Consider the following 57,671-nt stretch of genomic DNA (forward strand, 5'->3'; position numbering starts at 1 on the left):
TCCTCCGGACCCGGGTTCTCCAGATCGGGACGGAACAGCCGCATCGTGCCCTCGTTCATGAACAGCGGCGTGTTCACGTTCGTCGGGTGTACGGAGTTGACCCGGATGTTCTGCGCGCCCAGCTCGACGGCGAACGTCCGCATCAGGCCGACCACACCGTGTTTGGCGGCGACGTAGTGCCCGTGTGTGCGGGTAGGCCTTGAGTCCGCCGACCGAGCTGGTCAGGATGATCGAGCCGCCACGGCCGCCTTCGAGGATGTGCGGCACACCGGCTTTCACCGTCTTCCACACGCCGCCGAGGTTGATGTCGATCATCGCGGTCCAGTCGGTCTCGCTGGTCTTGTCCAGCGTCTGGCCGCCGTTGCCGATGCCGGCGTTGGCCACGATGATGTCGAGGCGGCCCAGGGCATCGACGCCCGCGTCGACCGCGTTCTTGAGCGCGTCGTAGTCGCGGACGTCGACCTCGGCGGTGTAGATCTGCCGGTTGTGGCCCTTGACCAGGTCTGCGGTCTCGGCCAGATCTTCCGGTGTGGACGCGGCGATCAGGTCGACGGTGTCGATCTTCTTGCAGATGTCCACCGCGATGATGTCGGCGCCCTCGGATGCCAGCCGCACCGCGTGCGCGCGACCCTGCCCGCGCGCCGCGCCGGTGACGAACGCGACTTTGCCTTCTACCCGTCCTGCCATGATTTTTCAGTCCTCGTGTCGTAGGTGATGGATGTCAGGGGACGATCGTCGGCATGGCGTCCCAGCCCCGGACCGCGGTGGTCTGAGACTTCTGCGCGCCCGACCAGTCGACGTCCCATGTGGGGAAGCGCTTGAGGATCTCTTCGAGCGCGATCCGGCCCTCCATCCGGGCCAGAGCATTGCCCATGCAGAAATGCGTGCCGGCGCCAAACGTCATGTGCGACTTGAGCTCACGATGAATGTCGAATACATCCCCATTCGGGGCGAACCGCCGGTTGTCGCGGTTGGCCGCTCCGACGAGCATCAGCATCGCCGACCCCGCGGGCACGGTCTGGCCGTAGTACTCGACGTCGCGGGTGACGTAGCGCGCGATCTGCAGGGCGGGCGGCTCCCAGCGCAGAATCTCCTCGATCGCCTGCGGAATCAGCGCCGGATTCTCGGCCAGCTCACGTCGCTGATCGGGATATTCGGCCAGGGTCTTTCCGGCCCAGCCGATCAGCCGGGTGGTGGTCTCGGATCCGGCCGTCGCGATCACCGTCAAATAGAGCAGCAGCTCCTCGCGGTGCAGCCGCCGCACCGTGCCGGTCTCGTCGGTGAACTCGGCGTTGAGCAGATCGGTCATGATGTCGTCGGAGGGGTGATCGCGCCGGTAGTCGATGAACTCGGCGAACACCTCGCCGGTGGCCAGCAGATCGACTTCCTTCTTCTGCAGAGTCGCCTCACCGTGGTCGGTGATCGCCCGCTGCCGATCCTCCGGGATGCCGAGCAGCATGCCGATCACCCGCATCGGCATCTGCTCGCCGAGGTCGTTGACGAAGTCGAACCGGCCCGTACCGACCAGCGGATCCAGGCACCGGGTGGTGAACTCACGGATCTGCGGCTCCAGCGCGGCAACTTTGCGCGGGGTGAACACTCGCGACAGCAGGTTGCGGTGGATGTTGTGGATCGGCGGATCCTCGAAAATCAATGTGCCGGGCGGAATTTCCATGCCGGATTTGATGATCTCCAGCAATGCACCCCGGCCGGAGATGAACGTCTCGTGGTCGATGACCGCCTTGTTGACATCGTCGAACCGGCTCAGCGCGTAGAAGTCCAGATCAGGGTTGTAGTACAGCGGGGCTTCCTCGCGCAGGCGCGCAAACATCGGAAACGGGTTGATGTTCTGCTCGACGTCATAGGGGTCGTAGTGCAGATCCTGAGCGGCACTGACTGTCACCGGATTGTTCCTCCCATGGGCCATCGGTGGGAGCAACAATTGCAGTTCCGTTCAAAAGGTGTCAATGGCATGTCCGGAATGCGTGAGGTTTGCTGACCAAGTGAGAGAACATCGTTCTCATCCCGCTCGCTTACCCGGCGCACATCGAATTTAAAGCACGCGCTTGACTTCGGTCCGGCGTAGCGAGTTGACTGCGTACGCGCACCGGATCGGCGTGCCGACGAGAGGGATTGGGCCGTCATGGGCAACGAATTGGCAGGCAAGATCGCAGTGGTCACCGGCGGTGCATCGGGCCTCGGCGCCGCGATTGTCGAGCGATTTCTGGCCGAGGGCGCCACCGTCGCGTTTGGCGACATCGACGCCGAGCAGGGGCGAGCACTGGCCGATGCGCACGGCGCGAAAGCGCTGTTTCTGCCGACCGATGTTTCCGACACCGAGCAGCTCACACGCCTGATCGACACCGCGGCCGACACGTTCGGCGGCCTCGACGTGATGGTGAACAACGCCGGGATCTCCGGAAAGATGCACCGGAGTTTCCTGGACGACAACCTCGACGACTTCGAGCGGGTGTTGGCCGTCAACCTCAAAGCCGTGATGGCCGGAACCCGAGATGCCGCCCGGCGCATGACGGAACGCGGCGGCTCCATCATCAACCTGACCTCCATCGGCGGAATCCAGGCCGGCGGGGGTGTGATGACCTATCGCGCGTCGAAGGCCGCGGTCATCCACTTCACCAAGTGCGCCGCGATCGAACTGGCCAACTACGAGATCCGGGTGAACTGCCTTGCACCCGGACATATTCGGACGGCCATCGTGTCGAAGTCCGCGCACGGCATGGATCCCGAGCAGGTGGCCAAGTTCGAAGCGGGCATTCGCGCGACCATGCGCGCCGACCGGCCGTTGGAGCGGGAGGGGACCGCCGAGGATGTGGCCGAAGCGATCCTCTACTTCGCAGGCGACCGCTCGCCGTACGTCACCGGCACGGTGTTGCCGGTCGACGGGGGGACTGCAGCGGGCAAGCCGGTGCCGAAGAAGAAAAAGCCGGTCGATTCTTAAATCAATCGCTTGACTTAATTACGATCACGGCGTTGACTGGCGTGCGATGACCACCGCCACCACTCCTTCCGGGAGCACCCGCACCGATCGGGCGAGCCTGACCCGTGAGGCGATCCTCACCGCCGCCGAGCGACTCTTCGCTGAACACGGCGTCTTCGCGGTCTCCAACCGTCAGGTCAGCGAAGCCGCCGGGCAGGGCAACAATGCGGCCGTCGGCTACCACTTCGGCACCAAGACCGACCTGGTCCGCGCGATCGAACACAAGCACGCCGTTCCGGTGGAGAAGCTGCGCGAAGAGCGAATCGCCGCGATGCCCGGCACCGGAATCGGCCTCCGCGACTGGGTCGAATGCCTGGTGCTGCCGCTGACCGATCACCTGACCGAGTTGGGCAACCCCACCTGGTATGCCCGGTTCGCCGCGCAGGTGATGGCCGACCCGGCTTACCAGAAGACCGTCACCCGTGACGCGCTGGCGTTGCCCGCTCTGATCACGGTGGTGGAGGGCATCAACCGATGCCTGCCGGATGTGCCGGGCCATGTGCGGATGGAACGCAACATCATGGCGCGCAACTTGTTGATGCACACCTGCGCCGAATATGAGCGGGCCCTCGCCGAGGACTCGCCGCTGCCTCTGACCAATTGGCGCACAGCCGCTTCCGGACTCGTCGACGCGATCGTCGGACTGTGGCTGGCCCCCGTGACACGACAAGGCTAGTACCACGATGAAGGTCACCGTCGACCAGGACAAGTGCGTTTCCTCCGGCCAATGCGTGCTCAACGCGGCCGAGGTCTTCGATCAGCGTGACTCCGACGGTGTCGTGATGCTGCTCGAAACCAACCCGCCCGCCGATCAGGAAGACAACGCGCGCCGCGCGGCCGCGGCCTGTCCCGCGCAAGCCATCTACGTCGAGGAGTGAAGCATGTCGGACACGTTGACATCTGAGGCGACCGAGGCGGCAGGCGCCGCACCGGAGTACCCGATGGAGCGCGCGGCGCGATGCCCGTTCGCCCCGCCTCCCCAGTTGCTCGAGATGAACGAGACCGCGCCGCTGTCGCGGGTGCGGATCTGGGACGGCAGCACCCCGTGGGTGGTGACCGGCTATGAGGCGGCTCGCGCACTGTTCGCCGACCCGCGAATCAGCGTCGACGACCGGATTTCCGGCTTCCCGCACTGGAATGCGCACATGGAAGCCACGGTGAACAAGCGGCCCCGGTCGGTCTTCACCTCCGATGCCGAGGAGCACACCCGGTTCCGGCGCATGTTGTCCAAGCCGTTCACCTTCCGCCGGGTGGAAACGCTGCGTGCGGTGATCCAACAAGTCACCGACGAGTGCATCGACGAGATACTGGCCGGGCCCAAGCCCGCCGACATGATCAAGAAGCTCGCCTTGCCGGTACCCACGCGGGTGATCAGCGACATGCTCGGCGTGCCCTACGAGGACCACGAGTTCTTTCAGGAACACGCCAACGCCGGGATGGCCCGCAACGCCGCCGCCGACGCCATGCAAAAGGGTGCGATGAGCCTGCACCAGTACCTGATCAACCTGGTGGAGAAGAAGCAGAAAGAGCCCGCCGAGGACGCCATTTCCGATCTCGCCGAACGGGTCACCGCGGGCGAGATCAGCGTGAAGGAGGCCGCCCAGCTGGGTACCGGCCTGCTGATCGCGGGTCACGAGACCACCGCCAACATGATCGGGCTCGGTCTGTGTGCCCTGCTGGTGAACCCCGAACAGGCTGCGCTGCTGCGCGATTCCGACGACCCGAAGTTCATCGCGAACGCAGTCGAGGAACTGATGCGCTTCCTGTCGATCATTCAGACCGGTCAGCGTCGGGTGGCCCTCGAGGACATCGAGATCGGCGGCGAGACCATCAAGGCCAATGAAGGTGTCATCCTCGATCTCGCCCCGGCGAACTGGGATCCCGCGATGTACCCCGACCCCGGCAAGCTCGACCTGACCCGTGATGCCAGCCAGCAGTTGGGTTTCGGCTACGGCCGGCACCAGTGCGTCGGCCAGCAACTGGCCCGTGCCGAGATGCAGATCGTGTTCCCGACCGTGTTGCGCCGGATCCCCGAGATGAAGCTGGCGATCCCGTTCGACGAGGTGCCGTTCGCGGAAGACCGCCTTGCCTATGGCGTTTACGAGCTACCCGTTACTTGGTGACAAGCCCCCTCAGCCCTAATCGATTGGAGTGTCCACGATGTCGACGTTGACTGCCACGCTCTACCCGCCGGAAGGTTTCGGCGCGCCCAAGAACCGTCAGGGTCATGCCACGGGTGACTTCGGATTGCCCGCCGGCACTGAGGTTTTCTCGGCCGACAACCACATCTCGGTGGCCCAGGACATCTTCTACGAGAAGTTCCCCGAGGATCTCAAAGGTCAGGCGCCCCGGATCTGGTACGAAGACGGCGCCTACATGGTCGGCATGAAGGGCAAGGCGTGGACCGGCGGTGACTTCGGCCGGGTTCTCATGCAGTACGACGATATGGCCGGGGCGTCGACCAACGACATGGCTGCCCGCGTCCGCGAACTCGCTGAGGACGGTATCGACAAGGAGTTGGCCTTCCCCAACGCCGTCCTCGCGTTGTTCCACTACCCGGACAAGGCGTTGCGGGAGCGGGTGTTCCGTGTCTACAACGAGGTGATGGCCGAACTGCAGGAGCAGTCCAAGGGGCACTTCTACGGGGTCGGCCTGATCAACTGGTGGGATCCGAAGGGCACCCGCCAGAACCTCGCAGAGCTGAAGGCTCTCGGACTCAAGACTTTTCTGCTGCCGCTCAATCCGGGCAAGGATGACGACGGCAACATCTACGACTATGGCGCCGCGTCGATGGATGCGGTCTGGGACGAGATCGAAGACTCCGGCGTGCCCGTCACACACCACATCGGAGAGACGCCGCCGAAGACGCCGTGCGAGAACAACAGCGTCGTCGTCGGAATGATGGTCAACGTCGACTCGTTCCGCGAACAGTTCGCCAAGTACGTCTTCTCCGGAATCCTCGACCGGCACCCGAAGCTGAAGGTCGGCTGGTTCGAAGGCGGAATCGCCTGGGTGCCAACCGCATTGCAGGATGCGCAGCACATGCTCGCGTCCTACCGGCACATGTTCAACCACCAGTTGTCCCACGATCCTCGGTACTACTGGGACAACCACATGTGCGCCTCGTTCATGGTGGACCCGCTCGGCTTGGAGCTCATCGACAAGATCGGCGTGGACAACGTGATGTGGTCGTCGGACTACCCGCACAACGAATCGACCTTCGGTTACTCGGAGAAGTCCTTGGCGACCGTGGTCGAGGCAGTGGGCCCGGAGAACGCGGCCAAGATCTGCAGCTCCAACATCAAGAATTTCCTGGGCGTCCAGTGACGACATCTACCCATTCCGGCGTCACCCAGATAGCCCGGACCGGGCATACGTGGCTGGATATTCCGCAGGAGCCCGATTTCGCCAGGATGCGCAGCGAAGTCGGCGCCCGTCTACATACCGCGATGGCCGATCAGGGCGTGGACGCACTGGTGCTTCTGGGCAACAGCAATGTCATGTACGCCACCGGAATCAGCTGGCCGCTGGCGGACGCCGGGTTGTCGCATGTGGAGCGGCCGGTGGCGGTGATCCTGGCCGACGACGAGTACCCGCACCTGTTCCTGCCGTTCCATGAGGACGCGGCGGTGGAATCCGGCCTGCCCGATGACCATCTGCATGGGCCCATGTACCTCGAATTCGACGAAGGTGTAGCGGAATTCGCGACTATCCTGGCCACACTTGTCTCGCCGGGCGCGGCGGTGGCGACCGATGAGTTGACCGGGGCGATGCGACGAGCCGGCACCGCGCTGTTCCCCACCCCGCCGGTGGACGCCGCCCCGACCGTCGGTGCTGCGAAACTGGTGAAGACCATCGACCAGATCGCCTGCATCCGGCGAGCCTGTCAGATCACCGAACTAGCCGTCGCCGAGATTCAGAAGTCGCTGGCGCCCGGCGCTCGTCAGATCGATCTGTCCGCTGAATTCGTGCGTCGCACTTTCGAGCTCGGCGCGACTACGAACATGTTCGACTCGATCTGGCAGGTCATGCCCACGTCGAAGGCGACCCAGGGAACCTGGACCACCACCGGCGATCTTGCCCTGCCGCTGTTGACCACCGAGCGCGAGCTGGCGCAAGGCGACGTGTTGTGGACGGACGTGTCCATCGCTTACCACGGCTACTGCTCTGATCATGGGCGCACCTGGATCGTCGGTCAGGAACCGACACCGGTGCAGCAGCAGCAATTCGAGAAATGGAGCCGGGTTGTCGACGGGGTGCTCTCGGTGACCAAGGCCGGCGCCACCTGTGGTGACCTCGGGCGCGCGGCAATCGCCGCCGCGGGCGGGGAGAAGCCGTGGCTGCCGCACTTCTACCTGGGGCATGGGATCGGAACGAGTGCGGCCGAAATGCCGATGATCGGAACGGATCTCGGCCAGGAGTGGGACGACAATTTCGTCTTTCCGGCCGGCATGTTGTTGGTGTTCGAGCCCGTGGTGTGGGAAGACGGCACCGGCGGCTATCGGGGCGAGGAGATCGTCGTCGTCACCGATGGTGGCTGGATGCCGCTGACCTCCTATCCATACGACCCGTATGAGGTGCCCAATGGGAATTGAGATCGAGGCCGATGCCCGGGCTCTGCGGCTAAGCCGTCGCGAGCGTGCCTTGGCCCAGATGGAGGCCCACGACCTGGACGTGCTGGTGCTGGGCCGTCAGGCCAATGTTCGCTACATCTCCGGTGCCCCCCAGTTGTGGGTAGTGGGCACCCGCCCGTTCGGACCGATCTGTGAATTCGTGCGCGCCACCGGGGAGATCCACCTCAACAGCACGTGGGATGAGGGCATACCCGAGGAAATCCCGCACGAGAATCTGTATGGGTTCGCATGGAATCCCATGACATTGGTCGAGATCCTGAAGAACATCAACGGGGCCGCCACCGCACGGCGAGTGGGAACCGACGCCCTGACGCCGACTTTCGCGAAGCTGCTGCCGATGGCGTTCCCGAACGCGGAGTTGGTTGACGCCGAGCAGGCCATGCAGGCTGCCCGCCGGATCAAGACTCCCCAAGAAGTGCAGGCGTTGCGTCACGCGCTGGCGATCGCCGAGGAGGGTCTGGCCGCGGGTGTGACAGCGCTCGGTCCGGGTACCACCGCGAAATTCATCACCGCTGCGGTGTTGGAGGCGGAAGCCGCCGGTGGGGTGAGTACCCCGGCAACACAGGATGCCGCCTGGGTGACGTCGAAGGAGAATCCGTGGCGCCGCGCCGAGGGCGGGGTGATACGCGAGGGTGACCTGGTGGTGTTGTCAGCCGGGGTGCTGGCCGACGGATATGTCGCCGAAGTGGCCCGCACGCTCCCGGTCGGCGATCCCACCGATGCTATGCGCGGGCTCTACCGGCGCCGGGATTCGCTGTGGGACAGCCTGATCGAGGCGTGCCGACCGGGCAACGCCACGAGCGCGTTGTTGGATGCCTACGCCCACGCCGGTGAGCAACTGCCGGTCACGCCGGTGGCGCACGGCCTGGGCCTGGGGTTCGACCCGCCAGTCGTCTCGCCACAGCTACGGGCCACTGCCGACGCCGAGCTGCTGGAGGCGGGAATGGTGCTCGCCATCACCGCCCACGTCTGGGAGGAGTCGGTCGGCTCGGTCATCACCCGGGACGCTGTGTTGATCACCGCTGACGGGTGCGAGGTACTGACGTCTAGTTGTACTGACCACGGACGTTAAGTACGGCGTGGCGTAGTGACATGACGAAGACCTCCGAGTGAAGTGCGAGCTGCTTAAGGAACGCACCAACTCACTCCGGAGGTCTTCATGGTCCACCGTAATGCCCCCTTGTCCGAAACCGGTCGTCTGCGGCTGGCACGTTGCGTTGTCGAGGATGGCTGGACGCTGCGACGGGCGGCCGAGCGGTTCCAGGTTGCGGTCACTACCGCTGCGCGCTGGGCCCGCCGCTACCGCGAACTAGGCGAAGCCGGCATGGCCGACCGCAGCTCACGCCCACATCACAGCCCTAATCAAACCCCCACACGCACCGAGCGGCGCATCATTAAAGTCCGAGTACTTCGACGTTGGGGACCGGCTCGCATTGCTTATCTGCTGGGACTGAATGTCTCGACTGTCCACAACGTGTTGAGGCGCTACGGCCTAGCCAAGCTGCGGTGGCTGGACCGGCCCACCGGGCGAGTTATCCGGCGGATGGAGTCAGCCAGCCCCGGCGACCTGGTGCATGTCGATGTCAAGAAGGTAGGCAAGATCCCGGCTGGCGGCGGATGGCGCATGTTGGGCCGCAGCGCAGGAAATCATCACTCCCGCAAGGACAGAAGCATAGGAACTGGCAGCGACCGTTCCGGGCGGCGTGGTTATCACTTCTTGCACACCGCCATCGACGCTCACTCCCGGCTGGCCTACTCCGAACTGCTAATCGACGAACGCAAAGACACAGCTGCTGACTTCTGGCAAAGGGCTAACGAATGGTTCAACGCATGCGGCTTCACCGTACGGAAAGTGTTGACAGACAACGGCTCCTGTTACCGATCCCACTCATTCCGAGATGCACTCGGGCAGATCGAACATCGTCGAACCAAACCCTATCGACCCCAGACGAACGGCAAGGTGGAGCGATTCCACCGAACCCTTGCCGATGAATGGGCATATGCGCGGCTCTACACCAGCGACGCCGAACGGTGCGCGGAGTTCCCTCGCTGGCTGCATACCTACAATCACCATCGCGGCCACACCGCACTCGGCGGCCAACCACCCGCCACCCGCGTACCTAACCTCTCAGGTCAGTACATCTAGTCCGGCGTGGAGCGCCGCGGCAAGCGTCGGTACGAGCAATGGCTAAAGCCGGACGCCCGTCGGCCGAGGAGATCATCCTCTACGACAAGGACCCGAAGACCAAAATCGCCACGATCACCTTCAACCGGCCCGAGTACCTCAATGCGCCGACCGCCGCTGCGCGCCTGCGGTATTCGGACCTGCTCTACCAGGCCGGTGTGGACGATCAGGTGAAGGTCGTCGTCATCCGGGGCGCGGGGGAGGATCTCGGCAGCGGTGCCGACCTCCCCGAGTTCATGGAGTTGCAGAACGACGAGGACACCGGCCCACGGCTCGGGGAGTTCCGGATTCCGCCTGGCGCGGTGACATACCCGCCGCAGGGGACGTACCGCCGTGGTGCCTCGATCGGTGCGTGGTACGCCAGCCCGCAGTCGGGTATCCGGACGCTGCAGGACTTCAAGAAGATCTCGATCCTCGAGGTCAAGGGATACTGCTACGGCTGGCACTTCTACCAGGCCGCCGACGCCGACCTGGTGATCTCCAGCGACGACGCACTGTTCGGCCATCCGTCGTTCCGCTATTACGGCTGGGGTCCCCGGATGTGGTGGTGGACGCAGATGATGGGCATCCGCAAGTTTCAGGAGATGGTGTACACCGGTCGGCCGTTCACCGCCGCCGAGATGTACGAGTGCAACTTCCTCAACAGCGTGGTGGCACGGGAGGAACTCGAAGACGAGGTCAGTCGGTACGCGCAGGCATGCGCGCGAAACCGGCCCACCGACACAGTTTTTCAGCAGAAGATGTTCTTCGAGGTGTTCAAGCAGTTCCAGGGTGAGTACCTGGGCAGCCTGCTCGGCAGCACCTTCGAGTCGCTGGGTGGCGTAGCCGCGCGCGACGAGGACGAGTTCGACATGCACGCGGGACTCGACTCGGGGCTCGCCGGCGCGGTGAAGGACAACGACAGCAAGTTCCCACCGGAGTGGCGGCTGTCGAAGTCCGGACGCGCGAAAGCCAAGGCCGAGAAGACCGAGACCAAGAAGACGAAAAAGAAGAAGAAGAAGAAGTAGCGATGACCGACTCGCCACTGACCGGCTTTGTCGTGGTCGACCTGTCCACCGGCATCCCCGGCGGATACTGCACCAAGTTGCTCGCCGACGCCGGCGCCGAGGTCATCAAAGTCGAGGCGCCCGAGGGTGATCCGCTGAGGCGATGGTCGGCCTCGGGTGCGCAGATCGGGCCGAACGAGGACGGCGCGCTGTTCAGCTTTCTGGCCGGTGGTAAGCACAGCGCGGTCGCCCACCCTGACCTCGACGATGATCTCCGATGGATCGGCGATCTTCTGGCCGGTGCCGACGCCGTCGTCTGGTCATCGGGGTCACCGCTGGCCGAACACCCGACGCTGATGCCCGCCGCGGTGCACGCCGCCCATCCACACCTGATCGTCGTCGCGATCACACCGTTCGGTCTCGACGGCCCGTGGAGTGGCCGCCCCGCAACCGAATTCACGCTGCAGGCCTGGTCCGGCGGCATTGTCGGGCTGGGCCGCGGCGCCCCGGACCGCGCGCCGGTCTACGTCGGCGGCCGGGTCGGCGACTACCTGTCCGGGGCGTACGCCAGTGCGGCGATACTGGCGGCCCGCATGCAGGTGTTGGCCGGTGGCGCCGGTGAGCTCATCGATCTGTCCATGCTGGAAAGTCACGTCATGGGTCTGACGTACTACCCGGCGACCTACTTCGACATGCTCGGACGGCCCTGGCGTGACGCCCGCAAGCTGACCGTGCCTGGCATCGCCCGCGTCAAGGACGGCTTGGTGGACGTCGGATGTGGCACCGCACAGCAGTGGTTCGACCTGTGCGCGATGACCGGGCACGAGGAGTGGATCGACGAGAACGCGCCCCTGAGCATCACCGAGCAGGCCAGCGAGAAAGCCGACGAGCTGTACGCCTGGATGGCCGAGCGCACCGGTGACGAGGTCCGCGAACTGGCCACCGCGTTCCGCATCCCCAACGCGCCGGTCGCCACCCCCGACACCATCGAGTCGCTGGAACACTTCGTCGCCAGGAAGACGTTCGTCACCCACCCGGCCGGTTTCCGCCAGCCCGGCCATCCCTACCGGATCGCCGGCGTCGAGCTGCGTCCGCCGTCGCCGGCCCCGAGACTCGGCGAACACACCGACCGGCACCGCCAGGCGTCGCGCACGCCACGGCGGCCCGGCGCCGCCCAGGATCGATTGCCGCTCAGCGGGATCCGCGTGGTGGATCTCACCACATTCTGGGCCGGACCGTCGGCCACCCACCTGATGGCGCTACTGGGTGCCGAGGTGATCCACGTCGAGTCCGCGCGCCGCCCCGACGGCACCCGGATGATCGCCGGGGTGCCGGTCACCGAAGATCACTGGTGGGAGAGGCAGCCGATCTTCGCCGCGCTGAACACCAGCAAGAAGGACCTCACCCTCGACCTGGGTACCGAACGCGGCCGTGAGCTGCTGCTCCGGCTGATCGCCACCGCCGACGTGGTTGCCGAGAACTACACGCCGCGGGTGCTCGACCACCTGGGCCTGGACTACGCTGCGTTACAACGTATCCGGCCCGATATCGTGATGTGCCGCATGCCGGGTTTCGGGCTGGACGGACCGTGGCGGGACAACCCGGCGTTCGCGTATGTGATCGAGGCCGCCGCCGGTATCAGCTGGCTCACCGGCTACCCGGACCGGAATCCGTACGAACCGTATTCCGTTGGCGATCCCAACGCCGGGTTGCACGCGCTGAACGCGGTGCTGCTCGCCCTCGAACATCGACGGCGCACCGGCGAGGGGGCACTCGTCGAGGCGGCGATGGTGGATGCGGCGCTCAACATCGCCGCCGAGCAGATCGTCGAGTACACCGCGTACGGCGCGGTGCTCCAGCGTGCCGGCAATCGGGGACCTTCGGCATCGCCGCAGAACCTCTACCGCAGCAACGAGATCGACGAGTTCGGCCGGGACGACTCCTGGGTGGCGATCGCCGTCGAAACCGACGAGCAGTGGCAGGCGCTGCGCAGCGCACTCGGTGATCCGGACTGGGCCGCCGATCCCCACCTCGACACCGAGGGTGGCCGACGTGCCCGTGAGGACCTCGTCGACCGACACCTGGGCGCGTGGTGCCGGGACCGCAGCGGGGACGAGATCGTCGCCGCGCTGTGGCCGGCCGGCGTCCCGGTGGCCAAGGTCATCCAGCCGCACCGACAGACCGAGCTCGAGCAGCTTGCCGCCCGCGAGTTCTTCGAGGTGCTCGATCACCCGGTGAACGCGCCGGCGAGGTTCACCACGATGCCGTTCCGGCTGTCCCGCCGAACACCGCCGATTCACCGCGCGCCGGCACCGATGCTCGGCCAGCACAACCACGAGCTGCTGATCGAACTCGGCTTGTCCGACAGCGACATCGAGGAACTGGTGGCAGCTGGAGTGATCGGCTCGGCGCCGCCGGGCTGATCAGCGCGGGCCGGGGCAACGTATTGCCTTGACCGCACTTGTGAGAATAGGATTCTCTTCAACTGCATAAGGAGGATTTCATGGGTCAACTGTCGCACCGGGTGGACGTACCGTTTCCGATCTTCGACGCGGACAACCATCTCTACGAGCCGCCGGAGGCGCTGACCAAGTTCCTGCCCAAGGAATACAAGGACTACGTCCAGTACGTGCAGGTCAACGGCCGCACCAAGATTGCGCTGCGCGGTCAGATCAGCAATTACATTCCGAACCCGACCTTCGAGGTCGTCGCCCGGCCGGGCGCCTGGGAGGAGTACTTCAAGTACGGCAACCCGGACGGTAAGACCAAGCGCGAACTGTTCGGTGAGCCGATGCGCGCCATCCCCGCGTTCTTCGAGCCCGGCCCGCGCCTCGAGGTGATGAACGAGCTCGGTCTGGACAAGACCCTGATGTTCCCGACCCTGGCCAGCCTGCTCGAGGAGCGGCTGTCCGATGACCCCGTGGCCATCCACGTCCTGGTCCACTCGCTCAACCAGTGGCTCGACGAGGTGTGGGGGTTCAACTACCAGAACCGCATCTTCACCACCCCCGTCATCACGCTGCCGATCGTCGAGAAAGCGATCGAGGAGCTCGAGTGGGTGGTCAAGCGGGGCGCCCGCTGCATCCTGGTTCGCCCGGCGCCGGTTCCCGGATTCCGTGGGCCACGGTCGTTCGCGCTGCCCGAGTTCGACCCGTTCTGGGAGCGCGTCGTCGAGTACGACCTGCTGGTCGGCATGCACTCCAGCGACAGTGGCTACTCCCGGTACACGTCCGAATGGGACGGTGCCAGCGCCGAGATGCTGCCGTTCCAGACCAATGCGATGGGCATCCTCAACGAGTGGCGCCCGATCCAGGACTCGGTGGGGTCGTGGGTGATTCACGGTGCGCTGTACCGCCATCCGAAGCTGAAGGTCGCGATCGTCGAGGCCGGCTCGAAGTGGATGACCCCGCTGCTCGACGGCTTGGCCGAGGTCTTCCGCAAGGCCCCGGAGGCTTTCCCGAGCGATCCGGTCGAGATGGTCAAGAGCCGCATCCACGTCAGCCCGTTCTTCGAAGACGGCATCGACGATCTGGTGAACCTCGTCGGCGTGGACCAGGTGCTGTACGGCTCGGACTGGCCGCATCCCGAAGGGCTGGCGGAGCCGACCTACTACATCGAGGCACTTCAGCACCTGAAGGCCGACGATCAGGCAAAGATCATGGGCGGCAACCTGTCCCGCCTCGTCACCGTGTGATTCGAGCGGGCCGGCCCATCGAGCCCGACTGGCAGACCATCCCTGAGATGGTCTTGAGCGCGGCGGACCGATTCGGCGACTCGGAAGCAGTCGTCGACGGTCCGCTGCGACTATCTTTCGCTGAGGTCGCGCACCGGGTGCGGTGTGCGGCAGGCGCGTTCGCGAACCTCGGCGTCGAGAAGGGTGACCGGGTTGCGATCTGGGCGCCCAACTCCGCGCACTGGATGATCGCAGCCTTCGGGGTGCTCACCGCAGGCGGCATCGTCGTTCCGGTCAGTACTCGTTACAAGCAGGCCGAAGCCGCCGACATCATCACCCGCAGCGGCGCCAAGGCGGTCCTGATCGAGAAGGGTTTCCTGGGAAAGGATTTCATCGTCCCGGCCGGTGTGCCTGCGATCGACCTGAAGTCCGGCCTCCTCGAAGACGGCACACCGTTGCAGCGGGAGGTCAGCGGAACCGACATCGCCGACATCATCTACACCTCGGGGACCACCGGGCGGCCCAAGGGCGTCATGATGAATCATCTGCAGAACCTGCGGATGTACGCCGAGTGGTGTGACCTTGCCGATCTGCGCCGAGGCGACCGCTACCTGATCGTCAATCCGTTCTTCCACACCTTCGGATACAAGGCCGGCTGCATCGCCTCCTTCATCCGGGGCGCAACGATGCTGCCCGTCCCGGTCTTCGATGTGGACCGCGTTGTCGAGCTGATCGCCGCCGAGAAGATCACGATGCTGCCGGGGCCGCCGACGCTGTATCACTCGCTGCTGTCGGTCGAAGACAAATCGAAGCTCGCCACGCTGCGGGCCGGGGTGACCGGCGCCGCCGACATTCCGGTGGAACTGATTCGGCGGGTGCACGAGGAACTGCCCTTCCGCACACTGGCCACCGGCTACGGGCTCACCGAGGCAGGCACCGCGACGCTGTCCCGGCCGGGCGACTCATTCGACGATGTCGCCACCACCGCAGGTGCGCCGTGCGACGGAGTCGAGGTGCGCATCGCCGACGACGGCGAAGTGCTGGTCCGCGGTTACAGCGTCATGCAGGGTTACTTCGACGATCCGGCAGCCACGGCCGAGGCCATCGACGCCGACGGCTGGCTGCATACCGGAGACCTTGGCAGCTTCACCGAGTCGGGGCGCCTGAAAATCGTCGGGCGCAAGAAGGACATGTTCATCGTCGGCGGGTTCAACGCTTACCCCGCCGAGATCGAGGGCTTCCTCATGGAGCACCCCGCCGTCGCGCAGGCGGCGGTGATCGGGGTGCCCGACGAGCGGCTCGGTCAGGTCGGCAAGGCATTCGTCGTGCTGAAAGGGGAGAGTGCGGTGTCGGCGGACGATCTGCTGGCCTGGAGCCGAGACTGGATGGCCGGTTTCAAGGTGCCCCGGTCGGTCGTGTTCGTCGACGGCCTGCCGCTGAACGCGACGGGCAAGGTGATGAAGGACCAGTTGCGCTGAATGCTCGGAAATACCATTTCCGCACTAAGAGTGCGTAATACAGACATCCTGCGAGTCGGTGCGTCGAGTTCTCTTACCGCCTAATGATAATGTCATTCTCATCGGTTTTCGCGCGTCGGCCGTGGGTGTGACGGACGACTCAGACCCCGCCCGTACGCTGGCGGGATGTTTGGACCCAGAGAGGAGTTCGACATGCGGCGCATATTCGCTGATGCGCGCCGTGTGACGAGCTCGAACGACATGTGTGAGTGCCATGGCGGCTGATGTAGACGCAGAAGCGCTGGCCGAGCTCGCCGAGGCCGAGGCCGCCGAGGCCGAAGCCCGGGCGGAGGCGGCGCGCGCCAAGGCCACCGCGGCGCGCTTGCGAGGTGCGGAGCCCGGTTCCGGGGATGACGGTTCCGAAGACGCCGAGGACGCCGACGACTTTGAGGACGTCGAACTCGAGCCCCGGAGTTGGTGGGCGCGCATCGGCGCGGTCACGGTCGCGGTGGGCGTGGTCGTGATCCTTGCCATCGCATCGATGGTGGTGACCGGCCTGATGCTCGTCGCGCACCAGAAGGTCGTCGCCCAGCGGGCGCACCAAGCCGAGCTGGTGGCTGCGGCGCGCGAGGGTGTGATCGCGCTGCTGTCCATCGACTACAACCGAGCCAAGGCCGACGTCCAGCACGTCCTCGACCTGTCCACGGGAACGTTCAAGGACGATTTCACCAGGGGTGCAGACGATTTCGTCAAGACCGCTGAGCAGTCCAAGGCGGTCACCGTCGGCACGGTCAAATCTGCCGCACTGGAGAAGGAGAGCGGCGACACCGGCGTGGTGCTGCTGGCTGCTTCTTCGACCGTAACCAATGCCAATGGAGCACATCAGGATCCGCGCGCCTGGCGGATGAGCGTGACAGTGGCGCGCGATGGTGCCCAATACAAGATGTCGAATGTGGAGTTCGTGCCATGAGCAGTGACAAGACCACCGAGCCCGTTGAGGGCGACAAGAAGGCTAACGAGCCCGTCGAGGGCGACAACAACACCGATGTAGCCGTCGTCGACGAGGAATCGACCGCAACGGAACTCGATACGGAAACCACCGACGAGGCCGCCGAGGGTGACGACGCCGCGACCGAATCCGAGACCCCGGCGTCCGGTGCACGGCGTGGGCCCCTGAGTTGGGCCGGTAGCCACTGGGCGGCGATCCTGCTGGTGGTTTTGCTGGTCGCGTCCGCAGGTGCCGCCGGCGGCGTCTACTGGTGGCTGTACCGGCCGGACCAGCAGACCAATTCCGCGGCTCAGCAGCAGGCGATCAACGCTGCCCGCGATGGCACGGTGGCGCTGCTGTCGTACTCGCCGGACAGCCTCGACAAGGACCTGGCCAACGCCAAGTCGCACCTGACGGGCGAATTCCTCAAGTACTACAGCCAATTCACCGACCAGATCGTCGCGCCGGCCGCCAAGCAGAAGGGCGTCAAAACCGAGGCGACAGTCGCACGAGCGGCGCTCTCGGAGATGCACCCCAGCGACGCGACGGTGCTGGTCTTCGTCAATCAGGTGACCACCAGCAAGGATCGGCCCGATCCGGCCCTGGCGACCAGCAGCGTCATGGTGAAGCTGACGAAGACCGACGGCCGCTGGTTGATCTCCGAGTTCAACCCGATCTAGGCCAGCTGAGCAGGAGGACCAATCGATGAGCGTGGCACTGTTGTTGGAGATGGCCGCCTCCGATGCCGAGCGCGTCGGGGTGGTCAGCGACGACCAGCGACTCACTGTGGGCGAGCTGAACACGCTCGCCGACGGTGGGGCGGGCGTCATCGATTCCCGCGGTGCCGGCAGTGTGGTCTACGTCGGCCTCGGCGGAGTCATGCTGCCGCTGCTCATCTTCGCCTCGGCGCGTGCAGCGCGCGCGTTCACGCCGCTGAACTATCGCCTGTCGGCCGAGGCGCTGGCCGAACTCATCGAGCGGCTACCCGACCCGTTGATCGTCTTCGACGCCGAATATGCCGACGTGGTGGCCGGTTTGGGTGCAGCGCGAATCGAATCGCGGGAGTTCCTGGCCGCGGCAGCGACGGCCGAGCCGGTCGCCGAATTCCCGGATCCCGACGACATCGCGGTGGTGCTGTTCACCTCCGGGACCACGTCGCGACCCAAAGCCGTCGAGCTGTCGCACAACAACCTCACCAGCTACGTGACCGGCACCGTCGAGTTCGCTTCGGCCGAACCTGGTGACGCCGCACTGATCTGCGTGCCGCCGTATCACATCGCCGGCGTCAGTGCGGCGCTGTCGAATCTGTACGCCGGCCGAAAGATGGTGTACCTGCGCAAGTTCGACGCTCGCGAGTGGATCCGGCTGGCGTCCACCGAGGCGGTCACCAGCGCCACCGTGGTGCCGACCATGCTCGATCGCATCATCACCGAGCTGGAGACCAACCCCACGCCGCTGCCGTCGCTGCGGTCACTGGCATACGGCGGCTCCAAGGTTGCCCTGCCCCTGGTGCGCAAGGCGCTCGAGCTGCTGCCCGCGGTGGGCTTCGTCAACGCGTACGGGCTGACCGAAACCAGTTCCACCATCGCCGTTCTCAGCCCGGACGACCACCGGGCGGCGCATGCGGCCTCCGACGAGTCCGCCCGTAAACGGCTCGGCTCGGTCGGCCAGCCCGTGCCGGGCATCGAGGTACAGATCCGCGCCGACGACGGTACGGTCCTGGGCCCCGAGGAGGTCGGCGAACTGTACGTCCGAGGCGATCAGGTATCGGGCCGCTACGCCGAGATCGGCTCGGTGCTCGACGCCGAAGGCTGGTTCCCCACCAGGGACGTCGCCTACCTGGATGCCGACGGATATCTGTTCATCGGGGGCCGCTCCGACGACACCATCATCCGCGGCGGGGAGAACATCGCCCCGGCCGAGGTGGAGGACGTCCTCGTCGAACATCCGCACGTGCGTGACGTCGCCGTCGTCGGCGTCGAGGACGATGAATGGGGCCAGATCATGGTCGCCGTCGTCGTGCCCGTCGCGGACATCACCCCGGACCCGGAGGACCTGCGCGCCCACGTGCGTACCCAGCTGCGTGGTTCACGCACCCCGGACCGGGTGGTGTTCCGCCACGAACTGCCCACCACGCCCACCGGCAAGGTGCTGCGCCGCCAGCTTGCCGACGAGCTCAAGTCGCCCACCGCCACCCCGTGATCCCAGGAGGACAACCATGATCAAGACCGGTACCCGACTGCAGAGCCAGGTATGCGACACCCAGGTGATCGTCGTGCGCTCATCGGACAGCCTCGACGACCTGCGGGCCGGCGGCGTCCCGATGATCCCGCTGGACGGCGAGAAAACCGAAGGCGTGCAACTGGATCCGGACTTCTCCGGCGGCACCGTGATGGGCAAGCGCTACGTCGACGCCGACGGCGCCGAACTCCTGGTCACCAAGGCCGGGGCCGGCAGCCTCAGCGTCGGCACCACACCGCTGGAGCAGAAGACCGCAAAACCGCTGCCGGCCAGCGACTAGGGGTCGGCGTGGACGGCGCGGCGGAGGTCGAAACCCACACGCTCGTGCTGGCTATGGACTACCGGGTCCCGGATCCCAGCCGGGTCTGGCCGGTGCTGCAACGCAGCGAGTCCGCTCTCGCCGGTCTGGGCGCGCACTACGTGTTGGTCTACACCTCGACGCGCGAGCACGGTCGCGTCATGGTCACCATCTCGCTGCGGAGTAAAGAACCCATTCTCGAGGTACTGCGCTCGCGGGTGTTCCTCAACTGGTTCGACGCTGTCGGCCTCGATGACATCCCCGCCATCTTCGCCGGCGAGACGGTGGACAAGGTGACGCTCGTCGAGCCGTCGGAGGAGACCCCGCCCGGGGTGATCGTCGGGGCGATCGCCGCGGTCGATGACGTATCCGCCATGATCGGGCGAGTTCACCAGGGACTGCCTCGATTTGAGGCCGCCGGGGTGCGTGCCGTGCGTATCTTCAAGGCCTTCGACGACGACCACGAAGTGATGATCCTGCAAGAACTCGACGACGAGGCCGACGCTTCCGACTGGGTGAATCATCCCGACGTGGCCGCAGAGTGGATGGGCCACACCGGAGTCGGCGCCTACCCGCCGGTCTTCGTCGGCCGGCTGCAGCACATCATGCGGCTGGACGAGAACGGCTGAGAGCCAATCGATGTTCGTCTGCCTTTGCAACGGTGTCACGAGCCAGGTGGTGGCCGAGGCCGTCGAGGCAGGCGCCACGACCACCAAACAGGTCGCGAACGCGTGCGGAGCGGGTGCCGAATGCGGCCGCTGCCGGCGCACGGTTCGTGCCATCATCGGTGCGGCCGACTCGGCTGAACGCAAGCGCCACAACGGCTTCCTACCCAAGGGGTGACGATGGATGTGCAGCGCATCAGCGACGAACTCGAGATCGCCTCGGTGTTGCACCGCTACGCCCGGGCCGTCGACACCCAGGACTGGGATCTGCTGCGGTCACTGTTCACCGACGACGCCCACCTGGACTACAGCTCGGTCGGTGGCCCGGCGGCCGGCCGCGACGAGGTCTGCTCCTGGCTGGAGCGCTCGCTGACGCTGATGCCGATGACCCAGCCCATAATCAACAACGTCGAAGCGTCACCAACATCGAAGCCGATATCGACGGTGACACAGCAACCGTACGGGCGATGTTCTACAACCCGATGCTGCTGCCGGGCGCCACTGAGACAAGTGCGTGCGGCGGTTACTACCACCACGTTATGGTCCGCACCGACAGCGGATGGCGCAGCAGGCAGCTGCGTGAAGAGAACCTCTGGTTCGACAATCCGCCGAGTCCGCGCAGGCGGGCGGAGTTGATCGAGGAGGCCGAGACATGAGTGGTGTCATCGTCACCGGAGCCGCGTCGGGGATCGGCCGGGCTTCGGCCGAGGCGCTGATCGCCGACGGACGCCGAGTTGCGCTGTGGGACATCGCCCCGGCGGTGGCAGAGGTGGCCGAGGGACTTGGCATGCCCCACAGCGTGATCGACGTCTGCGACGGCGTCGCGTTGAGCGCTGCCGTCGACGCCGCCGCGGCCGCGATGGATGGAATCGACGGGCTGGTGCACGCCGCCGGCCGGGTCATCCCTGAACCAGTGGGCGCCTTCACCGAGGAATCGTGGGACGCGGTGCTCGATGTCAACCTGCGTGCCCAGGCGATCCTGTCGCAACTGCTGCTGCCACACCTGCAGGAGGCCGCCCGCGCCGGCGCCGCTCCCGCGATCGTCGGCATCTCGAGCATCGAGGGACTGACCGCCAACCCGTTCATCCCCGCCTACTGCGCCTCCAAGGCCGGCCTGCTCGGGCTGACCCGATCGATGGCCGCTCAGCTGGGCCCGGACGGGATCCGGGTCAACGCGGTGTGCCCCGGCTTCATTCGCACCCCGATGCTGCAGATCGCGCTGGACGTCGACGAGGTGCGCGAGGGCTTCGAGGCGGCCGCACCGATCGGCAGGCTGGGAAACCCCGAGGAGGTCGGCGCGGCGGTGGCGTTCCTGATGTCGCCGAAGGCGTCGTTCATCACCGGCGCCCACCTGGTGGTCGACGGGGGAGTGACCAGCAGACATCCCTGACGCGGGATCAGCCCACTCAAGTCCCCACAGCTTGGGACTTACGCCCCTGTCAGATCCTGGGCGGCGCCGCGACAGTGGACGTATGAGTGTGCCGTTTCCCGAGCCCGAGACCATTCGGACTGTCCTGAGTCTGGCGATGCGGGCGCCGTCGGTGCACAACTCGCAGCCCTGGCACTGGCAGGTCGGGCCCAGCAGCCTGCATCTGTACGTCGATTCCAGCAGGCATTTGCCCAACACCGATCCCGACCGGCGCGACATGCTGGTCAGCTGCGGCGCTGCTCTGCATCACTGCACCGTCGCGCTGGCCGCGCTGGGGTGGCAGGCCAAGGTTCGTCGCTTCCCCGATCCGGCCGACAGCGCTCACCTGGCGTCGATCGAGGTGCAGCCATTCGCCGCCGGTGAACTCGACGTCACGCTGGCCGCCGCGATCTCCCGGCGTCGCACCGATCGGCGCAACTTCAGCTCGTGGCCGGTGCCCGGCGGTGACATCGCGCTGATGGGTGCGCGCGCCGCACGGGCGGGGGTGATGCTGCGCCAGCTGGACTTGCTGCCGCATCTGACGGAGATCGTCGCCCGATCGGTGTCCAGACACGCCGCCGATGTCGACTACCTCAGTGAGCTCAGCGCCTGGAGCGGTCGGTACGGGTCGCTGGCGGGTGTGCCCGCCCACAACACGCCCGCACCCGATCAGCACGCGACGCTGCCGGCCCGGGTGTTCGCCGGCCCGATCCTGGCGCAGCCATCGGAAACGCCTGCCGCCGAAGACAACGGCGTCCTGCTCGCGCTCGGTACCGAGACCGACGACGACCTGGCCCGGCTGCGCGCCGGTGAGGCGACCAGCCTGGTCCTGCTGTCGGCGACCGCCATGGGGCTGGCGACGTGTCCGGTCACCGAGCCGCTGGAGATCAAGGAAACACGAGAAGCGGTGCGCGAAGACGTGTTCGGCACGAGCGGCTATCCGCAGATGCTGGTGCGCGTCGGCTGGGCGGCGGTGAACGCCGACCCGCTGCCTGCCACCCCACGTCGTCCCTTCTCCGAAGTGGTCGGCGGGCTCGACAGTCGCGTGGCGTGACAACCCGGAAGGAATATCACATGTCAACTACTGCAACGAAATACGACATTGTCGTCGGTGTCGACGGCTCCCCGGAGTCGAAGGTTGCCGTCGACTGGGCGGCCCGCGACGCGGCGTTGCGCGGCGGGCAGCTGCACCTGGTGCACGTGCTCAGCTCACCCGCGGTGATGACGTTCCCCGAAGTGCCCGTGCCGAGCGGTTACTTTCAGTGGCAGGAGGATTCGGCTCGCGAGATCCTGGCCGGCGCGGCGGAAACCGTCGCAGCGGCCACCAAAGACGACCCGGTGAAGGTCACCAGTGAGATCGTGAGCGGGTCTCCGGTACCGACGCTCGCGGACCTGTCCAAGGACGCCCAGCTGATCGTGGTCGGATGCCGTGGACGCGGCGCGCTGGCCCGCAGTCTGCTGGGCTCGGTCAGCACCGGCCTGGTGCACCACGCGCACTGCCCGGTCGCCATCATTCATGACGAGGATCCGTTGACGGCTCGCCCGTCGAAGGCCCCGGTGGTCGTCGGTGTCGACGGTTCGCCGGCCTCGGAGAGGGCGCTGGAAATCGCGTTCGAGCAGGCCTCATTGCGCGGCGTGGAACTGGTCGCCGTGCATGCCTGGAGCGACACCGGGGTGTTCGAATTCCCCGGTCTGGACTGGTCGGCGCTGCGATCGATCGCCGAGGAGACATTGGCCGAGCGGCTCGCAGGCTGGCAAGAGCGCTACCCCGATGTCGTGGTGCATCGGCTGGTGGTGGCCGACCGGCCCGCCCAGCAGCTCATCGAGCAGTCGGAGTCGGCTCAGTTGACGGTCCTCGGCAGCCACGGACGTGGCGGATTCGCCGGGATGCTGCTCGGGTCGGTCAGCACCGCGGTGGTGCACGGATCCCGGCAGCCGGTGATCGTCGCGCGCAGCAGTTAGCGCCCGAACACTTCGGGATGCAACGCATTACGGCAGTGGTGCACTCCAGCGAAGCACCGTACCGCCGCCCTCGGCGTTGTCGACGGTGAAGTCCCCGCCGACCTCGTACGCCCGGCGGCGCAGGTTGATCAACCCACTGGGGTTGACCTCGGCCGGCATGCCGCGACCGTCGTCGACCACCTCGATCGCCAGCTCGTCCTCCACCCGAACGGTGACGCTGAGTGACTGGGCGTCGGCGTGGCGCACCGCGTTGCTGACCGCCTCCCGAACCACCGCCTCGGCGTGATCGGCCAGCCCCGCTTCGACCACCGACAGCGGCCCGACGTACTGAATGGCGATCCGCGGCCCCGAACCGGCGAACCCATTGACAGCGTCGTCGAGGCGCTGCCGCAGCTGTGTGGTGGCGCCCACGGACCCGCCGTGCAGGTCGAAGATCGCCGTGCGGATCTCCTGGATGACCTCTTGCAGGTCGTCGACGCTGCTCGTCAGCCGCTGCCGCACTTCGGGCAGTCGGCTGCGCGGAATCGTGCCCTGCAGGGAAAGCCCGATCGCGAACAACCGCTGGATGACGTGGTCGTGCAGGTCGCGGGCGATCCGGTCGCGGTCGGAGAGCACGTCGAGTTCGCGCAGGTGCCGTTGCGTCGAGGCCAACTGCCAGGCCAGCGTCGCCTGGTCGGCGAACCCCGCCATCATGTCGAGCTGTTCGTGGCTGAACGTCTGCCTGCCGAGGCGCCGCAGAATCACCACCACGCCGGCGACGGTGTCGGTGGTGCGCAATGGCAGCACCAGCGCGGGGCCGATCCCGGGTATCGCGGGCAGTTCGTCGCTGATGTCGGTGAACCGCTGCGGTGCCTTTTCGGCGAAGGCATGGCCGATGACGCTGTCCCGCACGGTGATTGGCGGCAATGAGCCGGGCTGGCCGACCTTGCCTGCCGTCTCCACGACGAGCAATTCCTCGACCTGGTCGACGGGCAGCTGAATATCGCTGGGCACCGCGACCAGCACCACGTCCGCCGAGGTGAGTTTGAGCGCCTCGTCGGCGATCAGCCGGAACACCTGGGCCGGGTCCGCGCCACCCAGCAACTCGGTCCCGATGTCGCGGGTCGCCTCGATCCAGGACTGCCGCGTGCGGGACTGTTCGTAGAGCCGGGCGTTGTCGATCGCGATCCCCGCCGCGGCGGCCAATGCCTCGACCAGGACCTCGTCGTCCTCGCTGAACGGCTGCCCGTCCGCCTTGTCGGTGAGGTACAGGTTGCCGTACACCTCGTCGCGGATGCGCACCGGAACGCCGAGGAAAGTGCGCATCGGCGGGTGATTCGGCGGGAAACCCACCGACGCCGGATGCTGGGTGATGTTGTCGAGCCGGATCGGTTTCGGTTCGTCGATCAGGTGGCCGAGGACGCCGCGGCCGGAGGGCAGCGGGCCGATCAGTTCATGGGTTTCGGCGTCGATGCCCTCATAGATGAACTCGACGAGCTCATGGTCGTGGCCGCGGACACCCAACGCTCCGTAGCGGGCGTCGACGAGGTCGATCGCCGTGTGCACGATGGTCTTGAGCGTGATGTCCAATTCCAGACCCGAGGTCACCACGAGCATCGCTTCGACCAGACCATCGAGCCGGTCCCGGCCCTCGACGATTTGCTCTACCCGGTCCTGGACCTCGACAAGTAGCTCGCGCAGGCGAAGACCCGACAATGTGTCACGCAGCGGCGACGCGGCCTTGCGATTCCCGTTTGGTCCGACATTGTCGGTCACAGCCCTCATGTTGCCACCAGAAGGCAACGGCCGCTTCACTCTTGGCTGCGCTGATTGTGGTCGAGCTTCGAGATGAACACCGCGGCTTGGGTGCGACGCTCCATCCCAAGCTTTGCCAGGAGACGCGACACGTAGTTTTTCACCGTCTTCTCGGCGAGGAACATCCGCGCGGCGATTTGCTTGTTCGTCAGCCCCTCGCCGAGTAGGCCGAGCAGTACCCGTTCCTGTTCAGTGAGACCCGACAGGGGATCGGAACGTTCAGCGGCACCGCGCAACTTGGCCATCAGCGCCGCGGCGGCCCGATTGTCGAGCAACGACCGGCCCGCGCCGACATCCTTGATCGCCTCGGCGAGCTCCATGCCCTTGATGTCTTTGACCACGTAGCCGCTCGCCCCGGCGAGGATCGCGTCGAGCATCGCCTCGTCGGAGGTGAACGACGTCAGCATCAGGCACCGGAGGTCCGGCATCCGGGAGAGCAGATCGCGGCACAACTCGATGCCGTTGCCGTCAGGCAGGCGTACGTCGAGCACCGCGACGTCGGGGTTGAGCGCCGGGATCTGCGCCAATGCGTGGGCAACCGAACCGGCTTCGCCGATGACTTCGAGATCGGGATCGGCGGACAGCAGGTCGATCAGTCCACGGCGAACGACTTCGTGGTCATCGACGAGGAAGACCTTGACCATGGTGCAACGATATCGGCAGTTCGCTGTCGCGTGTCACAACAATCGCTGACGGTCGACGACCAGAACCGAGCAATCGGTGTTGTGCAGGGCCGCCGACCCCGTCGGACCCAGGAGTTCCTCGATGCCGCGGGCGTTGCGTGCGCCCACCACGACGAGCTGGATGGACGCGGCGTTTTTGGCCAGATAGTTGAGCGCATTGCCGTGGATCGCGACCGGGCGAGCGTCCAGATCGGGATATTGGTTCTTCCAATGCGACAGCCGCCGGTCCAGTTGCGCGCGCACCATCCGGTTGCCGTCGGAGACGGCGTGGGAGTCGTGAACGTCGGTGTACCGCGACTGCCACGAGCCGAGAACCCGCAACGGTGCGCCCCGCAACCGCGCTTCGGCGACGCCGAACTGCAGTACTGCAGCGCTCTCGGGGGATTCGTCGAGCTCGACGACGATCCAGCCGGGTTCGTGCCCGCCGATCGGATCCTCGCCCCGCACGATCGCGACGGGGCAGTGCGCCGCGGTGACCAGAGCGGTCGCCGTCGACCCGATGCGGTCGGCGTCGAAGTGCTTGAGGCCGACCTCGCCGACGCAGATCATCGCCGCCACCCGGGACGCTTCCACCAGGGTGGCGATCGGCCGGCTCTGGAGGATCTCGACTTCGAGCTTGACCTGCCGCCCGGTGGCCTCGACCGCGTCTGCCGCGGAGCGGACGGCCAATTCGGCGCCGGCCAGCAGGCGCGCCTCCTCCTGCGGGTCCACCGGATCCGGGCCGGACGGGTGGATCGCATAGACCAGCCGCAGCGGAATATCGCGGCTGACCGCTTCGTCGATCGCCCACAAGGCGGCTCGCACAGCGCCCCGAGAGCCGTCGATGCCGACCACGATCGACGGCGGTGTGAACGATTCGGGCATCAGGGGCTCCCCGGGACGGCGGACTCCATTGTCACCGACGGCGACGCAACCGCGAGGTGAAACGCCAGGCCGCTAGCCGGCCGCGGCTTCGATCTCCGACATCGACGTCGCGAAAAGCTGACTGGCCAGGTTGGACAACGCCCTCGCAACGGCCACCTCGTCGCGCAGTTCCACCGCGTGCTCGGTGCCGGCATCCATACGGGCGATCCCCATGCCCACCAGTGCGGTACTGCGCCAGGAGAGCAGCGCGGTGGCCCGAGTGCGATCGGCATCCTCGTCGACGGCGATCAACACGGCCGAATGCTTGGTCTGGTCGAGATCTTCCATGACGTCCCCCTCAGTCATATCGATCCGACCATGTCGGCCGACGCTGCCGATAGGGGCTGAAGTCCCATCGGAGCGGGCCGTTCGGCGGCTCAGCGCTTCGGCTTCGGCGGCGCGAGAACCTTCATGACCATGCGCATCGCCGGCTCGGGAACCCGGTCCTTCATGGCGAGTGCGGTCTCGGCGACGCGGCCGCGCGCCGGGGTGCCGCGGCCGAACAGCCGATTGAACGGACCGCCCGACGGTTCCAGCTCGACATGCATCGGCGGCCCGCCGTCGGCGGCGCCGAGCGCCGAGGAGATCACGATCCGCTGAATCTCGCTGGTGCCCTCGAAGATGGAGCGCTGCGGTCCGACTACACCGGATCGGTCGGTCAGCTTGGAGTCAATCTCGCTGGTGCCCTCGAAGATGGTGTACAGCTTGGCGTCGCGGTACCACTTCTCCACCGGATGGTCGCTGATGTATCCCCAGCCACCCATGGTCTGGATGGCCCGCTCGGTGGTCTTGACGGCGATCTCACTGGCGGCCAGCTTCGCCATCGAACCTTCGCCGCGCTCGAACGGCACACCGTTGGCGGCCATCCAGGACGCCCGCCAGGTGAGCAGCCGGGCCGCGTCGATCCCGGTGGCGAGGTCGGCCAGCGGGAAGGCGATGCCCTGGTTGTCGATGATGGGAGCGCCGAACGCCTCGCGGCGGTTGGCGTATGCGGTGACGTATTCCAGTGCGGCGCGGGCGATTCCCAGTGCCTGGGCTGCGACCATCGGGCGAGTCTGCTCGAAGGTGCCGAGCGTGGCCGAACCGGAGCGTCGCCCGCCGGTGGCCATGGCCTCGCGGGTCTTGGCGAGCTTGTGCTCGAGCTTGTCCTGCCCGCCCAGCAGGTTCGCGCCGGGCACCCGAACGCTGTTGAATTTCAGCTCCGCGGTGTGCGATGCGCGGCACCCGAGCTTGTCGAGCTTGCGGACGAGCTCCAAACCCGGTGTGCCACCGGGAACTACGAACAACGCCTGCCCGCGGTGGCCCAACTCCTCGTCGACGACGGCGTTGACGACGTGCACGTTGGCGATGCCGCCGTTGCCGATCCACATCTTGTGTCCGTCGATGATCCAGTCGTCACCATCGCGACGGGCCCGAGTGCGCAGATTGCGCACATCGCTGCCGCCCTCCGGCTCGGAGATCGCCAACGCGGCCAGCTTCAGATCTCCCGGGGTGCCGAAGCACTCGGGCGCCCACGTCAGCATCTGCTCGGGGGTGGCGGCCTGGCCGATCGCCGACAGTGCCAATGCCGGCATGACCACGGCCAAACCGATTCCGGCGCAACCCCAGAACAGCTCCTCCATGAACATCGGCAGCGACAGGCCGGTCGGATCGCCGATGAGGTCGCGGTAGAAGAGCGGACTATAGAACCCTCGAGCAGCCGCGTCCTCTAATACCGGCCAGGGAAACTCCTGGCGCTTGTCGTAGTCGCCGGCAACCGGCCGGATGCAATGTTCGGCGAACTCGTGCGCGCGGCGAGCGAGATCGTGCTGCGCCGTCGTCGGCGTGAGGTCCAGACCCATGGTGCGTCCCTTCGACGCTTGGGTGATACCTCGGGTATCGCATGATCAAACGTCGGGCCGACGGGCCGGAAAAGTTGGAGCCCGGGCTGCCGCGGAGTCGGGTTGCACGGCAGCTCGGGGCTGACTGGGATATCGACAGCCGACCGGTGGGCGTTACGGACGTTTTTCGCCCCTGGCGGCCGGGTAGTCGACCGGACACGGAGGTGATGTCGATGCCCAAGACAACCAAGAGCGGCGACGCCAAGAAAAGCGAATTGCCCAGCACTCTGAAGAAGTCCGACGCGAAGGCGCAGCGGACGTTCGCCAAGGCCCACGACGCGGCGGCCGAAGAGTACGGCGAGGGCGAACGGGCCCACCGGGTGGCCTACAGCGCGCTCAAACACAGCTACGAGAAGGTCGGCGACCACTGGGAGGCCAAGACCTCGAAGGGGCCCTCGGATTCCCGGGCGCGCAGCGGAGGTCCCAACCCCACCGGCACGAGCGCGGAAGGCGTCGATGCCAATGCGAGCAAGAAGCATCTGCTCGACGTCGCCAGACGGCTCGACATCAGCGGACGGTCGTCGATGAACAAAGGGGAACTCGTCGACGCGATCATGAAGGCCAATCGCCGCGAGAGTGCCCGCAACCGCTGATCAGCCGTCCCCACGGGGTGTGGCCGGTGCCGGCTCGGAGTCGCTGAAGAACTCCAGAAGGTACCGGCTCTCCTCGATCTGGCCGATCGTGCGCCGGGCTTTCCTGCGGGTGATCAGGATCCCGGCGATCGCGAACGCCCACACGGCGTATTGGACGCACCAGGCCAGCCGGAACGATTCGAACGAGTAACCGCCGGCCGCCCCGATGATCACGCCCATCGCCTGCATGACCAACAGCGACGCCAGGAAGCCGCCCATGTTGACCGCCCCCTGAGCGGTGCCCAGCGTCGAGCGGGGATTGAAGGTGCGGGCGAAATCGAACCCGACCATCGATCCCGGGCCGCCGAACGAGATCACCACGATCAGGACGACCAGAAGCCAGTGCGGCGCGGCGTGGGGCAGGGCGAGCACCACCGTCCAGATGAGCGCATTGCTGACGACGATGCCCAGCACGATCCACGACCGCCGGTGCGGGTGCCGGCCGGTGATGATCCCGATGAGCACCCCGAAGACGATCGCCGCGACCACCGAGATGGTCAGCAGTGTTCCCGCCTCACCGCGCGAAAGATTCTGCGCCACCGTCAGATACGGGACGCCCCACATCAGGGCGAAAACGGTGACCGAGAACTGGGTGCCCATGTGGGTGAAAAATCCCAACCGGGTTCCCGGGCGCATCCAGATCGTCTTCACGCTGGCCAGCGTCTCGCGCACGCTGACCACCGGGTCGTGGACGGTGACGCCGGGTGGTGTGTTCTTCACCAGGGCCAGGGTCAGCACCAGGGACAGCACACCGAACGCCGCGACAGCCAGATAGGCCCGGGTCCACCCCGACCCGATGAGTAGCGACATGAACGGCACCGCCGAAAGCACCTGTCCCAGTTGGCCTGAGATGCCGGTCAGCTGGGTCACCAACGGGATCTGGCGCGGGGTGAACCAGTGCGGTACCAGCCGCAGCACCGAGATGAACGTGAACGCGTCGCCGAGCCCCACGACCGCGCGGGCGGCGATCGCCGTGGGCAGCGACACCGTGACCGCCAGCACCAGCTGTCCCGCGACCATCAGCGTCGCACCGGTCAGAATCATCTTCTTGGATCCGAAGCGGTCCAGGAGCAGGCCGGCCGGGATCTGTGCGGACGCGTAGACGATCACCTGCAGCACGACGAACGTCGACAGCACGCCGGGGCTCGCCGAGAATCGCTTGGCGGCGTCCAGCCCGGAGACCCCCAGCGTGGTGCGGTCCAGGACGGCCACGACGTAGGCCAACGTTCCCGTCGACCACACAATCCAGGCCCGCACTGTCGATCACCCTTTCGTCGATCCGCCCCACCAATCATCTCCCGGCGGCGCAAATTGATTCCCGGGCTATACCCGCGTTGACGCGGGATCACCGCCGAAGCGTTGAGCCAGCCACACCGGAATGATCGCCAGCACGGTCAGCGTCGCGGCGACCACGTTGATCACCGGAGCCTGGTTGGGCCGGAACAGGTTGCCGAAGATCCAGATCGGCAGCGTCTGCACCGTCGGGCCGGCGGTGAACGTGGTGACCACGATCTCGTCGAAACTGAGCGCGAAGGCCAGGATCGCGCCCGCGACGAGCGCACCGCGCATCATCGGGAAGGTGACATAGCGAAACGTCTGCCAACCCGAGGCGCCCAGGTCGGCCGATGCGTCCTCCAGGCCGGTGCCCAGCCGGCGCAGCCGGGCCTGGGTGTTGTTGAACACGATCACGATGCAGAACGTGGCGTGACCGACGATGACCGTCGCCAGGCCCAGCGTCATCCCCAGCGCCGAGGTGAACGTCGCGTTCAGCGCGATACCGGTGACGATCCCGGGCAGCGTGATCGGCAGCACCACCAGGAAGCTGATGGTCTGTCGCCCGAAGAACTCGTAGCGCTGTACGGCGAACGCGGCCATGCTGCCCAACAGCAGCGCAAGAACCGTCGCGCACAAGCCCACCACCACCGAGTTCGCCAGCGAATGCCACATGCCGTCGCTGGCCCACGCGTCCGACCACCATCGCAACGTGAAACCGCTTGGCGGGAAAGCGAACGTCTTCGAGGCGTTGAACGCGTTGACGACCACCAGGAGCAGCGGCGCGTACAAGAAGACGAGCACGAACAGCGTCCAGATCCGGACCAGTCGGCGCAAGGTGGGCGACAACATCAGACGTTCTCCAATGCGCCGGTGCGCCGCATCGCGAGCAGGTAGAGCACGATCGCCGCCAGCGGGATCAGCGACAGCGCGGCGGCCAGCGGCTGGTTGTTGGCGGTCACCAGCTGGCCGTAGATGATGTTGCCCAGCATCTGGGTTTTGCCGCCGACGATCGTCACCGCGATGTAGTCGCCCATCGACAGCGAGAACGTGAAGATCGAACCGGCCGCGATGCCGGGAAACACCAACGGCGCCACGATGGTTCGCAAGGTGGTCAGATCCGACGCGCCCAGGTCGGAGCTGGCGTCGATCAGCGGGTCGGGTACTCGCTCGAAGGCGGCGAACACCGGGATCACCATGTACGGCAACCAGAGGTAGGCCAGGGTGAGCACGGTGGCGATCAGGCCGTAGCCCGGTGTGTAGCCGGCCACCCAGTGCAGCGGGCCCTCTGGCGACAGCAGCATCCGCCAGGCGTAGGCCTTGACCAGATAGCTGGCCCACAGCGGAGTGGTGACCGCGACCACCAGGGCCAGCCGCACGCGGGGCGAGGCGACCTTGGCCATGTACAGACCGAGAGGTACGGCCAGCACGATGCAGATCGCGGTGACGCTCAACGCAATTCCGACCGTGCGCAGGGTGGCTGTGCGGAACACCGCGTCGGTGACGACCCGCACGATGTTGTCACTGGTGTAGGAGCGCACCACCGCGCCGGTGAAGGTGTCGGTACTCCAGAAGGCTGAAATCAGCAGTACGCCAAGCGATCCCAGGTAGGCCACGACCAACCAGGCCAGTGGCGGAACGAGCAGGAAGGCGAGACGCAGGCGACGGCTCACCCCGTGGCTCAGCCCTTGATCTGCTGCCATTTGTCGACCCACTCGCTGTAGGCCGTGCAGTTGTCACCGCTGCCGTCCACGCATTGTTTCTGCGGCGTCGTCCAGTAGCTGATCTTCTCCGCATAGGCGGAATCGGTGGCGTGGTAGGTGTCGCAGAACGTCTTGTCGCTGGTGAACTCGCAGGCCTTGGTCTGCGCGGGGGCCTCACCGAAGTACTCGGCCACCTGGGCGTTCACCTGGGGCGAGGTGATCCAATCCATCCACTGGTACATGCAATTGGGATTCTTGGCCTTCGACGAGACCATCCAGGTGTCCGACCATCCGGTCGCGCCTTCCTTGGGCAGCACGGTGGCGATCTTGACCTTGTTGTCGGACGTGATCATGTTGGCGATGACCTGCCAGGTGGTGCCGATCGCCGAGGTTCCGGATTCGAAGGCCTGCACCGCCTTGGTGTAATCCGACCAGTATTCGCCGATGTTGCCGTGCTGTGCCTTCAGCAGATCCACCGCGGCATTGAGCTGGTCCTCGGTCAAGGCGTACGGATTCTTGATGCCCAGTTCGGGTTTCGTCTTCGACAGATACAGCGCGGCGTCGGCGATGTAGATGGGGGAGTCATACGCGGTGACCTTGCCCTTGTACTCCGGGGCGCCCGGGAACACCGCACCCCAGCTGTCCGGCGCGCCCTTGACGACATCGGTGTTGTACATCAACAGGTTGGCGCCCCAGCCGTGCGGGATGCCGTACATCTGGCCGTTCACCGAGTTCCACGGCTTGTCCTTGAGGAACGACGAGATGGTCTCGTAGTTGGGCACCAGCTTGGTGTTGACCGGGGCGACGTCGCCCGCGTAGATCAGACGCAGCGTGGCGTCACCGGAGGCCGAGACACCGTCGTATTGGCCGGTGCGCATCAGCTGCAGCATCTCGTCGGAGGTGTTGCCGATCTTGACGTTGACCTTGCAGCCGGTCTTCTGCTCGAACGGGTGCACCCAGTCGACCTTGGGGTCGTTGGATCCGTCCTCGGCGTAGCCGGGCCAGGCGATCAGGTTGAGCTGGCCCTCGCCATTGCCGAGGGCCGACATCGGCTCCATCTTGGGCGGTGCGGTGGTGCCGCCGCCGCCGGAGTTGTTGGAACTCGAACAGGCGGCGACCAGTGCGGCGCACACGGCGAGCGTAACGCCGAGGCGGCGGGTGGTGGTTCTCATGGCGAGCTCCTCTTCTCAGGCGGACAGGGATCGGACGGCGCTGTCTGGCCAGGCCAGGACGACAGTTGCACCGTGGGCGAGGTCGGTGGAGGCCTCGGCGGACAGCAGGGTCGCGGTCAGACCGACCCCCGATGCGTCGACGGCGACCCGGGTGATCGGTCCCGCGTACACCACTTCGGCGACTTGGGCGGTGACACTGCGCATTCCGGCCGGGACTGATTCGTCGGGTGCCAGCACGGCGATGCGCTCGGGGCGGATCGCGACGGTGCCGGCCCGGCCGACGAGCGCTTCGGCGGTCGCGCCGTCGACCACGTTGGAGGTGCCGACGAAGTCGGCGACGAATCGGTTGGCCGGGTTCTCGTAGACCTCACGCGCGGCGCCGACCTGTTCGATGCGGCCCTCGTTGAACACCGCGAGCCGGTCGCAGAGGGTGAGTGCCTCGTCCTGATCGTGGGTGACGATGACGAACGTGATGCCGACCTCGCGCTGAATCGCCTTGAGCTCCACCTGCATCTGCTCGCGCAGTTTGAGGTCGAGCGCGCCGAGCGGCTCGTCGAGCAGGAGCACCTTGGGCCGGCCTACCAGCGCGCGGGCCAGGGCAACCCGCTGCTGCTGGCCGCCCGACAGCTGCGCGGGCTTGCGCGCCGCATGCCCGGACAGCCGCACCATGTCCAACGCGGCTGCCGTGCGCTCGCGGCGTTCGGCTTTGGGCACGCCCTTGACCTTCAGGCCGTACTCGACGTTCTGGGCGACCGTCATGTGCGGGAACAGCGCGTAGTCCTGGAAGACGGTGTTGGTGTCGCGCTTGGCCGGCGGCAATGCGGTGACGTCGGCACCACCGAGGTGGACCGTGCCCGCGGTCGGCTGCTCGAAACCGGCGATCATCCGCAGCACGGTGGTCTTGCCCGAACCGGACGGACCGAGGATCGCGAAGAGTTCCCCGTCGGCGACGGTCAGGTCGGCGCCTTCGACCGCGGTCACCTCGCCGAATACTTTCCGCACCCCGCGCAACTCGATCTGCGGTGCGCGAGAGGGGGCCGACGGCATGGGTGGATCCTACGGATTGAGTTGTCGACCCGCAGCGTCATGGTTGACTTCGCCGGTTGGTGAACCTCTGGACCACCGGATTCGCGATTGACGCCGCGGCCGCCGAAAGGTGATGCAGATGTGACCGGTGTCGTTGGTGTGGTCGCTGAGGCAATTGTCATATTCTGAGGTGCGTGTCCATGTCGCGACGCGACGTCCTCAAACTGGCCGCCGCCACCCCGGCCGCCCTCGGTCTCGGGACGCTCGCCTCGACCCTCGCGGCATCCGTTGCGAGCGCGGAGCCGGCTGCCGCCGCCACCGGCTCTCTCGGTGTTCTGTTGGACTACGCGGCAGGCGTCATCAGCGCACGTGATCTGAAGGCATCCGGCGCCGTCGGCGCCATCCGGTACGTCTCGGACCGGCGCCCTGGCGGGGACTGGATGCTGGGCAAGCCGATTCAGCTGACCGAGGCCCGCGATCTGTATCAGGCCGGTCTGAAGATCGTGTCCAACTACCAGTTCGGCAAGCAGGACACCGCGGACTGGCTCGGCGGCCAGCAGGCCGGGCTCATCCACGCCAAGCGGGGCTGGCAGCTGCACACCGCCGCCGGAGGCCCGGTAGCCGCCCCGATCTACGTGTCGATCGACGACAACCCGACCCCGGATCAGTACAAAACACAGGTCGCGCCATACCTGCGGGCTTGGGAATCGGTGCTCGGACATCAGCGCGTCGGCGTGTACGGGAACTCGAAGGTCATCGACTGGGCGCTGCAGGACGGTCTCGGATCCTGGTTCTGGCAGCACAACTGGGGATCGCCGAAGGGGTACACGCACCCTGCCGCGCACCTGCATCAGGTGGAGATCGACCAGCGCAAGGTGGCGGGCGTGGGAGTGGACCTGAACAACATCCTCAAGCCTCAATTCGGCCAGTGGGACTGAGTCAAAGCACAAAACTTACCGGCTGGTAAGGATTTGCCAGCAAACTCGGCGACGCCATTTTGGTGAACAATTGTGGACTGAAAAACCTAGCAAGTGCTTGGGCTGAGATCTTGGCCGCAGACGCGCGCGGGAAAATCGACAGGTAACGATTCGATAACAATCGTGCTTTGAACAGCACTATTGCGCCTACTCAACCGTAACCACCTGCATGCAGGACGTTTGTCCCGGATGGTCTGGGCGCCTGTTCGACGCGGTGTTACCCATCGTGCTGTTACCCGTCCGTAGAACTCGTCAGTAACCAATCTCGGGCGGAAAATAGTGCTGGTTCTTATGCCACTCTTAGTACAGCCGAGATGTCAGCCGGCGCCCTCCAGGGGGAAGCGCGCGGCGGCCGTGATTCGACGGGGAATCGCCCACACCGACATACGAAACGAAGCGCGATGAACGCGACGACGAGCACGACAGGGAGATACACAAGGTGACGATCCACGAGCACGACAGGCTGTCCACGGGCGACGGATCATGGCGCACGGGCGCCAAGGGGACCACCACGCATGCGCTGGTCGACCGTCTCAACGCCGGTGAGCCTTACGCCGTGGCCTTCGGTGGACAGGGCAGCGCCTGGCTGGAAACCCTCGAAGAGCTGGTCACCTCGGCCGGTATCGAATCCGAGCTCGCGACCCTGGCCGGCGAGGCTGAGCTGCTGCTCGAGCCCGTCGCCGATGAACTCGTCGTGGTCCGCCCGATCGGCTTCGAGCCGCTGCGCTGGGTGCGCGCGCTGGCCGCCGAGGAAGCGGTGCCCTCGGCCAAGCAGCTGACCTCGGCCGCGGTGTCGGTGCCCGGCGTCCTGCTGACCCAGATTGCCGCCACGCGCGCGCTGGCCCGCCAGGGCATGGATCTGGCGGCCGCCCCGCCGGTGGCCGTCGCCGGCCATTCCCAGGGCGTGCTGGCCGTCGAGGCGCTGCGCGCCGGTGGCGCCAAGGACGTCCAGCTGCTCGCTTTGGCCCAGCTGATCGGCGCCGCGGGCACGCTGGTGGCCCGTCGCCGCGGCATTTCGGTCCTCGGTGACCGCCCGCCGATGGTCTCAGTGACCAATGCCGAGCCGGAACGCATCTACGAACTGCTCCAGGAGTTTGCTCAAGACGTCCGGACCGTGCTGCCGCCGGTGCTGTCGATCCGCAACGGCCGGCGCTCGGTGGTCATCACCGGAACGCCGGAACAGCTGTCCCGATTCGAGCTGTACTGCGAGCAGATCGCCGACGCCGAAGCCGCCGACCGCAAGAACAAGAACCGCGGCGGCGCAGTGTTCGCGCCCGTGTTCGATCCGGTCCAGGTCGAGGTCGGCTTCCACACCCCGCGTCTGGCCGACGGTATCGACATCGTCGGCCGCTGGGCTGCTGCCGTCGGCCTGGATGTCGAGCTGGCACGCGCGCTGACCGACGCGATCCTGGTTCAGCAGGTCGACTGGGTCGAAGAGGTCACCGCCCTGCACGACGCCGGAGCCCGCTGGATTCTCGACCTCGGCCCCGGCGACATCCTCACCCGCCTCACCGCCCCGGTCATCCGTGGCCTCGGCATCGGCATCGTGCCCGCCGCCACCCGCGGCGGCCAGCGCAACCTGTTCACCGTCGGCGCCGTCCCCGAGGTGGCCAAGCCGTGGTCGAGCTACGCGCCCTCGGTGGTCACCCTGCCCAACGGCTCGGTGAAGCTGTCGACCAAGTTCACCCGGCTGACCGGTCGTTCGCCGATCCTGCTGGCGGGCATGACGCCGACGACCGTCGACGCCAAGATCGTCGCCGCTGCCGCCAACGCCGGCCACTGGGCTGAACTGGCCGGTGGCGGCCAGGTCACCGAAGCCATCTTCGACAAGCGCATCGCCGAACTCGAGACGCTGCTCGAGCCGGGCCGCGCGATCCAGTTCAATTCGCTGTTCCTGGACCCCTACCTGTGGAAGCTGCAGCTGGGCGGCAAGCGCCTGGTGCAGCGGGCGCGCCAGTCCGGTGCGCCGATCGACGGCGTTGTCGTCAGCGCCGGTATCCCCGAACTGGAGGAAGCCGTCGACCTGATCGACGAGCTGAACACGGTCGGCATCGCGCACGTCTGCTTCAAGCCGGGCACGGTCGAGCAGATCCGCTCGGTCATCCGGATCGCCGCCGAGGTGCCCACCAAGCCGGTGATCGTCCACATCGAGGGCGGCCGCGCCGGTGGTCACCACTCGTGGGAAGACCTCGACGATCTCTTGCTGAGCACCTACTCCGAGCTGCGCGGCCGGGCCAACATCACCGTCTGTGTCGGTGGTGGCATCGGCACGCCGGAGCGCGCCGCGGAATACCTGTCCGGCCGGTGGTCGGCCGCCTACGGCTACCCGCTGATGCCGGTCGACGGCATTCTGGTCGGGACCGCCGCGATGGCCTGCCTGGAGGCGACCACCTCGCCCGCGGTCAAGCAGCTGCTGGTCGACACCGTCGGCACCGATCACTGGGTCGGGGCCGGAAAAGCGGTGAACGGCATGGCTTCCGGGCGCAGCCAGCTGGGCGCCGACATCCACGAGATCGACAACGCCGCCTCCCGCTGCGGCCGTCTGCTCGACGAGGTCGCCGGTGACGCTGAGGCGGTCGCGGCGCGTCGCGAGGAGATCATCGCCGCGATGGCGGTCACCGCCAAGCCCTACTTCGGCGATGTCGGTGAGATGACCTACCTGCAGTGGCTGCAGCGCTTCGTCGAGCTGTCCATCGGCGACGGTGACTCCACGGCCGACACCAAGACCGACGACTCCCCGTGGCTCGACATCACCTGGCGGGACCGCTTCGCCGAGATGCTGCAGCGCGCTGAGGCCCGGCTCAACGCCGCCGACACCGGTCCGATCGAGACGCTGTTCGATGCGTCCACCGCTGACGGCGAGTGGCTGTTGGAGAACCCCGGCCAGGCCTTGCAGGCTCTGCAGGCCCGCTATCCCGACGCCGAGTCGGTGCTCCTGCACCCGGCCGACGTGCCGTTCTTCGTTCAGCTGTGCAAGACGCTGGGCAAACCGGTCAACTTCGTCCCGGTCATCGACAAGGACGTGCGGCGCTGGTGGCGCAGCGACTCGCTGTGGCAGGCCCACGATGCCCGCTACACCGCCGATCAGGTGTGCATCATCCCCGGCACGCAGGCCGTCGCCGGTATCGACCGGGTCGACGAGCCGGTCGGTGATCTGCTCGACCGCTTCGAGCAGGCCGCCGTCGACGAGGTGCTGGCTTCGGGTGCACAGCCCGAGCCGGTCGCCGCGCGGCTGCGGGTGCGCACCGACGCGACCGGTCCGCTGGCCATCGTGCTCGATTCGCCCGACGTGCTGTGGGCCGGCCGCACCGCCACCAACCCGGTGCATCGCATCGCGGCCCCGTCGGAGTGGCTGGTGCACGACAACCGTTCGGCCACAAACCATTCCACCGGAGCTCGCCTCGAGGTCACCGCCGACAACCGGGTGGTGCTCAGTGTCCCGTTGTCAGGCACCTGGATCGACATCTGGTTCACCCTGCCCGCCACCGTGATCGACGGCGGTATGCCGGTCGTCCGGACCGAGGATGCCGCCACCGCCATGCGCGCCGTGCTGGCGATCGCCGCCGGGGTCGACGGCCCCGACGCGCTGCCGCCGGTCGTCAACGGGTCCACCACCGTCACCGTCGGGTGGGACCCTGAGCGGGTCGCCGATCACACCGGCGTCACCGCGACGTTCGGTTCGCCTTTGGCGCCGACGCTGTCGATCGTTCCTGATGCGTTGGTCGGCCGCTGCTGGCCCGCGGTGTTCGCCGCCATCGGCGGTGCGGCCACCGACTCCGGCTTCCCGGTCGTCGAGGGTCTGCTCAGCCTGGTGCATCTGGACCACGCGGCCCGTCTGCTCAAGCCGCTGCCCAAGGAACCGACCCAATTGACCGTTACCGCAACGGCTTCGGTCGCCACCGACACCGAGGTCGGCCGGGTCGTGCCGGTGACGGTCAACGTCACCGACGCCAACGGCATGATCCTGGCGGTCCTCGAGGAGCGCTTCGCGATCCGCGGCCGCACCGGTGCCAAGGCGCTCACCGATCCGGTGCGTGCCGGGGCGGTCGGCCGCGACCCGGAGTCAGGGCCGGGTGCGTGCCACGGTGACGCTGCTCCGGCGGCAGTCCCTGACCGGTCCTCGAGGAGCGCTTCGCGTCCGCGGCCGACGGTGCCAAGGCGCTCGTGCCGGGGCGGGGAGCGGTGTCGGAGAACGCCACGGACACCCCGCGTCGCCGTCGCCGTGACGTCACCATCGGCGCGCCGGTCGACATGCGTCCGTTCGCGGTGGTCTCCGGTGACCACAACCCGATCCACACCGACCAGGCCGCCGCGCTGCTGGCCGGGCTGGAGTCGCCGATCGTGCACGGCATGTGGCTCTCGGCCGCGGCCCAGCACGTGGTGACCGCCACCGACGGAAAGCCCGCCCCGCCGGCCAAGCTGATCGGCTGGACCGCCCGCTTCCTGGGCATGGTCAAGCCGGGCGACGACATCGACTTCCGGGTCGACCGGGTCGGAATCGACCTGGGCGCAGAGGTTTTGGAGGTCACCGCCAAGATCGGCACCGACCTCGTCATGAGCGCCACCGCCCGGTTGGCCGCACCGAAGACGGTGTACGCCTTCCCCGGTCAGGGCATTCAGCACAAGGGCATGGGCATGGAGGTGCGGGCTCGGTCCAAGGCCGCCCGCAAGGTGTGGGACACCGCCGACAAGTTCACCCGCGAGACGCTCGGCTTCTCCGTGCTGCACGTGGTCCGGGACAACCCGACCAGCCTGATCGCCTCCGGTGTGCACTACCAGCACCCCGAGGGTGTGCTCTACCTGACGCAGTTCACTCAGGTCGCGATGGCCACCGTCGCCGCCGCGCAGGTCGCCGAGATGCGCGAGCAGGGTGCGTTCGTCGAAGGTGCGATCGCCTGCGGCCACTCGGTCGGTGAATACACCGCGCTGGCATGCGTGTCGGGGGTGTATCCGCTGGAGGCGCTGCTGGAGGTGGTCTTCCACCGCGGCAGCAAGATGCACGACATCGTCCCGCGTGACGAGATGGGCCGTTCCAACTACCGGCTGGCCGCGATCCGGCCGTCGCAGATCGATCTTCCCGATGCCGACGTCACGGAGTTCGTGGCCGAGATCGCCGAGCGCACAGGGGAATTCCTGCAGATCGTGAACTTCAACCTGCGCGGCTCGCAGTACGCGATCGCCGGCACGGTGCGCGGTCTCGAGGCGCTGGAGGAAGAGGTCGAGCGGCGTCGCGAGATCAGCGGCGGCAAGCGGTCGTTCATCCTGGTTCCCGGCATCGACGTGCCGTTCCACTCGGACGTGCTGCGGGTCGGCGTCGACGATTTCCGGCGCGCGCTGGAACGTGTCATGCCCGCCGACGCCGATCCGGCGTTGCTGATCGGGCGCTACATCCCGAACCTGGTGCCGCGGCCGTTCACGCTGGATCGCGACTTCGTCCAGGAGATCCGGGATCTGGTGCCGGCCGAGCCGCTCGACGAGATCCTCGCCGACTACGACACCTGGCGTAACGAGAAGCCGCACGAGCTGTGCCGCAAGATCGTGATCGAGCTTCTGGCCTGGCAGTTCGCCAGCCCGGTCCGCTGGATCGAGACCCAGGACCTGCTGTTCATCGAGGAGGCAGCCGGCGGTCTCGGAGTCGAGCGCTTCGTCGAGATCGGTGTGAAGTCCGCGCCGACGGTGGCGGGCCTGGCCAGCAACACGTTGAAGCTGCCCGAATACGCCCACAGCACAGTGGAAGTGCTCAACTCCGAGCGTGACGCCGCCGTGCTGTTCGCCAGCGACGAGGACCCGGCGACCGACGACTCCGACGACGAGCCGGCCGCAACCGGCGAGGCGCCGGCCGAAGCCGTCGCGGTCGAGGCTGCCCCGGCAGCAGCGCCGGCGGCCGCACCGTCCGGCGGCCCGCGCCCTGACGACATCGGATTCGACGCCGGTGACGCCACATTGGCGCTGATCGCGCTGAGCGCCAAGATGCGCATCGACCAGATCGAGCCGCTCGATTCGATCGAGTCGATCACCGACGGTGCATCCTCGCGGCGTAACCAGCTGCTGGTCGACCTCGGTTCGGAGCTGAACCTGGGCGCCATCGACGGTGCCGCCGAGGCGGATCTGGCGGCGCTGAAGGGTCAGGTCGCCAAACTGGCGCGCACCTACAAGCCGTTCGGCCCGGTGCTCTCCGATGCGATCAACGATCAGCTGCGCACGATCCTCGGCCCGTCCGGCAAGCGGCCGGCCGTGATCGCCGAACGGGTCAAGAAGACCTGGGAACTCGGCGACGGCTGGGCCAAGCACGTCACCGCCGAACTGGCTCTGGGCACCCGCGAGGGCAGCAGCGTGCGCGGAGGCGCACTCGGCGGCTTGCACGACGGTGCGCTGGCCGATGCCGCGGCCGTGGACAGGGCGATCGACGCCGCGGTCACCTCGGTGGCCGCCCGCAAGGGCATCGCGGTCTCGCTGCCGTCGGCCGGCGGTGCCGCAGGCGGCGTGGTCGACTCGGCCGCGCTGACCGAGTTCGCCGAGACGGTGACCGGCCGCGACGGTGTGCTGGCGTCGGCCGCACGCATGGTGCTCGGTCAGCTCGGGCTGGACACCCCGGTGACGGCCGCTCCCGCGGCCAGCGACGCCGAACTCATCGACCTGGTCACCGCCGAGCTGGGCTCGGATTGGCCGCGGTTGGTGGCGCCGGCGTTCGACGCCAAGAAGGCGGTGCTGCTCGACGACCGCTGGGCCAGTGCGCGCGAGGATCTGGTCAAGCTTTGGCTGGCCGACGAGGGCGATATCGACGCCGACTGGCTGAAGCTCTCGGAGCGATTCGAAGGTGCCGGCAATGTCGTTGCCACCCAGGCCAACTGGTGGCAGGGCAGGGCCTTGGCGAGCGGGCGCAACATTCATGCGTCGTTGTTCGGCCGGATCGCTGCCGGTGCTGAGAATCCGGGATCCGGTCAGTATTCCGGCGAGGTCGCGGTGGTCACCGGTGCCTCGAAGGGCTCGATCGCCGCGTCAGTGGTGGCGGGTCTGCTCGACGGCGGCGCCACGGTGATCGCGACGACGTCCAAGCTCGACGACGACCGGCTGGCGTTCTACAAGGCGCTCTACCGCGATCACGCCCGCTACGGCGCGTCGCTGTGGGTGGTGCCGGCCAACATGGCCTCGTACTCCGACATCGACGCCCTGGCGTCGTGGGTCGGTAGTGAGCAGACCGAAAGCCTTGGGCCGCAATCGATTCACCTCAAGGATGCGCTGACTCCGACGCTGCTGTTCCCGTTCGCGGCACCGCGGGTGGCCGGCGACCTGTCGGAGGCGGGCTCACGGTCCGAGATGGAGATGAAGGTCCTGCTGTGGGCCGTCCAGCGGCTGATCGGCGGGCTGTCGTCCATCGGTGCCGAGCGGGACATCGCCTCGCGTCTGCACGTGGTGCTGCCCGGTTCACCCAACCGCGGCATGTTCGGCGGTGACGGTGCCTACGGCGAGTCCAAGTCCGCGCTGGATGCGGTGGTCAACCGCTGGAGTGCGGAGACGTCCTGGGCGCAGCGGGTCAGCTTCGCGCACGCACTGATCGGCTGGACCAAGGGCACCGGCCTGATGGGGCACAACGACGCCATCGTCGGTGCCGTCGAAGAGGCCGGCGTCACCACCTACAGCACCGAAGAGATGGCTGCGATGCTGCTCGACCTGTGCTCGGTGGAGGCCAAGGTCGCCTCGGCCAACGCCCCGCTGAAGGTCGACCTCACCGGTGGACTCGGCGACGTGAAGCTCGACATGGCCGAACTGGCTGCCAAGGCACGCGAGGAGATGACCGGCGACGCTTCCGGTTCCGACGACGAGCCGGCATCGGGCACCATCGCCGCCCTGCCGTCGCCGCCGCGCGGCTACGTCGCGAACACGCCGCCGGCATGGGCCGACCTCGACGTCGACCCGGCAGACCTGGTGGTCATCGTCGGTGGCGCGGAACTGGGCCCGTACGGCTCGTCGCGCACCCGCTTCGAGATGGAGGTCGACGCCGAGCTGTCGGCGGCCGGTGTTCTCGAATTGGCCTGGACCACCGGGCTGATCAAGTGGGAAGACGATCCCAAGCCGGGCTGGTACGACACCGCGACCGGTGAGCTGGTCGACGAGGCCGAGCTGGTGGAGCGCTATCACGACGCCGTCGTAGAACGTTGCGGCATCCGCGAATTCGTGGATGACGGTGCGATCGATCCCGATCACTCCTCACCGCTGATGGTCAGCGTCTTCTTGGACAAGGACTTCAGCTTCGTGGTGTCCTCGGAGGCCGACGCCCGTGCGTTCGTGGAGTTCGACCCCGAGCACACCGTCGCCCGACCCGTGCCGAACTCCGGTGACTGGGAGGTGATCCGCAAGGCGGGCACCGAGATTCGCGTACCGCGCAAGACCAAGCTGTCGCGGACGGTGGGGGCGCAGATCCCGACCGGCTTCGACCCGACGGTCTGGGGCATCAGCCCGGACATGGCCAGCTCGATCGACCGGGTGGCGTTGTGGAACATCGTCGCCACCGTCGATGCGTTCCTGTCCTCCGGGTTCACCCCGAACGAGCTGATGCGCTGGGTGCACCCCAGCCTGGTCGCCTCCACCCAGGGCACCGGTATGGGCGGTATGACGTCGATGCAGACGATGTACCACGGCAACCTGATGGGCAAGGCCAAGCCGAACGACATCCTGCAGGAGGTCCTGCCGAACGTCGTTGCCGCGCATGTGATCCAGTCCTACGTGGGCAGCTACGGCTCGATGATCCACCCGGTCGGCGCGTGCGCCACCGCCGCGGTGTCGGTCGAGGAGGGCATGGACAAGATCCGCCTCGGCAAGGCCGAGCTGGTGATCACCGGTGGCTTCGACGACATGACGCTGGAGGCCGTCATCGGCTTCGGTGACATGGCGGCGACCGCCGAGACCGCGACGATGCGGGCCAAGGGCATCAGCGACTCGAAGTTCTCCCGCGCCAACGATCGTCGCCGGCTGGGCTTCCTGGAGGCACAGGGCGGTGGCACCATCCTGCTGGCGCGCGGTGACCTGGCCTTGAAGATGGGTCTGCCGGTGCTGGCCGTGGTGGGCTACGCGCAGAGCTTCGGCGACGGCGTGCACACCTCGATCCCGGCTCCCGGTCTCGGCGCACTGGGCGCCGGGCGCGGCGGCAAGGATTCGCAGCTGGCCCGTTCGCTGGCCAAGCTGGGGGTCGGCGCCGACGACATCGCGGTGATCTCCAAGCACGACACCTCGACGCTGGCCAACGATCCCAACGAGACGGAGCTGCATGAGCGGCTGGCCGACTCGATGGGCCGTGCGCCCGGGGCTCCGCTGTTCATCGTCAGCCAGAAGAGCCTGACCGGTCACGCCAAGGGTGGCGCCGCGGTCTTCCAGATGATGGGGCTTTGCCAGATCCTGCGCGACGGCGTCATCCCGCCGAACCGCAGCCTGGACTGCGTCGACGACGAGCTGGCCTCCTCGGCGCACTTCGTGTGGCCGCGCGAGACCCTGCGCCTGGGCGACAAGTTCCCGCTGAAGGCGGGTCTGGTCACGAGCCTCGGCTTCGGTCACGTGTCGGGTCTGGTCGCGCTGGTGCACCCGCAGGCGTTCCTTGCCTCGCTGAGCGAGCAGGAGCGGGCGGACTACACCAAGCGGGCGCACGAGCGGGTGTTGGCAGGTCAGCGGCGACTGGCCTCGGCCATCGCCGGTGGACGGCCGATGTACGAGAAGCCTGCCGATCGCCGGTTCAACCATGACGAGCCGGAGAAGCGCCAGGAGGCGGCGATGCTGCTCGACCCGGCGTCACGGTTGGGCGATGACGACGCCTACGTGCGATAAAGTCGCGGCGTGCCAATAGTCGGAGTGGGGATCGACGTTGTCTCCATCCCTGATTTCGCCGAGCAGGTAGACCAGCCGGGAACGGTTTTCGCCGAGACGTTCACGCCAGGTGAGCGCCGCGACGCCGCCGACAAGAGTTCGGTGGCGGCGCGGCACCTGGCGGCTCGGTGGGCCGCCAAGGAGGCCGTCATCAAGGCGTGGTCGGGCTCGCGCTTCGCGCAACGGCCGGTGCTGCCGGAGGGCATCCACCGCGACATCGAGGTGATCACCGACATGTGGGGTCGGCCCAAGGTCCGCCTCACCGGTGACATCGCCAAGCACCTGGCCGAGGTGACCATTCACGTGTCACTGACCCACGAGGGCGACACCGCCGCGGCGGTGGCGATCCTGGAGACGGCCTAGCGCTCAGCCCGCCTGGTGGGTGATCTGGATCAGGTTGCCGCAGGTGTCATCGAGTACCGCCGTGGTCACCGGTCCCATGTCGACGGGCTCTTGGGTGAACCGAACCCCGAGTGCATCGAGCCGAGCGAACTCGGCCTGGACATCGTCGACGGCGAAAGAGGTGAACGGGATTCCGTCGGAGGCCAATGCCTCCTTGAACGGTTTGACTGCGGGATGGCTGTCCGGTTCCAGGACGAGTTCGGTGCCGTCGGGATCCTCCGGGGACACCACAGTGATCCAGCGGTGTTCGCCCATCGGAATGTCGTGCTTGGTCGTGAAGCCGAGGACTTCGGTGTAGAACCGCAGTGCCTTGTCCTGGTCGTCGACAAGCACACTCGTCAGGTTGATTCGCACGGTGGTTCCTCCGCCTTCTTCAGCCACCGCTCGACGATCGGTGCTATCGGTGCGGTGTCGATGTAGTGGTACTTGAAACGACCTGAGCGCCTCGTCTCGACCAGGCCGGCGGTCTCGAGAATCTCGAGGTGCTGCGAAATTGCCTGTCGTGACGAGCCCAGCCCGTACTTGGTCGCCAGGCGGGCGCAGATCTCGAACAGCGTCTGACCGTTTCGGTCGGTCAGCTCGTCGAGGATTTTCCGGCGCGTGGGGTCCGCCAAGGCCTTGAAGACGTCGCCCACGAGTGCACGATATGCAAGTGTTTGCTTGCCTGTCAACGTTGGGGTTCTGCGGCCGCTAACGTCGTTGGCATGAGCGATCTCGTCGAACGCGTACAGGCGGTGCTTCCCTCGGTGCGGGCCGATCTGGAGGATCTGGTCCGCATCCAGTCGGTGTGGGCCGACCCGGCCCGGCGCGATGAGGTGCACCGCAGCGCCCAGGCCGTGGCTGACCTGTTGAGCAGTGCAGGCTTCGCCAAGGTCGAGATCGTCGCCGAGGGCGGTGCCCCCGCGGTGATCGCGCATCATCCCGCGCCGCCCGGCGCGCCGACGGTGCTGCTGTACGCCCATCACGATGTTCAGCCCGAAGGTGAAGCATCGCAATGGGATTCGGACCCCTTCGAGCCGACCGAGCGGGACGGACGGCTCTACGGCCGTGGCACCGCCGACGACAAGGCCGGCATCGCCACCCACCTGGCGGCGTTCCGTGCGCACGCCGGCAAGCCGCCGGTCGGCGTCACCGTGTTCGTCGAAGGGGAGGAGGAGTCCGGCTCGCCGTCGCTGGGCCGGCTGCTGGCCGCCCACAAGGACAAGCTGGCCGCCGACGTCATCGTGATCGCCGACTCGGACAACTGGACCTCCGAAATCCCGGCGCTGACAGTGTCATTGCGCGGACTGGCCGACTGCGTGGTCGAGGTCGCCACCCTGGACCACGGTCTGCATTCGGGGCTGTGGGGCGGGGTGGTGCCCGACGCACTCAGCGTCCTCGTCCGCCTGCTCGCCAGCCTGCACGACGACGACGGCAACGTCGCTGTGCAGGGCCTGTACGAGACCACTGCCGCCGACGTCGACCGCGGACCGCAGTGGGTGCGGGCCGAGTCCGGACTGCTCGACGGGGTCCACGAGATCGGCTCGGGTCCTGTGGCGCAACGGATGTGGGCCAAGCCCGCGATCACCGTGATCGGCATCGACACCACACCGATCGGTAAAGCGTCGAACACCCTGATTCCGCGCGCGAGCGCCAAGGTCAGCATGCGGGTCGCCCCCGGCGGGGACGCGGCTGCTCATCTGCATGCGTTGCGTCGCCACCTCGAGCAGCACGCCCCTTGGGGCGCGCACGTCAAGGTCATCCCGGGCGACGTGGGTCAGCCGTACGCGATCGATGCCAGCGGTCCGGTGTACGACGCGGCGCGGTCCGCCTTCCGGGAGGCCTGGGGCACCGACGTCGTCGACATGGGGATGGGCGGCTCGATCCCGTTCATCGCCGAGTTCGCCACCGCGTTCCCCGACGCCACCATCCTGGTCACCGGAGTCGAGGACCCGGGCACGCAAGCGCACAGCGTCAACGAGAGCCTGCATCTGGGGGTGCTGGAGCGCGCCGCCACCACCGAGGCGCTGTTATTGGCGAGGCTAGCAATTTGATGTCTACGTAAATATTTTTGTATACCCCGATAGAAGTCGACTTATGTGCATAGCGTCACCGTTATTAACTGCACGTACGGCGTCGGGGGATGAATCATGGTCAAGAAGCTTGAATTCAAGGCTCGGGTATTGCTGAGCGCCGCGGTGTCTGGTGCGATGGCGGCCGGAGCGCTGGGCGTGGCGCCGAACGCGGCAGCGGACTGTGCGTCGTTCTTCGGCCTCGGGAACACCGCGAACTGCCAGAGCGGGCCGACCAGCATCGCGATCGCGATCGGGCCGAATGCGACCGCAACGGCCGGCGGACTGTTCGGCATGGCGTTCGCCCTCGGCCGCGTCCCTCTGGTCGGGACGGACAACCTCGGCGTGGCCACCGCGACTACAACCGGCGCCTTCACCTTCGCGTGGGCATGGGGAGACAACGTGACAGCTGAGGCCGGCGACTTGGTCGGCATCGCCACGCAGTGGGGCACCAACGGCACCACCACCACGAAGGGTGCCTTCAACATCGCGCAGGCCATTACCAACCCGTTCCCGTTCTTGTTGCCGCCCACCACCGAAATCGGAGTGACGGTGGCCAACGGCTTCGGCAATGTGGTCACCAACGGCGCATTTGTCACTGAGCCGGGGTCCAGCGTCTCGGCGGTCGGCTTCGGCAACTACGCCTTCAACGGCTGGGGCTTCAACAACGTCGTCAAATCCGGCGGCACCAACACGAGTTTCTTCAACACCGCGTTCGACGTCTTCACCGCCGGCGACGTAACCGCGGGCCCAGGGCCCTTCGCCGTCGCGATCGCCTTCGGCCAGGCGCCGGGCGAAAGCACCACTCAGGTGGGCCCGGGTATCAAGGTCGGGCGGGGGACGGCATTTCCGACGTTCCCCGCGTCGGCCGCGTCAGCCCGTTCGACCAAGAAGGCCACACCCAAGCCGGCCGCCGCCAGCAGTGCCGACAGCGGTAAGAAGTCTGGCGTCGCGTCGGGCGCCAGGGACCGCAAGAAGCAGGATTAGACCGCGATATCGCGCCGCAGTTTGGCGACGTGGCCGGTGGCCTTGACGTTGTACTGGGCGACCTCGATCTTGCCCTTCTCGTCCACCACGAATGTCGAGCGGATGACGCCCTGGACGGTCTTGCCGTACATCTTCTTCTCGCCGTAGGCGCCCCACTCGGTGAGGACCTTCTTGTCGGGATCGGACAGCAGCGGGAACGTCAGCTCGTCGCGCTCGGTGAACTTGGCCAGCTTTTCCGGCTTGTCGGGGGAGATGCCGACGACGTCGATGCCCGCGCCGTTGAGTTCGGCCAGGCTGTCCCGGAAGTCGCAGGCCTGCTTGGTGCAGCCGGGCGTCATCGCGGCCGGATAGAAGTACACGATCACCTTGCGGCCTTTGAAGTCGGACAGTTTCACGGTCTTGCCGCTGGCGTCAGACAGGCTGAACGCCGGCGCCTTGTCGCCGACTTCGAGGCGTGCTGTGTCGGTCACCTAGTAGTCCTTTCATCCACCGGTGCATCGGGGTTGGCCCGGGTTGATCTAGGGTAGTTCGGCATAGCGGCGATTTGGAGGACGGAAGTGGCTGACCGGGACCCCGAGGTCATCAAGGCCGAGATCGACCAGGCACGTGACCGGCTGGCGGTCACGGTGGACTCGCTGGCCGAGCGCGCCAACCCACAACGCATCGCCGACGACGTCAAGGCCGTATTGCTGCGCTTCGTCAAGAAGCCGCCGGTGGCCGCGGCGCTGGCCGGTGTCAGCGTGGTGACCGTCGTCCTGGTGGTGCGCCGCATCCGTAACGGCTAGTTCCGGCGGAACAGCCGCCAAAGCCGCAGCGGCAACAACCCGATCAGCGGCGCGCGCTTGCCCAGGTCGTCACTGTCGCGGCGATTGAACGCCGTGGAGTAGCGCTCCGCGTGCGCGGCAGTGGGATAGGTCTTGTAACCCGCTGTGCCGCAGCCGCGTTCGCAATGGAAGTGCATCACCGGCCCATCGTTGGCGAACACCATCCGGTGCCCCAGCATCCGGCACGCCGCGCTCACGGCTTCGCCTCGTCGGCGGAGGTGAGCGGCGCCGCGATGTCTTCGAGTTGGCGGCCTTCCGCCTTGACTCCCCAGGCGAGTTCCGCCAACCCGCCGACGGCCATCACGGCGGCGCCGACCAGGAATGCAACGGCTACCAATCCACGCTCACCCGACCCGATCAGCTGCCCGAACAACAGCGGCCCGGTGATGCCACCGATCGCGGTCCCGACGGCGTAGAAAAAAGCGATGGCCAGCGCGCGGGTCTCCATCGGGAAGATCTCGCTGACGGTCAGGTACGCCGCGCTGGCACCGGCGGAGGCAAGGAAGAAGGTGGCGACCAGGACGGCCATGAACCCCCACAGGCCGCCAGCTTCAGCGACGAAGACCGCGGTGAGCACGACGGTGATTGCCGCCGAGTCGAGGTAGGAGAGCACAATCATCGGCTTGCGTCCGACGGTGTCGAACAACCGGCCCAGGAGCAGCGGCCCGGTGAAATTGCCTGCGGCCCAGACGATGAAGAACGCCGGCACGATCCCGGATGAGACGCCGTAAAAACCGTTGAGCAGGGTGCCGAGGTTGAACGTCACCGCGTTGTAGAGGAACGCCTGGCCGACGAACAACGCCAGCCCGAGCATCGCGCGTTTGGGATAGCGGGTGAACGCCACGTGTGCGATTTCGCGGAACCCGATGGTGTGGCGTTGATGGATGGTCAGCTCGCGGTCGGGCTCGTCGAGATGTGCGCCGGTGCGGTCGATCACGTCCCGCTCGATGGCGTCGACGATGCGCTCGGCTTCCTCCTCGCGGCCGTGGATGAACAGCCAGCGCGGGCTTTCCGGAACGTTGCGCCGAACCAGCAGCACCACCAACCCGAAGACGGCGCCGATACCGAAGGCCAGTCGCCACCCGAGGTTCAGCGGCAACCAGTCACCGTTGAGCAGGACCAACGATCCGGCCGCACCCAGCATCGCGCCCAGCCAGTAGGACCCATTGATCGCGAGGTCGACCCGACCGCGGTTGCGTGCCGGAATCAGTTCGTCCACAGCGGAATTGACCGCAGCGTATTCACCGCCGATGCCGGCGCCGGTGAGAAAGCGGGTGAGGAAGAAATACCAGGGCGCAAAGGAGAACGCTGTTGCGACGGTGGCCGCCAGGTAAAGACCGAGCGTCAGCAGGAAGAGCTTCTTGCGGCCGAACCGGTCGGTGAGCTGACCGAACACCAGCGCACCCACACACGCGCCGACGACGTAGATGGCCGCCGCGATGCCGATCTGCCCGGCGGTGATGGCCAGTCCGCTCCCGGGTTCGGTGAGACGAGCGGACACGTTGCCCACCATGGTGACTTCCAGGCCGTCGAGCACCCACGCCGACCCCAGGCCGATGACGACGCGCCAGTGAAACCTCGACCAGGGCAACCGGTCCAGCCGGGCGGGAACGCTGGTGGTGATCGTCTTGGTCTGTCCGCTTGTGGTCATCGCCGGCCCCCTGGGATGTGTCTACCGAGCAGGAAGTTGACCAGTACGTCGGACATCGCCGGGATCTCGCGTGGCAGAGCGACTCCGCTGTAGGTCACCGCTCTGATTTACCCCGTCGTTAGCCGCATCAAGCCAGCAGGAATTTCACAGAATGATGGTGATCGGGATGGGTGCGGTCTGCGGGACTGCAGCCGTGTCTTCGGCCGCGACTAGCGGCGGCGCAGCCAATCGCCGAACGAGCGGCGGAAGCCGGGAGGATTGGCCGTCAGACCCAGCCGGCCGCAGCTGTGCACGTGCAGCGGCGTCGCCGGTGCGGGTGCCTGCTGAGCTACCTCGCCCTGGGGGTGGGGCACGAGGTTTTCCGGCTTCATGCGGCTAAGTCCTCACTACGTCACTGGACACGTGGTCCGAGGGCGGCTGTTGGTCAGTACAGCTAACGCCGACTATAACACCGCCTTTCGCATAAGTGCAGCACAAAGCACTACTTTGCAGTTTGGATGACCCATCCGGTTATCTCCGCACTGGCATTATTGCTGGTCAGTCCACTGTCCCGACGTTTTGCCCAGCAGATTCACAGCGATGCATCTCACAGCGACCGTCGACAGGTGTCGACGCGACCTCGGGCAACGTCGGAGGTTGGATCAGGGCAGGACGATGGGTAGCCGTTCCCAGCCCCGCACGGTCGATGTCGGTGCCAGCTTGGCGTTCGCGTAGTCGATATCCCATTCGGGGAAGCGGTTGAGCAGCTCGTCGAGCGCAACCCGCCCCTCTAGCCGGGCCAGGTTGGCGCCGAGGCAGTAGTGGACACCTTTGCCGAACGTCAGATGGCTGATCGTGTCGCGGTGGATATTGAAGCTGTCAGGGTCGTCATAACGGCGCGGATCCCGATTGGCGGCGCCGAACAGCAGCAGCATCGCGCTGCCGGCGGGGACCGTCGTGCCGTAGCACTCGAAGTCTCTGAGCACATACCGTCCGACGTGCGGTCCGGTGGGTTCGAAGCGCAGCGTCTCGTCGATTGCGCGGTTCAGCAGCGAGCGGTCGTCGCGGACGTCGCGACGCTGGTCGGGGTGCTCGGCCAGGACCTTGGCCAGCCAGCCGATCAGCCGGCCGGTGGTCTCGTTGCCTGCGCCGGCCACCACCTGGGTGTAGTGCAGCACCTCTGTGCGGGTCAGTTTGCGGGTGACGCCCTGGTCGTCGGTGAACTCGACGTTGAGCAGTGCGGTCATCAGATCGTCGGAGGGGTTGTTGGCCCGCCACTCGACGTAGTCGGCGTAGATCCGGCCGTCGGCGATGCGCTCGGGGTCGGCGACCTTCATCGGGGTGCCCGGCTTGGTGCGCAGGTTGGCGTCGTTGGCGTCGCGCACCGAAACCTGTTCAGATTCCGGGATTCCCAGCAACATGCCGATGACCCGCATCGGCATCATCGAGGCCAGTTCGGCGATGATGTCGAAGCCGCCCGAGCCGACCAGCGGATCGAGGCAGCCGACGCAGTACCGACGGATCTGGTCTTCGATCTCGGCCATCCGGCGGGGGGTGAACACCCGCGACATCAGGCCGCGCAGTTGAGTGTGGGCGGGCGGATCCTGGAACATCATCACGCCGCCGGGCATGTCGAAGTCGGACTTGATCAGCTCCAGGATGTCGCTGCGGCTGTTGGAGAACGTCTCCCAGTCCGACAGCGCGGCGTCGACGTCGGCGTGCCGCGACAACGTCCAGAAGTCGTAGCGCTCGTTGTGGTAGATCGGTGCCTCATCGCGCAGGCGGGCATACACCGGGTAGGGGTCGGCGACGATGGCGACGTCGTACGGGTCGTAATAGACGGTGTCGTTCGCAATCGCCATATCCATCCCCGGTCCTGGCCCCGTCGCGTGCTGAGCGATCGCTCAAACTCTCGGGTGGTGCCATGTCTAGCAGCCCCGGCGAGCGCTGGTCAAGGCCGTTGCGGGGCGAAAACGACGCCGGGGTTCAGGATGCCGGCCGGGTCGAAACTGTGCTTGATCCGCTGCATCAACGCCAGCTTGGCCGGATCCTCGAGCTCGCAGAAATAGTCGGCCTTGGCTCGCCCGACACCGTGTTCGCCGGAGATCGCCCCGCCCAGCGACATGCCGACAGCGAAGATCTCGGTGAGCAGCTTCTTGCGGGTCTTCGGGTCCTTGCAGAACAGCACGCCGTGCACGTTGCCGTCGCCGGCGTGTCCGCACCCGCTCATGCCGACACCCTCGGCCATCGCGATGTCGCGGGCCTTGCGCAGGAACTCCGGCATCGACGCCCGGGGCACGACGACGTCGATGATGTCGTCCGCACCGATCGCCTTCGCGGTCCAGAACACGTTCTCCCGTGCCACGATCAGCCTGCGCGCTGAATTACCTTGCAGTACATAGGCATCCAAGGCACCCCAGTCGCTGAGCAATGCACCCAGCGCGGTGGCGTCCTCGTCGAGGCGGTCGGTGTGATTGTTCTCCAGGGCGACGACGAGGTAGGCCGCGCACGTCTCGCGGATCTCCTCGGGAATGCCGAGCTCCAGCTTCTCGGCATTGACGATCGCGGCCATCACGACGTTGTCGATGTACTCGACGATCGTCGGGTTCAGTCCGCTCGAGATCAGCTTCGGCACGGCGGCCATGACCTGGTCGAAATCGTCGAACGGCGCCAGCACCGTGACGCTGTGCGCCAGCCTGGGCACCAGCTTGACGGTAACCTCCGTCGCCAGCGCCAGCGTGCCCTCGGAGCCGATGATCAGCTGCGTGAGGTCGTACCCGGTGGAGATCTTGGACATCTTGCCGCCGGTACGGATGATCTCGCCGGTGGGCAGGACAGCCTGCAGGCCGAGCACGTTGTGGCGGGTGACCCCGTACTTCACCGCTCGCATGCCGCCGGCATTGGTCCCGACGTTGCCGCCGACGCTGGACGACAGCTCGCCGGGATACACCGTGTAACTCAGTCCGACGCGGGCGGTCTCGGCATCGAGCTCGGTCAGGGTGACACCCGGCTGCACCACGGCGACGTGATTGTCGGTGTCGATCTCCACGATGGCGTTCATCCGCTCGAACGAGATCAGCAGCCCATCGGCGACCGGTTGGGCCGCACCCGACAGGCCGCAACCGGACCCTCGCGCCGTCACCGGAACATGGTGTTCGGTCGCGGTTTTCAGCAGCGCCGCGACCTCTTCGGCGGTGGCGGGCTTGGCGAGATACGCGGGCCGCTGCGCCGGGATGGTCAGCGCTTCGTCGTGGCTGTAGTCGTCGGAAATGGCGTCGCCGGTCAGTAGATGGGTGCGCCCGACGATGTCGGAGAAGAGTGCCGCCAGATCGGCCATGGCCAAACCCTAGTCAGCGGGGCTCAGGATCGACAGCTCACCAGGGAAGATCGTCAGCTGATAAATGGTGCCGTCCGGTCCCTGAGCCAGTTTGACGGTGCTACCGGCTGTGGCGTCGAACGTCACCTCGCGGATCAGCGACGTGTAGTCGGCACTGAATTTCAGGACCTTGATCCACCCGCGGATGTAGTCGGCGATGAACACCGTGTTCTGGTAGCCGGGACCGAAGGCGGCACCGGTGTAGAGCAGGACCGAGGTGATGGCCGCATTCCCGGCGGAGTGGTCGTAGGTGTAGATGGGATTGATGGAAGTGCACGTGGCGCAGACACCTTCGGCACCCGGCCAGCCGTAGTTGCCGCCCTTGGTGATGAGGTCGAGCTCCTCGACGGCGTTGTTGCCGACGTCGCCGGCCAGCAGGCGGCCGTCCGGGGTGAACTCGATTCGGAACGGGTTGCGCAGGCCGTACGCCCAGATCTGCGGCACCGCGTTCGGGGTGTTGACGAACGGATTATCTTGCGGTGCAGAGCCATCCGTTGGGTTCAGGCGCAAGATCTTGCCGTGGATGTTCGTCAGGTCCTGGGCGTTGGCACCGACGGTATTGTCACCGATTCCCCAGTACAGCATGCCGTCCGGCCCGAAGAGCAGGTCGCCGCCCTGGTGATTGTTCTTCTCCTCGTCGACTGAACGGAACAGCGGCAGCGCGGAGTTGGGGTCGATGCCGTCGGCGGTGACGGTGTACCGAGACAGTTGGTAGTGGGCGTCGGTGGTCGTGTAGGCGACGTAGATGTACCCGTTGTCGGTGAAGTGGGGGTCCACCTCGATACCGAGCAGCCCGCGTTCGCCTTCGGTTCGGGTCGGGATGACGAGCAGAGGGTCGGGGCTCAGCGCGCCGTTCTGATACAGCCGGATGTCACCGGCCTTCTCGGTTATCAGAATCCGGCCGTCGGGCAGGACGACGAAGTCGGTGGGACTGGACAGGCCCGAAGCGATTGTTGTGCGGTCGAATACGGGCGGCCCGGTCGGTGTGGTGCCACACGCCATGATGGCGTCGTAGGTCCGTTCGGCAATGCGTTGCACCGCCTGCACCACCTGCTTGACCACCGGCTGCGCGGCGATCTGCTGTACGGCATCCTCGGCCTGCTTGCGCGCCCAGGCCAGCACCGCCCACGCACCGAACGGGTCGGGTGGTGGCTGCGGGATGGACGGTGGGCGCAGCTCCGACACGAAGAGCGCGCTGTAGGTCGCGACGGTCTTGATCACGTTGCAGGCGCAGGCGGTCACATCAGAGACGATCGAGTTCACCGATCTGGCCGTCGCGACCGGCTTCACGAGTCGGTCGGCCTGCGGGCGCGGGGTCGCAGCGGCAGCCTTGCGGGCGTGGGCAGTCTGCGGTTGAGGGCGTGGGGCGGCCCGGCCGGTTCGTGGTGCGTGCGATGCGCTCGATCCGGAATCGGCTGCGGTGTCTGCCCACGCACTACCGGGCGCGGTCAGCAGCGCCCATCCGAAAAACAGCGCGGTGGCGATGATGCCAATGCGCGCAACGTATTTGGTGTGCACCATAGGTGCCCCCCGACAGGTTGGCCAGCCGACTGACGGCTGTGCCAATTCTGCCACCCCGACAGCGTGGCGGTGGCAAATCTGTGAAGTCGCTGCACATGTTAGGAGCCCGGCCCGGAGGCGGGGCTCAAATCTGTCGTTGTGAGGTTCTCGAAAGCCGCAGCCAAAGTGATGCCCTCAGCAGGTCCTTGGTGAATTTCTCGACGCTGCCCGCCGCGTTGTGCCTATGGTCTCGTCGTGCAGCAATTTGGGGGGCGTCGATTCGGAACTCAGCGTGGTCGCGGAGGGGCGTAGGCCGCCCGCTGAGCTCAGCGCTACCGCCCTCCGCTGAGCTCAGCGCATCAACCGCGGGCGGAGAGCCTGCCGCGGCTCTGCTGCGGGCCAGCGCCGACGCGCTGCTTGATCCTCAGGTGCTCATGGAAGCGGCGAGGGATTCCGCTGGCCAGATCGTCGATTTCGTCTACCGGGAAGTCAACCAGGCGACGTGTGATTACCTGGGGCTGTCCCGTGAGGAATTGATCGGTCGCAGCGTGGTGGAGACCATGCCAGGCATGAAGGGAGCGCTGCTCCTCGGTTACACACGGTGTGTGGACACCGGAAGCCGTTGGTTCTCAATGACTTCTGCTACGACACGGAAGATCTGCTCGACACCCGCCGCTACGACATCAGAGCCACCCGAACGACGCCAGCCTCTATTACCGTCACCTGGCGCGATGTCACCGAGCGATTCCGTATCGCACAACACGCCGCAGAGTCCGAGGCGCGCTACCGCCGCTGTATCGACAACGCGGCTGTCGGCATGTGCCTGGTCTCACCGGAGGGTCGCCTCAGTGAGGTCAACGACGCGATGGCTCAGTTCTTCGGCTACGACACCGAAGCGATGAACGGGACGTCTTGGCAGGATTTCACCGGGCAGGAATACCTAGAAGCGGAACTGAATGACTTCAACGCCATTCTGCAAGGCCGCATTGACTCCTACCGGATGGTCAAACAGTACGTCCGTGCCGACGGTCATCCGATCTGGGGTGATCTGTCGGTGAGCTGTATTCGCGGCGAGGACGGCCATGTGGAGAACTTCGTCGCGCTGATTTCCGACATCACCGCCCGGGTGCAAGCAGACGAACGCAATCGCATTCTGGCTCAACAGCTTCAACAGGAGAAGGGCCAGCTCGCGGCCTCGGAAAGAAATTATCGCTTGCTCGTCGAGAACACCGCCGACGTGATCATCCACGCCCGGGACGGCAGGGCCGTTTGGGTCTCCCCGGCGGTTAAGGGCGTGCTGGGTGCATCTCCCGAGTACTGGGTGGGCCGGGAACTGCGGGAAGTCATTCCCCCAGAGGGGCAAGCGTCCCATGCCGAGAGGATGAAGGCGCTCGCCGAGGGGCCGTGCGGTCCAACAGCGCGCCGAGATGATTGCGGTCGATGGCACTAGACACTGGGTCCATCTGCATTCCCAGCCGTTCTACGACATCGACGGTCGCCAGGACGGTT

General features: G+C 66.5%; 49 protein-coding genes and 4 pseudogenes (2 of these 53 only partly in view). 32 read left to right on the forward strand and 21 right to left on the reverse strand.

Going from position 1 to position 57,671, the window contains the following annotated elements:
- Positions 1-687 (reverse strand): annotated as a pseudogene (locus D3H54_RS09245) (mycofactocin-coupled SDR family oxidoreductase) (it extends 154 nt beyond the left edge of the window).
- 34 nt (positions 688-721) lie between these two features.
- Entirely contained in the window at positions 722-1,903 is a 1,182-nt protein-coding gene (locus D3H54_RS09250; protein ID WP_432246539.1) for a cytochrome P450, read from the reverse strand.
- A gap of 240 nt (positions 1,904-2,143) precedes the next feature.
- Here D3H54_RS09250 and D3H54_RS09255 point away from each other — a divergent pair, with 240 nt between their 5' ends.
- From D3H54_RS09255 to D3H54_RS09360, 22 genes and pseudogenes are all read left to right on the forward strand, one after another.
- Entirely contained in the window at positions 2,144-2,959 is an 816-nt protein-coding gene (locus tag D3H54_RS09255; RefSeq protein WP_149378789.1) for an SDR family NAD(P)-dependent oxidoreductase, read from the forward strand.
- Between the two features lie 46 nt (positions 2,960-3,005).
- Entirely contained in the window at positions 3,006-3,674 is a 669-nt protein-coding gene (locus D3H54_RS09260; protein ID WP_149378790.1) for a TetR/AcrR family transcriptional regulator, read from the forward strand.
- Between the two features lie 7 nt (positions 3,675-3,681).
- Positions 3,682-3,876: a ferredoxin gene (locus D3H54_RS09265; protein ID WP_149378791.1), complete on the forward strand. Its 195-nt coding sequence runs from the start codon at positions 3,682-3,684 to the stop codon at positions 3,874-3,876.
- A 3-nt stretch (positions 3,877-3,879) separates the two neighbouring features.
- Entirely contained in the window at positions 3,880-5,121 is a 1,242-nt protein-coding gene (locus D3H54_RS09270; RefSeq protein WP_149378792.1) for a cytochrome P450, read from the forward strand.
- Between the two features lie 37 nt (positions 5,122-5,158).
- The gene (locus D3H54_RS09275; protein WP_149378793.1) at positions 5,159-6,325 is read left to right on the forward strand and encodes an amidohydrolase family protein; all 1,167 of its coding nucleotides are present in this window, start codon (positions 5,159-5,161) and stop codon (positions 6,323-6,325) included.
- A complete protein-coding gene (locus D3H54_RS09280; RefSeq protein WP_149378794.1) occupies positions 6,322-7,593 on the forward strand; it encodes a M24 family metallopeptidase in 1,272 nt (423 codons plus the stop codon). The genes D3H54_RS09275 and D3H54_RS09280 overlap by 4 nt, the downstream gene beginning before the upstream one ends.
- Entirely contained in the window at positions 7,583-8,704 is a 1,122-nt protein-coding gene (locus D3H54_RS09285; RefSeq protein ID WP_149378795.1) for a M24 family metallopeptidase, read from the forward strand. Before D3H54_RS09280 ends, D3H54_RS09285 begins: the two co-directional genes overlap by 11 nt.
- 87 nt (positions 8,705-8,791) lie before the next feature.
- A complete protein-coding gene (locus D3H54_RS09290) occupies positions 8,792-9,778 on the forward strand; it encodes an IS481 family transposase (protein ID WP_149378796.1) in 987 nt (328 codons plus the stop codon).
- Between the two features lie 38 nt (positions 9,779-9,816).
- A complete protein-coding gene (locus tag D3H54_RS09295; protein ID WP_149378797.1) occupies positions 9,817-10,824 on the forward strand; it encodes an enoyl-CoA hydratase/isomerase family protein in 1,008 nt (335 codons plus the stop codon).
- A 2-nt stretch (positions 10,825-10,826) separates the two neighbouring features.
- Positions 10,827-13,226: a CaiB/BaiF CoA transferase family protein gene (locus D3H54_RS09300; protein ID WP_149378798.1), complete on the forward strand. Its 2,400-nt coding sequence runs from the start codon at positions 10,827-10,829 to the stop codon at positions 13,224-13,226.
- Between the two features lie 80 nt (positions 13,227-13,306).
- Entirely contained in the window at positions 13,307-14,497 is a 1,191-nt protein-coding gene (locus D3H54_RS09305; protein WP_102808676.1) for an amidohydrolase family protein, read from the forward strand.
- A complete protein-coding gene (locus tag D3H54_RS09310) occupies positions 14,497-15,954 on the forward strand; it encodes a FadD3 family acyl-CoA ligase (RefSeq protein WP_149383436.1) in 1,458 nt (485 codons plus the stop codon). The genes D3H54_RS09305 and D3H54_RS09310 overlap by 1 nt, the downstream gene beginning before the upstream one ends.
- A 253-nt stretch (positions 15,955-16,207) precedes the next feature.
- A complete protein-coding gene (locus tag D3H54_RS09315) occupies positions 16,208-16,903 on the forward strand; it encodes an Rv1363c family protein (protein WP_149378799.1) in 696 nt (231 codons plus the stop codon).
- Positions 16,900-17,601, forward strand: coding sequence for an Rv1363c family protein (locus tag D3H54_RS09320; RefSeq protein WP_210419663.1), 702 nt, complete (start codon positions 16,900-16,902; stop codon positions 17,599-17,601). Before D3H54_RS09315 ends, D3H54_RS09320 begins: the two co-directional genes overlap by 4 nt.
- Before the next feature lie 25 nt (positions 17,602-17,626).
- On the forward strand, positions 17,627-19,123 hold the full coding sequence (locus D3H54_RS09325) for a class I adenylate-forming enzyme family protein (RefSeq protein WP_149378800.1): 1,497 nt from the start codon (positions 17,627-17,629) through the stop codon (positions 19,121-19,123).
- A gap of 16 nt (positions 19,124-19,139) precedes the next feature.
- Positions 19,140-19,442, forward strand: coding sequence for a hypothetical protein (locus tag D3H54_RS09330; protein ID WP_149378801.1), 303 nt, complete (start codon positions 19,140-19,142; stop codon positions 19,440-19,442).
- Positions 19,443-19,495: 53 nt separating this feature from the next.
- Complete coding sequence (locus D3H54_RS09335) at positions 19,496-20,089, forward strand: fatty-acid--CoA ligase (RefSeq protein WP_149383437.1); 594 nt, start codon at positions 19,496-19,498, stop codon at positions 20,087-20,089.
- A 10-nt stretch (positions 20,090-20,099) separates the two neighbouring features.
- Complete coding sequence (locus tag D3H54_RS09340; RefSeq protein ID WP_149378802.1) at positions 20,100-20,303, forward strand: (2Fe-2S)-binding protein; 204 nt, start codon at positions 20,100-20,102, stop codon at positions 20,301-20,303.
- Between the two features lie 2 nt (positions 20,304-20,305).
- A pseudogene (locus D3H54_RS09345) lies at positions 20,306-20,781 on the forward strand (nuclear transport factor 2 family protein).
- Positions 20,778-21,515: an SDR family NAD(P)-dependent oxidoreductase gene (locus tag D3H54_RS09350; protein ID WP_149378803.1), complete on the forward strand. Its 738-nt coding sequence runs from the start codon at positions 20,778-20,780 to the stop codon at positions 21,513-21,515. Before D3H54_RS09345 ends, D3H54_RS09350 begins: the two are co-directional and overlap by 4 nt.
- An 82-nt stretch (positions 21,516-21,597) precedes the next feature.
- The gene (locus D3H54_RS09355; protein ID WP_149378804.1) at positions 21,598-22,587 is read left to right on the forward strand and encodes an Acg family FMN-binding oxidoreductase; all 990 of its coding nucleotides are present in this window, start codon (positions 21,598-21,600) and stop codon (positions 22,585-22,587) included.
- A gap of 20 nt (positions 22,588-22,607) precedes the next feature.
- Positions 22,608-23,495 carry a universal stress protein gene (locus tag D3H54_RS09360; RefSeq protein ID WP_149378805.1) on the forward strand — a complete coding sequence of 296 codons (888 nt, stop codon included), beginning with the start codon at positions 22,608-22,610 and terminating at the stop codon, positions 23,493-23,495.
- Positions 23,496-23,522: 27 nt separating this feature from the next.
- Here D3H54_RS09360 and D3H54_RS09365 read toward each other — a convergent pair whose 3' ends face one another.
- From D3H54_RS09365 to D3H54_RS09385, 5 genes are all read right to left on the reverse strand, one after another.
- A complete protein-coding gene (locus D3H54_RS09365) occupies positions 23,523-25,259 on the reverse strand; it encodes a sensor histidine kinase (RefSeq protein ID WP_149378806.1) in 1,737 nt (578 codons plus the stop codon).
- Between the two features lie 26 nt (positions 25,260-25,285).
- Positions 25,286-25,933, reverse strand: coding sequence for a hypoxia response regulator transcription factor DosR/DevR (dosR, locus tag D3H54_RS09370; protein ID WP_115320853.1), 648 nt, complete (start codon positions 25,931-25,933; stop codon positions 25,286-25,288).
- A gap of 33 nt (positions 25,934-25,966) precedes the next feature.
- On the reverse strand, positions 25,967-26,836 hold the full coding sequence (locus tag D3H54_RS09375; RefSeq protein ID WP_149378807.1) for a universal stress protein: 870 nt from the start codon (positions 26,834-26,836) through the stop codon (positions 25,967-25,969).
- Positions 26,837-26,908: 72 nt separating this feature from the next.
- On the reverse strand, positions 26,909-27,181 hold the full coding sequence (locus D3H54_RS09380) for a dsRBD fold-containing protein (protein WP_286199185.1): 273 nt from the start codon (positions 27,179-27,181) through the stop codon (positions 26,909-26,911).
- 71 nt (positions 27,182-27,252) lie between these two features.
- Positions 27,253-28,716 carry an acyl-CoA dehydrogenase family protein gene (locus D3H54_RS09385; protein WP_149378808.1) on the reverse strand — a complete coding sequence of 488 codons (1,464 nt, stop codon included), beginning with the start codon at positions 28,714-28,716 and terminating at the stop codon, positions 27,253-27,255.
- A 212-nt stretch (positions 28,717-28,928) separates the two neighbouring features.
- Between D3H54_RS09385 and D3H54_RS09390 the strand changes: the two genes are divergently transcribed.
- Positions 28,929-29,348 (forward strand): ChaB family protein, encoded by a 420-nt coding sequence (locus D3H54_RS09390; protein WP_149378809.1) that lies wholly within the window; start codon positions 28,929-28,931, stop codon positions 29,346-29,348.
- Here the strand turns inward: D3H54_RS09390 and D3H54_RS09395 are convergent, their stop codons facing one another.
- The 5 genes from D3H54_RS09395 to D3H54_RS09415 all read right to left on the reverse strand — a co-directional run bounded on the left by D3H54_RS09395 (position 29,349) and on the right by D3H54_RS09415 (position 34,581).
- Positions 29,349-30,644: an MFS transporter gene (locus D3H54_RS09395; protein WP_149378810.1), complete on the reverse strand. Its 1,296-nt coding sequence runs from the start codon at positions 30,642-30,644 to the stop codon at positions 29,349-29,351. It lies immediately after the preceding gene.
- A gap of 66 nt (positions 30,645-30,710) precedes the next feature.
- Positions 30,711-31,511 carry an ABC transporter permease gene (locus D3H54_RS09400; RefSeq protein ID WP_149378811.1) on the reverse strand — a complete coding sequence of 267 codons (801 nt, stop codon included), beginning with the start codon at positions 31,509-31,511 and terminating at the stop codon, positions 30,711-30,713.
- Positions 31,511-32,362, reverse strand: coding sequence for an ABC transporter permease (locus D3H54_RS09405; RefSeq protein WP_149378812.1), 852 nt, complete (start codon positions 32,360-32,362; stop codon positions 31,511-31,513). The genes D3H54_RS09400 and D3H54_RS09405 overlap by 1 nt, the downstream gene beginning before the upstream one ends.
- A complete protein-coding gene (locus tag D3H54_RS09410) occupies positions 32,341-33,534 on the reverse strand; it encodes an ABC transporter substrate-binding protein (RefSeq protein ID WP_149378813.1) in 1,194 nt (397 codons plus the stop codon). The genes D3H54_RS09405 and D3H54_RS09410 overlap by 22 nt, the downstream gene beginning before the upstream one ends.
- 15 nt (positions 33,535-33,549) lie before the next feature.
- Entirely contained in the window at positions 33,550-34,581 is a 1,032-nt protein-coding gene (locus D3H54_RS09415) for an ABC transporter ATP-binding protein (protein ID WP_149378814.1), read from the reverse strand.
- Positions 34,582-34,754: 173 nt separating this feature from the next.
- Here D3H54_RS09415 and D3H54_RS09420 point away from each other — a divergent pair, with 173 nt between their 5' ends.
- From D3H54_RS09420 to acpS, 4 genes and pseudogenes are all read left to right on the forward strand, one after another.
- Positions 34,755-35,498: a glycoside hydrolase domain-containing protein gene (locus tag D3H54_RS09420; protein WP_149378815.1), complete on the forward strand. Its 744-nt coding sequence runs from the start codon at positions 34,755-34,757 to the stop codon at positions 35,496-35,498.
- Positions 35,499-35,976: 478 nt separating this feature from the next.
- A pseudogene (locus D3H54_RS32335) lies at positions 35,977-39,576 on the forward strand (fatty acid synthase subunit beta domain-containing protein); the annotation flags it as partial.
- 137 nt (positions 39,577-39,713) lie between these two features.
- Positions 39,714-45,353: pseudogene (locus D3H54_RS32340) on the forward strand (acyltransferase domain-containing protein); the annotation flags it as partial.
- Positions 45,354-45,362: 9 nt separating this feature from the next.
- On the forward strand, positions 45,363-45,755 hold the full coding sequence (acpS, locus tag D3H54_RS09435; RefSeq protein ID WP_149378816.1) for a holo-ACP synthase AcpS: 393 nt from the start codon (positions 45,363-45,365) through the stop codon (positions 45,753-45,755).
- A 3-nt stretch (positions 45,756-45,758) separates the two neighbouring features.
- Here acpS and D3H54_RS09440 read toward each other — a convergent pair whose 3' ends face one another.
- Positions 45,759-46,148, reverse strand: coding sequence for a VOC family protein (locus D3H54_RS09440; protein ID WP_149378817.1), 390 nt, complete (start codon positions 46,146-46,148; stop codon positions 45,759-45,761).
- Positions 46,133-46,429, reverse strand: a complete 297-nt coding sequence (locus D3H54_RS09445; protein WP_149378818.1) for an ArsR/SmtB family transcription factor — start codon at positions 46,427-46,429, stop codon at positions 46,133-46,135. Before D3H54_RS09445 ends, D3H54_RS09440 begins: the two co-directional genes overlap by 16 nt.
- 69 nt (positions 46,430-46,498) lie before the next feature.
- On the opposite strand from D3H54_RS09445, the gene D3H54_RS09450 reads away from it, so the two are divergent.
- Together D3H54_RS09450 and D3H54_RS09455 are read left to right on the forward strand one after the other, a co-directional pair.
- Positions 46,499-47,827 (forward strand): dipeptidase, encoded by a 1,329-nt coding sequence (locus D3H54_RS09450; protein ID WP_149378819.1) that lies wholly within the window; start codon positions 46,499-46,501, stop codon positions 47,825-47,827.
- A gap of 96 nt (positions 47,828-47,923) precedes the next feature.
- Positions 47,924-48,832 (forward strand): hypothetical protein, encoded by a 909-nt coding sequence (locus D3H54_RS09455; protein ID WP_149378820.1) that lies wholly within the window; start codon positions 47,924-47,926, stop codon positions 48,830-48,832.
- Here the strand turns inward: D3H54_RS09455 and bcp are convergent.
- Positions 48,829-49,302: a thioredoxin-dependent thiol peroxidase gene (gene bcp, locus D3H54_RS09460; protein ID WP_149378821.1), complete on the reverse strand. Its 474-nt coding sequence runs from the start codon at positions 49,300-49,302 to the stop codon at positions 48,829-48,831. The two genes, D3H54_RS09455 and bcp, sit on opposite strands and share 4 nt — an antisense overlap.
- An 87-nt stretch (positions 49,303-49,389) precedes the next feature.
- On the opposite strand from bcp, the gene D3H54_RS09465 reads away from it, so the two are divergent.
- Positions 49,390-49,617, forward strand: coding sequence for a DUF3618 domain-containing protein (locus D3H54_RS09465; protein ID WP_149378822.1), 228 nt, complete (start codon positions 49,390-49,392; stop codon positions 49,615-49,617).
- Here the strand turns inward: D3H54_RS09465 and D3H54_RS09470 are convergent.
- The 6 genes from D3H54_RS09470 to D3H54_RS09490 form a co-directional block, all read right to left on the reverse strand.
- Entirely contained in the window at positions 49,614-49,853 is a 240-nt protein-coding gene (locus D3H54_RS09470; RefSeq protein WP_149378823.1) for a hypothetical protein, read from the reverse strand. The two genes, D3H54_RS09465 and D3H54_RS09470, sit on opposite strands and share 4 nt — an antisense overlap.
- Positions 49,850-51,307, reverse strand: coding sequence for an MFS transporter (locus D3H54_RS09475; RefSeq protein ID WP_149378824.1), 1,458 nt, complete (start codon positions 51,305-51,307; stop codon positions 49,850-49,852). Before D3H54_RS09475 ends, D3H54_RS09470 begins: the two co-directional genes overlap by 4 nt.
- Before the next feature lie 209 nt (positions 51,308-51,516).
- Positions 51,517-51,678: a hypothetical protein gene (locus tag D3H54_RS31145; RefSeq protein ID WP_168214820.1), complete on the reverse strand. Its 162-nt coding sequence runs from the start codon at positions 51,676-51,678 to the stop codon at positions 51,517-51,519.
- A 270-nt stretch (positions 51,679-51,948) separates the two neighbouring features.
- The gene (locus D3H54_RS09480; protein ID WP_149378825.1) at positions 51,949-53,148 is read right to left on the reverse strand and encodes a cytochrome P450; all 1,200 of its coding nucleotides are present in this window, start codon (positions 53,146-53,148) and stop codon (positions 51,949-51,951) included.
- Between the two features lie 89 nt (positions 53,149-53,237).
- Positions 53,238-54,623 (reverse strand): FAD-binding oxidoreductase, encoded by a 1,386-nt coding sequence (locus tag D3H54_RS09485; RefSeq protein ID WP_149378826.1) that lies wholly within the window; start codon positions 54,621-54,623, stop codon positions 53,238-53,240.
- Positions 54,624-54,632: 9 nt separating this feature from the next.
- Positions 54,633-56,183 (reverse strand): PQQ-dependent sugar dehydrogenase, encoded by a 1,551-nt coding sequence (locus D3H54_RS09490; protein WP_286199186.1) that lies wholly within the window; start codon positions 56,181-56,183, stop codon positions 54,633-54,635.
- A 601-nt stretch (positions 56,184-56,784) separates the two neighbouring features.
- Here D3H54_RS09490 and D3H54_RS09495 point away from each other — a divergent pair.
- Both D3H54_RS09495 and D3H54_RS09500 read left to right on the forward strand, forming a co-directional pair.
- Entirely contained in the window at positions 56,785-57,612 is an 828-nt protein-coding gene (locus D3H54_RS09495; protein WP_149378827.1) for a PAS domain S-box protein, read from the forward strand.
- Positions 57,590-57,671: the start of a PAS domain-containing protein gene (locus D3H54_RS09500; RefSeq protein WP_149378828.1), read on the forward strand. 860 nt of this gene lie beyond the right edge of the window; 82 of the gene's 942 nt are visible here — the first part of the coding sequence; the start codon lies at positions 57,590-57,592; its stop codon lies off the right edge, out of view. The genes D3H54_RS09495 and D3H54_RS09500 overlap by 23 nt, the downstream gene beginning before the upstream one ends.

Source organism: Mycobacterium sp. ELW1 (assembly GCF_008329905.1).
GTDB lineage: Bacteria > Actinomycetota > Actinomycetes > Mycobacteriales > Mycobacteriaceae > Mycobacterium.

What these genes read in the sequence shown, in the direction of transcription:
- D3H54_RS09330 (WP_149378801.1), top strand. Translation starts at nt 19,140, where the DNA reads ATGATCAAGACCGGTACCCGACTGCAGAGCCAGGTATGCGACACCCAG.
- D3H54_RS09265 (WP_149378791.1), top strand. Translation starts at nt 3,682, where the DNA reads ATGAAGGTCACCGTCGACCAGGACAAGTGCGTTTCCTCCGGCCAATGC.
- D3H54_RS09410 (WP_149378813.1), bottom strand. Translation starts at nt 33,534, where the DNA reads ATGAGAACCACCACCCGCCGCCTCGGCGTTACGCTCGCCGTGTGCGCC.
- D3H54_RS09295 (WP_149378797.1), top strand. Translation starts at nt 9,817, where the DNA reads ATGGCTAAAGCCGGACGCCCGTCGGCCGAGGAGATCATCCTCTACGAC.
- D3H54_RS09325 (WP_149378800.1), top strand. Translation starts at nt 17,627, where the DNA reads ATGAGCGTGGCACTGTTGTTGGAGATGGCCGCCTCCGATGCCGAGCGC.
- D3H54_RS09335 (WP_149383437.1), top strand. Translation starts at nt 19,496, where the DNA reads ATGGACTACCGGGTCCCGGATCCCAGCCGGGTCTGGCCGGTGCTGCAA.
- D3H54_RS09290 (WP_149378796.1), top strand. Translation starts at nt 8,792, where the DNA reads ATGGTCCACCGTAATGCCCCCTTGTCCGAAACCGGTCGTCTGCGGCTG.
- D3H54_RS09360 (WP_149378805.1), top strand. Translation starts at nt 22,608, where the DNA reads ATGTCAACTACTGCAACGAAATACGACATTGTCGTCGGTGTCGACGGC.
- D3H54_RS09305 (WP_102808676.1), top strand. Translation starts at nt 13,307, where the DNA reads ATGGGTCAACTGTCGCACCGGGTGGACGTACCGTTTCCGATCTTCGAC.
- D3H54_RS09365 (WP_149378806.1), bottom strand. Translation starts at nt 25,259, where the DNA reads ATGAGGGCTGTGACCGACAATGTCGGACCAAACGGGAATCGCAAGGCC.
- D3H54_RS09485 (WP_149378826.1), bottom strand. Translation starts at nt 54,623, where the DNA reads ATGGCCGATCTGGCGGCACTCTTCTCCGACATCGTCGGGCGCACCCAT.
- D3H54_RS09350 (WP_149378803.1), top strand. Translation starts at nt 20,778, where the DNA reads ATGAGTGGTGTCATCGTCACCGGAGCCGCGTCGGGGATCGGCCGGGCT.
- D3H54_RS09475 (WP_149378824.1), bottom strand. Translation starts at nt 51,307, where the DNA reads ATGACCACAAGCGGACAGACCAAGACGATCACCACCAGCGTTCCCGCC.
- D3H54_RS09380 (WP_286199185.1), bottom strand. Translation starts at nt 27,181, where the DNA reads ATGACTGAGGGGGACGTCATGGAAGATCTCGACCAGACCAAGCATTCG.
- D3H54_RS09490 (WP_286199186.1), bottom strand. Translation starts at nt 56,183, where the DNA reads ATGGTGCACACCAAATACGTTGCGCGCATTGGCATCATCGCCACCGCG.
- D3H54_RS09385 (WP_149378808.1), bottom strand. Translation starts at nt 28,716, where the DNA reads ATGGGTCTGGACCTCACGCCGACGACGGCGCAGCACGATCTCGCTCGC.
- D3H54_RS09315 (WP_149378799.1), top strand. Translation starts at nt 16,208, where the DNA reads ATGGCGGCTGATGTAGACGCAGAAGCGCTGGCCGAGCTCGCCGAGGCC.
- D3H54_RS09255 (WP_149378789.1), top strand. Translation starts at nt 2,144, where the DNA reads ATGGGCAACGAATTGGCAGGCAAGATCGCAGTGGTCACCGGCGGTGCA.
- D3H54_RS09320 (WP_210419663.1), top strand. Translation starts at nt 16,900, where the DNA reads ATGAGCAGTGACAAGACCACCGAGCCCGTTGAGGGCGACAAGAAGGCT.
- D3H54_RS09300 (WP_149378798.1), top strand. Translation starts at nt 10,827, where the DNA reads ATGACCGACTCGCCACTGACCGGCTTTGTCGTGGTCGACCTGTCCACC.
- D3H54_RS09480 (WP_149378825.1), bottom strand. Translation starts at nt 53,148, where the DNA reads ATGGCGATTGCGAACGACACCGTCTATTACGACCCGTACGACGTCGCC.
- D3H54_RS09450 (WP_149378819.1), top strand. Translation starts at nt 46,499, where the DNA reads ATGAGCGATCTCGTCGAACGCGTACAGGCGGTGCTTCCCTCGGTGCGG.
- D3H54_RS09455 (WP_149378820.1), top strand. Translation starts at nt 47,924, where the DNA reads ATGGTCAAGAAGCTTGAATTCAAGGCTCGGGTATTGCTGAGCGCCGCG.
- D3H54_RS09270 (WP_149378792.1), top strand. Translation starts at nt 3,880, where the DNA reads ATGTCGGACACGTTGACATCTGAGGCGACCGAGGCGGCAGGCGCCGCA.
- D3H54_RS09355 (WP_149378804.1), top strand. Translation starts at nt 21,598, where the DNA reads ATGAGTGTGCCGTTTCCCGAGCCCGAGACCATTCGGACTGTCCTGAGT.
- D3H54_RS09275 (WP_149378793.1), top strand. Translation starts at nt 5,159, where the DNA reads ATGTCGACGTTGACTGCCACGCTCTACCCGCCGGAAGGTTTCGGCGCG.
- dosR (WP_115320853.1), bottom strand. Translation starts at nt 25,933, where the DNA reads ATGGTCAAGGTCTTCCTCGTCGATGACCACGAAGTCGTTCGCCGTGGA.
- D3H54_RS09375 (WP_149378807.1), bottom strand. Translation starts at nt 26,836, where the DNA reads ATGCCCGAATCGTTCACACCGCCGTCGATCGTGGTCGGCATCGACGGC.
- D3H54_RS09340 (WP_149378802.1), top strand. Translation starts at nt 20,100, where the DNA reads ATGTTCGTCTGCCTTTGCAACGGTGTCACGAGCCAGGTGGTGGCCGAG.
- D3H54_RS09260 (WP_149378790.1), top strand. Translation starts at nt 3,006, where the DNA reads ATGACCACCGCCACCACTCCTTCCGGGAGCACCCGCACCGATCGGGCG.
- D3H54_RS09405 (WP_149378812.1), bottom strand. Translation starts at nt 32,362, where the DNA reads ATGGCAGCAGATCAAGGGCTGAGCCACGGGGTGAGCCGTCGCCTGCGT.
- D3H54_RS09285 (WP_149378795.1), top strand. Translation starts at nt 7,583, where the DNA reads ATGGGAATTGAGATCGAGGCCGATGCCCGGGCTCTGCGGCTAAGCCGT.
- D3H54_RS31145 (WP_168214820.1), bottom strand. Translation starts at nt 51,678, where the DNA reads ATGAAGCCGGAAAACCTCGTGCCCCACCCCCAGGGCGAGGTAGCTCAG.
- D3H54_RS09390 (WP_149378809.1), top strand. Translation starts at nt 28,929, where the DNA reads ATGCCCAAGACAACCAAGAGCGGCGACGCCAAGAAAAGCGAATTGCCC.
- D3H54_RS09415 (WP_149378814.1), bottom strand. Translation starts at nt 34,581, where the DNA reads ATGCCGTCGGCCCCCTCTCGCGCACCGCAGATCGAGTTGCGCGGGGTG.
- D3H54_RS09400 (WP_149378811.1), bottom strand. Translation starts at nt 31,511, where the DNA reads ATGTTGTCGCCCACCTTGCGCCGACTGGTCCGGATCTGGACGCTGTTC.